Here is a 56,631-nt window from a genome sequence, read left to right as displayed (position 1 = left end):
CAGCCCGGAACGCCGGGCCTGGTCGGTGTGGCGGCTGTGCCCGGCCTGCGGGTACGTGCGCACACGCGACGCACAGACCGACACCTCACCCTGTCCGCGCTGCGACGGACGTGAGATCGCGGACGCGGGGTGTGTCCAGTACGTGCTCCAGCCGCGTCGGGTCGTGGCGCGCGACAAGCGGGACGACGCACGGGTGCGCGACGACCGCGACGAGCGCGCCCGCCGGCAGTACGCGGTCCTCACCACCGTGGACATCGACCCCGCGCACCTGGCGACCGGTTCCTGGCGGCACGACACGGCGACCTTCGGCGTGGACTTCTCCCGCCGAGCCGTCATCAGAACGCTAAACCTGGGACTCGACCGGCAGGACGGCAGCTCCACGGTTCCGCTGGCGGGCGAGGACGTCCGGATCAACCCGTTCTACGTCTGCACGAGTTGCGGCGGCGCGACGGCGGACGGCCGGCCGGTCGTCGACCAGTCGCAGCACGCGCTGACCGAATCGGGGGCCGCTGCCACGAAGGGGAGCGCCCACCATCTGCTGTGGTGCCCCCGGCGACGCACTCAGGGCTCCGGGCACGGCGAGAGGCGAGGGACGGGTCAGGACGTACCGCTGCTACTGGCTCACGAGTTGACCACGGAAGCCGTACGCATTCTGCTGCCCGCCTCCGTGACACGGGCCCGGGAGCGGCTCGCCTCGTTCACCGCGGCGCTGTTCGCCGGTATCGCGGCGCGCTACGGCGGCGACCCCGACCACATCGAGATCGCCGCGGCCTCAATGCCGGACAGTCCGGAACAGCTCGGCTCCGACTTCCCGCGGCGCTTCCTCGTCGTCTACGACCGGCTGCCCGGCGGCACCGGCTATCTGCACCGGCTGGCATCCGCGGCCGGGTTCCGGGAGGTGCTGCTGAAGGCACGCGAGGTCATCGAAAACTGCCCCTGCCAGCAGAAGGAGTTGGACGGCTGCCACCAGTGCCTCCTGCGCAGGGTGCCCCCGTCGGACTACGACCGGGTCTCCCGCCGCGAAGTCCAGTCCATGCTGGACGAACTGCTGGGAGCCGATGGCGAACGCTGGCGGACCTCACCGGTCTCGACGACCCGCCAGATCCCGCTGGAACAGCAGGCGGAGAGCGACCTGGAGGTCATGTTCGTCGACACGCTGGAGGAGTGGGCCAAGCAGCCGGAGTCCCGTGCGGCGGCGGACACTTACACCACCCCGGCGGGCACCCGGGCGCTGGATCTGCGGCTGACGACCGGCGACGGAGCGACCGTGAGCTGGCGGGTTTCGCAGCAGCGCGTCCTGGACGGCACCCGACCCGACGTGCTCTTCGAGCGGCTCGACGCTCCCGGACCACGGCTCGCCGTCTATCTGGACGGATACCGGTATCACGCGAGCCCCGAGCACAACCGTCTCGCGGACGACGCGACGAAACGGGCCCGGCTGCGGGCCGACGGGCTGAGGGTGTTCCAACTGACGTACTACGACGTCAAGGAGTGGCGACTCCGCGTCCGCGACACCGGCTATGCCGGAGTCGCCCCCGTCGATCCGGTGTGGATGCCGTACGACCGGACGGCGCAGGACCGGGCGCGCTCCTACTACGCCCAGACCCGGGGTGGGCTGCCCGGAGAGCTGTCGGAGACCGTCTGGGTCAACCCGGCCGAGCTGCTGCTCGCCTACCTTCGTGACCCTGACGCGCGACGGTGGCACCATCGCGCCGAAGCCACCGTGGCCGGGCTCATCGGCGCACCTGGCCTGCGCGACGCACCGGTCGGGGCGGAAGCGGCCGGCCGAGCCATCGAGGCGGCGTTGCGCGACGAGGTCGTGGACGAGCCGAAGGGGCCTTTGCGTGTCCTCGCGTCGACGGACAGGTCCGGATGCCGCCTCGTCCTGGTCGCCGACGTGCGGCACCGGCCCCCGACCTGGACGGGGCTGACACTCCTGGACGACAGCGCCCAAGCCGTCGCGGAGGAAAAGACCCACAAAAGGCGTTGGCAGGCCTGGCTGTACTGGAGCAACGTGCTGCAGTTCCTGGAGCACGGCGGGGGCGACAGCGCCCAGCTCACCACCACGCTGCTCGACGGCTTCACCGCCGACGTGCTGACCGTGACCGGTGGCCAGGGGTGGCTGCCCTCAACGCGGGTCACGCCAGTCGTCAACGGCGAGCCTCAGCGGGCACCGGACAGCCTGCCACCGGTTGCCGTGACCGCCGGACTGCCTGCGGTGCCGGCGAGAACGACCGAGGAACCGCCGTCCGACACCCGCCCCCTGCGGGACGGCGCCTGGGACGCGGTACTGGAGTACGTGGACCCCGACGAAGCCGGCCTGGCCGAACTGGCTCACGCGCTCGCCGAACTGGGCGTTCCCGCGCCTGAGGACGGCTTCGAACTCGACGAACACGGATGGCAGGCCGAACTGGCCTGGCCGGACGCCCGGCTCGGCGTGGTGCTGGCGCCACAAGGGACGCCCGAGGAGCCGGATCACGAGGCGCAGGACCGTGACCGTGCCTTCGCCGCCGCCCATTGGGACGTACGTCCGGCGGGCGAATGGACCGCGGAGGAGATCGCCGGACGCCTCGGCGACGCTGCCGCGCGGACAAGCGGCGGCAGTCCTACGGGAGCGGGGCGGCCGGAAGCCGGCACGACCAGGAACGACAAGAACGAGAACGAAAACGGGGAGTTGGCATGACGAGGACCGGGGGCGTGACGCTGCGCCTGCTCGACAAGGCGGACAAGGAGATCCTCCGGCTCCCGCGCACGGTCAAGGGCGCGCTGTTCGACTTCCAGCACAAGTTCAAGGAGAACCCGCGGACCCCGGGGCTCAAGCTGAAGCAGCTCAAGGGCGACAGCCGCATCTGGTCCGCTCGGATCAACGACGAGTACCGCGCCCTCCTGCTCAGACTGGCCGAAGACGACTGGCTCATCGTCTCGGTCAAGCACCGCAAGGAGGTCTACGACCGGCTGGCGTACGGAATCAACACCGTCACCGGTGGTATCGAGTACGTCGACCTCCAGGTGGTGGAGGACAGCGTGCTGCGGCGCATCCCTCCGCAGGAGCCACCGACCGCCGCCCCGGCCGTTCCAGCCCCCTCCGCCGAAGCCCACCCCCGCACTCCCGAGCCGCTGTTCGCCGCCTGGACCGACGGGCAGCTGATCGAACTGGGCGTGGCCGAGCCCCTGGTTCCGGTCATCCGCTCACTCACCACCGATGAACAGCTCCTCGGTCTGATCGAGTACGCGCCGCAGCTCACCGGCGAAGTCCTGCTCGCGCTCTACGACGGAAAGCCCTTCGAAGAGGTACTGGACGAGGTCACCGCCCCCGTCGCCGCTCCGGAGCCTGTCGACACCGAGGACTTCCAGACGGCAGCCGAACGGCCGGCCACCGTTGTCACCACGTCCGACGACGCGCTGCGCGAGGCCCTGGAGGCAGGGGACTTCGGCCGTTGGAAGGTCTTCCTCCACCCTGCTCAGTCCAAGCTGGTCGAGCGCCGCTACTCCGGTCCCGCACGGGTCGGTGGCGGCCCAGGCACCGGGAAGACCATCGTCGCCCTGCACCGCGTCCGCCACCTCGTGTCCCAGCTGCCGTCCGGTCACAGCAAGCCGGTGCTGCTGACCACCTACAACAAGAATCTCGCTGCCGACCTACGCTCCCGCCTCCTGGAACTGGGCGGTGAGCAGTTGCTGTCGCGGGTGGAGGTGAGCCACGTCGACCAGCTTGCGCTACGCGTCGTGAGGGAAGCCGAACCCGGCAGCCGCAAGCAGACCATCGACGACAGCCAGGCCGTACGGGAATGGCGTGCGATGCTCGACGAACTCGGCGAGAGCGGCTGGGACGCGGAGTTCCTGCACGACGAGTGGACGCAGGTGATCCTCGGGCAGGCCGTCGGTACCCGCACTGACTACTTCCGGGCCCGCCGGGCCGGACGCGGCAAGAACATCGGCCGGGCCGAAAGGGCAACCATCTGGCAGCTCGCCGAACGCTTCACGCAGCGTCTGGACCGGCTCGGACGCCAGACGTGGGACCAGGTCGCCGAACGGGCCGCCCGTCTGGAGATAGGGCGCGAGCAGCGCATCCGCGCCATCGACCGGCAGCGGGAGGACGCGGGCGGTCTGGACAACGTCCACCTCCAGGACGGCTCGGGCGGCTGGCTCCGCTACCGGTACCGGCACATCGTGGTCGACGAGGCCCAGGACCTGCGCCCCGCTCACTGGAAGATGCTGCGCGCCATGACAGCGCGCGACTCGGATGACCTGTTTCTGGTGGGTGACACCCATCAGCGCATCTACAAGAACCAGGTGACGCTGGGCAGCCTCGGTATCAACATCCGGGGCCGGTCCGCGAAGCTCAGCCTCAGTTATCGGACAACACGGCAGATCCTGCGCTCCGCGCTGGAGGTGCTGGGCGAGGAGACGTACGACGACCTCGACGGGAACTCGGAGACCCTCGCCGGATACCGTTCCGTGCTCAGCGGCAGCGCACCCGGCATGCACCCGTGCACGGACTGGCAGGCGGAACGCGAGGCGATCGCCGCGCACATCCTGGCCTGGGACGCCCACCCGGACGAGCGGATCGCACACGAGCAGATCGCCATCTGCGTTCCCACCAATGTGATGGCCAGTGAGCTGGGAAACACACTCGGGGAACACGGCATCCGGGCCCTGGAGATCGGCGCCGACGGCGCCCGGGGCGAGCCCGGAGTCCACATCGGGACCATGTTCCGGTTCAAAGGGTTGGAGTACCAGCGCATGATCATCGCCGGGGTCAGCGACGGCCTGGTCCCCCGCGAGCAGGTCAACCGATTGCGTCAGCTGGACCCAGCCCGCTACCGGAGGGAACTCCAGCGGGCTCGATCCCTGTTGTTCGTGGCGGTGACCCGGGCACGCGACAGCCTCGACATCTTCTGGCACGGCACCCCGAGCCCGTTCCTGCGTCGTCTGCCATCCTGAGCGGCGAGCAGCAGCGGAAAATCTCAAGGATTTGACACTGGCCGGGCTGCAAGGCGCGGAGAATCACCGCAACCCAGTGATCAGGACGAGTGCCCGCAATGGCTACCTTCGTGGCTACGCTCGTAGCCGTGAGGTCCGGTTTGAGCCGGTACGGACCGGGGTTCGACCAAGCTCGCGACTCGGCAAGAAAGGGCACCTGACCAGTATGTTCCCTGGTCATGGGCCCTTGGCGGCAGACGAGTCGGGCTGTACGCCGGGTTCTGTTCCGAGGGGTCCTCACGAACCCCCCGGCGACGGCCATCCATCTACGACCGGCGTTGCCGCCGGCCTCCTGCGGTCTACCCGCGGACTCGGGCGGGCAGCCCTCGAACGTCCGCGCAGAAACACCGGGGTGTTTCCTCTTGACCTTGCTCCGGGTGGGGTTTACCTAGCTGCTCAGGTCACCCTGAGCACTGGTGGTCTCTTACACCACCGTTTCACCCTTACCGAGGACCGAGGCCCCCGGCGGTCTGCTTTCTGTGGCACTGTCCCGCGGGTCACCCCGGGTGGCCGTTAGCCACCACCCTGCCCTGTGGAGCCCGGACGTTCCTCGGGAAGCTCCCTGGGGAGCTCCACGCGGCCGTCCGCCCGGCTCGTCTGCCGTGTGGACCATGTTACCGGCCCGGGCGGGGCGGCCGTCGCCAGGACCGAGCCGGCGAGGGTCAGGAGGAAGGCGGCCGGCACGCCGGGCGTCAGGGACTCGTCCCAGGAACACCGCGCCCGCCGCCACCTTGATCAGCAGATACGGGATGCCACACCCGCCGGAACCAGAGAGTGAGGTGCTCAGAGAAAGTCCGTCGTGTCCAGGTCGAAGGCGAAGGGCTCCGGGAGGTCGAGGGGTTTGCCGAGAGGGCGCGTGCAGTGCTCTCGGTAGTCGTCCCTCTCCGGGCTGCTGAAGAGCGTGACCGACGAGGCCTCGCGGTCGACGAGCAGGTAGAGCGGGATGCCGCCGCGGGCGTAGCAGCGGCGCTTGGCCTCGCGGTCGGCCTTGGGCTTGGTCGACGTCACCTCCAGGACCATGGCGACCCCGTCGCAGGGCATCCAGGAGTCGGCGCCCCGGTAGAGCCGCAGCTTCGTGGGAGCGAAGGTACCGTCCGGGATCACGTGGTCCTTCGGGCAGCCGCCTCCGCTCTGCAGCTTCAGCCCCTTGTTTCCGGAGAAGTCCATGTCGGTCCGGGACCGCCTGATCACCTGTTTCATGATCAGATTGATGTAGTCCTCGTGATCCCCGTCCGGCGGCGGCGTCACAACGATCTCGCCCTCGATCAACTCGGCCCGGAAACCCTCCGGGGTGTCCAGGGCGAGAAAGCCCTCCAGCAGGACCTTTTCCTGCGTGAGCGGCTCGTGGGCCATGGCAGTCATGTCACGCCCCTCCTTCGGTCGCTCGCCAGCCTTGGACATCGGAAGATCACCTGTCCGTGAGATCGGGAACCGTTCCCTCGATCGTGGCACACCGGCAGCGCCACCGTCAGGCGGCGACCCGGCGTCCGCTTGACCTTGTCGCAACGTCAACGTCTCTACTGATCCCATGCGGATCGGAGAACTCGCCGCCACGGTCGGCGTCACCACGCGGACCGTGCGGCACTACCACCATCAGGGTCTGCTGCCCGAACCGGAGCGGCGGCCGAACGGCTATCGGGAGTACACGCTGCGCCACGCGGTCGTGCTCGCGCGGATCCGGCGGCTGACCGAGCTGGGCTCGGGCGGCCCGCCGCGGGTGGGGTCGGCGCGGGGCCAGGGCGCGGGCGATGCCGACGCGGCTGCACTGCGACGAGGCCGCCGACCTCGTCGAGGCGGTCAAGCGGGCTCGAACCGCACCTTCGCCGCTCGCGTGAGGCGGACCCGGAGCCGCTCGCCCAGCGGCAGCGGGTCCCCGTCGGTGTTCTCGATCCGGCCGATGACCGCCGGGGACTCCAGCTGGACCGTCCCGACGGCAGGACGACGCTCCTCGACGTCCACCACCCAGCCGTCGAACACCTCCCCCACCCGGTCCTTGAGCAGCGCCCCCTCGACGAGGTCCAGGCACTCCCGCTCCACCGTGCCCGCCCGCCGGGCGCCCTCGGCCATCCGCGCGGGCAGCGCGTCGAGGCCGTCCCGCACCCAGTCGGGCACCGGCTGCCCCGCCGCCACCGCGAGGCAGACCTCGCAGGCGTAGCGGTCGGCGAGGCGGCGCAAGGGGGCCGTGCAGTGGGCGTACGGGGCGGCCACGGCGGAGTGGGTGGTGATGGCGGGCAGGGCGCCGTCCCGGAAGACGGTGTAGCCGGCGCCGCGCAGCAGCGTCGTGCACTCCTGGAGGAAGGCCGCGTGGTGCGGGCGGTGCGGGTCGAGGGAGCGGACGAGTTGGGCGTACGAGACGTGGTGCGGCCAGTCGATGCGCAGGGCGTGCGCGGTACGGCGGAGCCGGCCGACGGCGCCGTCGGGGGCGGGCGGGAGGGTGCGCAGGATGCCCGTGCCGCCGGTCAGCATCAGGTCGGCCGCGGCCATGCCGGTCAGCAGGGAGATCTGGGCGTTCCAGCCGTCGGCGGGGAGTGGGGCGCGGTAGGCGAGCTCGTAGGTGTGGTCGCGCTCGATGATCTCCTGCTCGGGCACGCTGAGCGAGATCCCGCCCCGCTGGACCTCCAGCTTCTCCCGCAGCTCCCCGATCTCCTTGAGCAGCGCGAGCGGCTCCTCGGCCGTCCCGCCGTCGATCTCCTTCTGCACGCCCGCGTAGTCCAGCTTGGCCCGGCTGCGCACGAGGGCGCGGCGGACGTCGACGGCGAGCGTACGGCCGTCCGCGTCGAGGTCGATCGTCCACAGCACGGCCGGCCGGTCGCGACCCGGCAGCAGGCTCGCCGCGCCCTCGCTCAGCGACTCGGGATGCAGCGGGACGCGCAGGTCGGGGAAGTACAGGGTCGTCACCCGCCGGTGGGCCTCGCCGTCGAGCGCGCCCGAGGGTACGACGAAGGCGGCGACGTCGGCGATGGCGTACCGGACGCGGTAGCCGCTGCCGCTCCCGGCGCGGGTGCCCTGGCGGGACAGGTGCATCGCCTGGTCGAGGTCGGTGGAGGTGGGAGGGTCGACGGTGAAGAAGGGGATGTCGGTGGCGTCGTACGGCGGGCGGGCCGGGGCCTTCGCGGCCCGCTCGGCCTCCACCAGCACCTCGGGCGGGAAGCTCCCGGGGACGCCGAGTTCGGTGCGCAGCGCGGTGAGGGCGGTCCGGAGGGGGGCCTCGGGGGCGCCGGTCACCCGGATGTGGCGGCGGGGCATGAGTCGAGCGTAGGGCGCGGGCCGCCGACCGGCACGCCGTACCCTCTGTGTCGGAGTGTGAGAGAAGGAGTACGTGTGCTTGTCCTGCTGCCGCCTTCCGAGGGGAAGGCCTCGTCCGGTCGGGGTGCCTCGCTGAAGCTGGAGTCCCTGTCCCTGCCGGGACTGACCGAAGCCCGCCAGGCCGTGCTGAATGAGCTGGTGGAGCTGTGCGGCGGCGACGAGGACAAGGCGCGCGACGTCCTCGGGCTGAGCGAGGGGCTGCGCGGGGAGGTCGCGAAGAACGTCGGGCTGCGCACGGCGGGGGCGCGGCCGGCCGGGGAGATCTACACCGGTGTGCTGTACGACGCCCTGGACCTGGCGTCGCTGGACGCTGCGGCGAAGAAGCGGGCGGCCAGGTCGCTGCTGGTGTTCTCGGGGCTGTGGGGCGCGGTGCGGGTCAACGACCGCATCCCCTCCTACCGTTGCTCGATGGGCGTGAAGCTGCCCGGCCTCGGGGCGCTCGGCGCGCACTGGCGGGAGCCGATGGCGCGGGTGCTGCCCGAGGTGGCCGGGGACGGGCTGGTGCTGGATCTGCGGTCGTCGGCGTACGCGACGGCGTGGAAGCCGAAGGGCGAGGTGGCCGGGCGGACGGCGACGGTAAGGGTGCTGCACGCGCCGACCCGGAAGGTCGTCAGCCACTTCAACAAGGCCACGAAGGGGCGGATCGTACGGAGCCTGCTGACGGCCGGGGCGGCGCCCAAGGACCCGGCCGGGCTGGTGGAGGCGTTGCGGGACCTCGGGTACGAGGTGGAGGTGGAGGCGCCGGCCAGGGCGGGGAAGGCGTGGACGCTGGACGTGCTGGTGGCGGAGATCCACTGAGGTACAGCCACTGAGGTACAGCAGCTGAGGTACAGCCGCAGGGCGTTGCATTGTGCGCAATGACCTTTGCGCACAGTGCTTGACATCGGCAGGATGAGCCCATGCCCTCTCCCCTGCCTGCCTCCGTGCTGGATCTCGCTCCCGTCGTCCCCGTGGTCGTGGTCGACGACGCCTCCGACGCCGTACCGCTGGCCCGGGCCCTCGTCTCCGGCGGGCTGCCCGCGATCGAGGTGACCCTGCGGACGCCGGCCGCGCTCCGGGCGATCCGGGCGATCGCGGACGCCGTGCCGGACGCGGTGGTCGGGGCGGGCACCGTGATCACGCCGGAGCAGGTGACGGACTCGGTCACGGCGGGGGCGCGTTTCCTGGTCAGCCCCGGCTGGACGGACGTACTGCTGGACGCGATGCGCGCGTCCGGGGTGCCGTTCCTGCCAGGGGTGTCCACCACCTCGGAGGTCGTGGCGCTCCTGGAGCGCGGGGTGCGGGAGATGAAGTTCTTCCCGGCCGAGGCGGCGGGCGGTACGGCGTACCTGAAGTCGCTGGCCGGGCCCTTGCCGCAGGCCCGGTTCTGCCCCACGGGCGGCATCGGCCCGGCGACGGCACCAGGCTATCTCGCACTTCCCAACGTCGGCTGCGTGGGCGGGAGTTGGATGCTCCCGGCGGACGCGGTGGCGGCGCGGGACTGGGAGCGGGTGGCGGCGCTGGCGCGCGCGGCGGCCGGGCTACGGGCGCAGGTGTGAGGTGTCGTTGAAGAGCCGCACGCTCGCGTTGCCGTCGGCGTAGTACGCCACGGCCGAGAGGGAGGCCGCCGAGAGTTCCATGCGGAACAGGGACTCGGACGGGGCGCCCAGGGCGAGGCGGACGAACGTCTTGATGGGCGTGACGTGCGAGACGAGCAGGACCGTACGGCCGGCGTGGGCCGCGACCAGCTTGTCGCGGGTGGCGGCGATCCGGGTGGCGGTCGCCGCGAAGCTCTCGCCCTCGCCGGTGGGGCGGGCCTCCGGGTCGGCCAGCCAGGCGTCGAGGTCCTCGGGGTGGCGCTCGCGCACCTCGCCGAAGGTGAGCCCCTCCCAGGCGCCGAAGTCGGTCTCGCGCAGACCGTCGTCGACGGTCACCTCCAGACCGAGGTGGGCCGCGACGATCCCGGCGGTCTCCCGGGTGCGGGCGAGCGGCGACGCCACGATGGCCTGGATGGTGCCGCGCCGGGCGAGGGCGGCGCCGACGCGCTCGGCCTGGTCCCGGCCGATGTCGGAGAGGGACGGGTCGGTGCCGCCGCTGCCGGAGAACCGCTTCTGCGGGGTGAGCGGGGTCTCGCCGTGCCGGAGCAGGACGAAGGTGGCGGGCGCGCCCATGTCGGCGGGGGCCCAGCCGGACGAGGGCGCGGCCACGGTGCGGGCGGCCCTGACATCACCCTCGGCCTTGGCCCTGGACCCGGCCTTCGCAGCGGGAGCGGAAGCAGCGGCCGGACGGCGCCCCTCCGCCAGCGCCGCACGCGCTCGCGCCGCGCCCGCGGCGGCGTCTCCCGGCGGGCCGGACGGCTCGGGTTCGGCCACGGTCGCCGCGGCCTGCGTAGCTCTCGCGGCCCGCGCGGCTCTCGCGTCAGCCGCCTCCAGCTCCGCCGTCGAAGCCGCCGCCGACCACTGCTCCCCCCGCTTCCCGGCGTCCATCACCTCGTTGGCCAGCCGGTCCGCGTGCTTGTTCTGCTCGCGGGGGATCCACTCGTACGTCACCTGGGGCGCCGCGAAGACCCGCGCCGCCTCGAAGGCCAGCGGCTTCATGTCGGGGTGCTTGATCTTCCAGCGGCCCGACATCTGCTCGATGACGAGCTTGGAGTCCATGCGGACGTGGATCGTGGCCGCGGGGTCCAGCTCGTACGCGGCCCGCAGGCCGGCCACCAGTCCCCGGTACTCGGCTACGTTGTTCGTGGCGACGCCGATGTACTCGGCCACCTCGGCCAGCGTCTGCCCCGTCGCCGCGTCGATCACGACCGCTCCGTAGCCCGCGGGCCCCGGGTTGCCCCGTGACCCGCCGTCGGCCTCGACGATGAACTCCCGCACGGCACAGACTCCCAGAGTTCCTAGAGGCCCGACTCGGCCGTACGCACCAGGATCCGGCGGCAGTTCTCGCACCGCACCACCGTGTCGGGAGCGGCCGCGCGGATCTCGTTGATGTCCGTGATGGACAGCTCCTGGCGGCAGCCCTGGCAGGTGCGCTGGTACAGCTTGGCCGCGCCGATGCCGCCCTGCTGCTCGCGCAGCTTGTCGTAGAGCTTGAGCAGGTCGGCGGGGACGGCGCTCGCGATGACCTCGCGCTCCTTCGTCACGGTGGCCACCTCGCCGTCGATCTCCTCGAACGCGGCGTCCCGGCGGGCGGTCGCGTCGTCGACCTTCCCCCGGACGGCGCCGACCCGCTCGGTCAGCTCGGCGACCCGCTCCTGCGCGGACTCCCGGCGCTCCATGACCTCCAGGACGATGTCCTCCAGGTCGCCCTGGCGCTTGGCGAGGGAGGCGATCTCGCGCTGGAGGTTCTCCAGGTCCTTCGGGGAGGTGATGGCACCGGAGTCCAGGCGCTGCTGGTCGCGGGTGGCGCGCTGGCGCACCTGGTCCACGTCCTGCTCGGCCTTGGTCTGCTCGCGGGCGGTGTCGCTCTCCTCGGTCTGCGCGGCCACGAGCAGGTCGCGCAGCTGGGTGTGGTCCTTGGTCAGCGACTCGATCTCGGCGTGCTCGGGCAGCGACCTCCGCCGGTGCGCGAGCTGCTGGAGACGGACGTCGAGGGCCTGGACGTCGAGGAGGCGGATCTGGTCGGCGGGCGCGGCGTTCAGTTGGGGGCTCCAGATGTATCGGTGACGAAGGATGCCGCGTGGGCGGTCCAGGGGTCGGTGACCGTCTTCGAGACGTGGACGCGCAGGTCCCATCCGTTGCGGTCGGAGATCTCGTCGAGCTGGGTGGCGGCCAGCTCGCACCAGGGCCACTCGGTGGCCCAGTGCGCCGCGTCGAGCAGCGCGAGAGGTCTGGGGGCCACAGCCGCCGTGAATTCCGCCGCCGGGTGGTGGCGGAGGTCCGCGGTGAGGAAGGCGTCGACACCGGCGGCCCGGACCTGGTCGAAGAGGCTGTCGCCGGAGCCGCCGCTGACGGCGATCGTACGGACCGTCGCCTCGGGGTCGCCGGCCACGCGGATGCCCTGCGCGGTGGCGGGCAGGCGCTCGGCGGCGCGGGCGGCGAGTTCACGGACGGTCAGCGGGTGGTCGAGCTCGCAGATCCGGCCCAGGCCCCGGCGGCCCGTCGGGTCGCTCGCGTCCGGCACCAACGGTCGGACCACCCGCAGGTCCAGGGCGCCGGCCAGCGCGTCGCTGACTCCCGGGTCGGCGGTGTCGGCGTTGGTGTGCGCCACGTGCAGGGCGATGTCGTTCTTGATCAGCGTGTGCACGACCCGGCCCTTGAAGGTGGAGGCCGCGACGGTCGTCGTACCGCGCAGATAGAGCGGGTGGTGGGTGACCAGCAGGTCGGCGCCCAGCTTCACCGCCTCGTCCACGATCTCCTGGACCGGGTCGACGGCGAACAGGACCCGGGAGACCTCCTGGTCGGGGTCGCCCACGACGGTGCCGACCGCGTCCCAGGACTCGGCCCGCTCGGCGGGCCACAGGTTCTCCAGCGCGGCGATGACTTCAGACAGACGGGGCACGGGGGAAAGGCTACCTGGCTGTTCCGTACGGCTGTACCGGTCCCGGAGCCCGCGGATCGCACCACGTGGCGTACTCCCCGGCCACCCTCGGGCACGACCTGCCCCGCCCAGCACAATCACCCCCGTCACCTCAGGCGAATCGTTCCTGGGCCACCCCTTCGTGTGAAGCCGGACCTCGCCGATCCCACGCCCGTGCGTGCGAAAACTAGCTTCGTTACCGGAGGTGACCGGACGATGACGGCCTGTGCGATCGAGCCCGCGGCGGAGCACGAGGACGGCGACTCGCCTCGGGCGGGGTGCAGCATCACGGCGGACGGTTCCTACGCCGCCCGTCTCGCGCCGGCCGGCGACTGCTGGTTCCCCGAGCGCTGGACCCTGGACGGCCCCGAGCCGTACGCCGTGCCGCTGCCCGCCCACCAGCCGGAGGAGCCCGGCACCGAGGTGCAGCCGATGGGCGACGGACGGGTGCTGATCTGCCGCCGGGCCGACGGACGGCACCTGTTCTCGCTGCTGTACCCGACCGGCCCCGGCACCGGTGAGCTGCCGCTGGGCGCGGTGCAGTGCCCGGACGAGCAGTCCCGGTTGCGGCTGCTGCCCCCGGCGCCGGGCGGCGACAGGGCCTACGCCCTCGCGGTGGGGCGGCGCTCCAGCGCGGTGTGGCTGGTGGCGGGGGGCGCCTTCGGGCCCGAGCGGCTCGCGGAGGTTCCGGGGCGCTGCTCGGGCGGGGTGTGGCTGGACCGGGGCGGGCGGATGCTGGCCCTGGACCGGGAGTCCGGGGGCTGCACGAAGGCCGTCGTGGTCGACCTCGAGCGGGGCGGTGAGGTGTCTCCACTGCTGCAGATCACGGACGACAGCACCGACCGGCTGGCGCTCGCCGATCCGGACAGCGGCCTGCTGCTGATCCGTTCGGACGCTCCCTCGCCGGGGCGGGAACGGCTGGGCTGGGGCGTGCTGGGCAGCACGCTTCCGGTGCGTTTCCCGGAGTGCCTGCGGATGCCGGACCACGTGGTGACACCGTTCGCGATCCAGCCGGGGCAGGTGCTGACGCCGGAGGGCTGCGGGGTGGCCTTGCGCATCGACGGCCCGGCCGGCACGTGGATCGGCACCTGGAGCCCGGCCGAACGCCAGGTACGCCATCTCCCGGCGCCGGAAGGATGGTTGGCGGGGTCGGGTTGGTGGACACAGGAGGGGGTGCTGCAACTTCCGTACGCGACACAGGAGGTGGGGTGCGGCGTGGCGCGCTGGGACTCGCCGGGCACTGCAGCGCCCCCCAGGGGCGCGGGGCTGGATTCGAATTGCGGCTACCGCCGCGCGGGCGCGACGAGCCACGACGCCGCCGCACCCGGCCAACAACAGCACCCGGCCCCCACAGACGCCCCCTCGCCCAACGCGCGGCAGCGCCCCGTGCCGCTCCAGCAAGCCCCATTGGGCGGTCTTGTAACGAAGTAGTGGCGGTTGGCGTGGGCGCCTGGATTCGGCCCATGGTGATCCGGTTAAACTCGCCCGGCTGTAAGAAAGATCATGTTGACGGGGTGAGTTTTCCGATGAGTAACGCCAGCACGACCCAGCCGGGGCCGGCCGACGTTCACGACGTTCAGAAGGCCGCCGGTCACGGCAGGCACCGGGGCCCGGTGTCCGCCCAGGACGGCGAGACGGCTCCCCGCGGCCGTCACCGCAAGCCGGTCGAGGAGACCGAGTCGGCAGCCTGACGCCACACGAGCAACGGCATACGGCCCTGTCCTCACGAGGGACGGGGCCGTTCCCGTGTCCGCCGCAGCCTTCAGCCCCGCGTCATCGGCCCCGCGTCATCGGCCCCGCGTCAGTCCCTCTTCAGCCCCAGCACCTCCGCCGCCCCGAACGTCTCCCCCGCCGGCCGCTCGGCGAAGTGCGAGGTGAGCAGCGCGTCGAGCTCGTCGTACGTGAACGTCTCCTGCTTGCTGTCGAACTTCGCGGCGATCCGCGGCCGTTCGACGACGGCCACCATGCCGCCGTGGACGACGAGTAGCTGGCCGTTGACCCGGGCGGCGGCCGGCGAGGCCAGATAGCCGACGAGCGGGGCGACATGCTCGGGCGCGAGCGGGTCAAGGCCGTCCGCCGGTCGGGCGAGGCCCGCGAAGACGTCCTCGGTCATCCGGGTGCGGGCGCGCGGGCAGATGGCGTTGGCGGTGACGCCGTACTTGGCGAGCGCGAGGGCGGTGGAGGTGGTGAGTCCGACGATGCCGCCCTTCGCGGCCGCGTAGTTGGGCTGTCCCGCCGATCCCGCGAGGAACGCCTCCGAGGAGGTGTTCACGATCCGCCCGTACACCGGCCCGCCCACCCGGCTCCCACCACCACCCTTCCGAGGAAGCGCTTCGCGCCTTTCTTGATTCGCCTTGGAGCGCTCGCGCCAGTGCGCGGCGGCGAACCGGACGGTGTTGAAGTGCCCCTTGAGATGGACCCGGATCACCGAGTCCCACTCCCCCTCCTCCATGGAGAAGACCATGCGGTCGCGCAGGATGCCGGCGTTGTTGACCAGGATGTCCAGCTTGCCGAACTCGGTGATCGCCAACTGGACTAGTTCTCGCGCCTGTTGGAAGTCGGCGACGTCCCCGGTGTGGGCGACTGCCGTGCCGCCCGCCGCGCGGATCTCGGCGGCGACCTCCTCGGCGGGCCCGGCGGAGGCCTCGCCCGAGCCGTCCCGGCCGGGCTGTCCGAAGTCGTTGACGACCACGGCCGCGCCGAGCCGGGCGAGCTCCAGCGCCTCGGCCCGGCCCAGTCCGCGCCCGGCGCCGGTGACGATCGCGGCGAGGCCTTCGAGTGGCAGTGACATCAACGCCCCTTCGCAGCAGGTGGGTTCAGATCTCTATGCAGGTACGCAGGGCCGTGCCCGTCCGCATCTGGTCCAGGGCCTCGTTGATCTCGCTCAGCGGCACCCGGTGCGTGATCAGGCCGGCGAGGTCGATGCGGCCCGCGCGCCAGAGGGCGATCGTGCGCTCGTAGGAGCGCAGGACGTCCCCGCCGCCGTACATGGACGGCAGGATCCGCTTCTCGTCGAAGAACAGCTCGAACATGTTGAGCTGGAGGAAGTCGTCCATGGCGCCCGCGCCGACGACGACCAGGGTGCCGCCGCGCCGGGTGTTCTCGTAGGCCGTGCGGGCGGTGGCCGACCTGCCGACGACCTCGAAGACGTAGTCGAAGCCCTCGCCCGCGGTGACCTGCTGCTTGGCGTCGGCGAGCTCGTCCGGGGAGACGGCCCGTGTCGCCCCGAACCTGAGCGCGGACTCGCGGCGCGAGGCGACCGGGTCCACGGCGACGATCTCGGCGGCGCCCTTGAGCCGGGCGCCCTGGATCGCGGAGATCCCGACGCCGCCGCATCCGATGACGGCGACCGACGAACCGGCCTCCACGTCGGCGGTGTTGAGCGCGGCACCCAGCCCGGTCGTCACCCCGCAGCCGATGAGGGCGGCGATGTCGAAGGGCACGTCGTCGGGGATCGGGACCGCGCAGCCGGCGTCGACCACGACCTCCTCGGCGAAGGTGCCGGTGCCGGCGAAGCCGAAGACGTCCCCGGTGGGGCGCTTGAAGTTGGGGGTGCCGGCGTTCATGAATCCGGCCAGGCACAGTTCGGTCTGGCCGCGCTTGCAGGCGGGACAGGCACCGCAGGCGGGCAGCCAGCAGACGACGACCCGGTCGCCGGGCTTCAGGTGGCGGACGCCCTCCCCGACCTCGACGATCTCGCCGGCGCCTTCGTGGCCGGGCACGAAGGGAGCGGGCTGGGGCAGTACGCCGTTCATCGCGGACAGGTCCGAGTGGCACAGCCCGGTGGCCCGTACCCGGACCCTCACCCGGCCGGGCCCGAAGCCCACCGCCTCGACGTCGTCGAGAACCTCCAGCTTGTCCTGGCCGGTCTCGTGCAGTACGGCTGCGCGCATGGTGCGGCTCCCCTCGTACGGCGTTCTGGGTTCAGGAGTGTTCGACGACGGTGTCGGCGAGGACGGGCGCGTCCTCCCGCTCGACGGCGCTGACGGCGACCCGTACGGCACCTTCCTGCCGCCACATGCGGATCCGCAGGGTCTCCCCCGGGTAGACGACCCCGGCGAACCGGGTGGTGTACGCCCGCACCCGGGTCACGTCGCCGCCGAGCAGCGTGTCGACGACGGCCTTCAGCGTGATGCCGTAGGTGCACAGCCCGTGCAGGATGGGCCGCTCGAACCCGGCGACCTTGGCGAACTCGGGGTCGGCGTGCAGCGGGTTCCAGTCGCCGGAGAGGCGGTAGAGCAGGGCCTGGTCCTCGCGGACGGGCCGCTCGACGGTCCGGTCCGGCTCACCGGTCGGGGGGTCTAGGCGGGCGGACGGGCCCCGGTCGCCTCCCCAGCCGCCCTCGCCGCGGATGAAGATCTGGGCGTCGTTGGTCCACAACGGGCCGTCGGCATCGGCGACTTCGGTCCGCAGGACCAGGACGGCCGCCTTGCCCTTGTCGTGGACGGCGGCGACGCGGTGGGTGGCGGTGGCGGTGCCCGTCGCCGGGAGGGGCCGGTGGACGGTGAGCGACTGCCCGCCGTGCAGGACGCGGGCGAGGTCGACCTCGATGCCCGGCATGGACAGTCCGCTGATCACTCCGGGCGCGCCCGAGCCCGCGACGGTGGCGAAGCTGGGCAGGACGTGCAGGCGGGACTCCAGGGTGTAGCGCAGCTCGTCGGGATCGGTGGCCGGGACACCCGCGCCGATGCCCAGGTGGTAGAGCTGGACGTCCTTGGAGTTCCAGGAGATCTCGCCCACCCGGGGTTCGGCGGCGAGGGCCTTGGCTGCGTCGATGGGCATACGGCTCCAGACAGTGGCTTCAGTCAAGACCCCGGTACGGCCGTCCGCACCGTCGGCCGCACCGAGGTCGTCGCGGGCCGATCTAGAACGCGTTCCAGTCCGGCGACCTCTGTATAGCCGAGCCCACCGCAGTTGTGAAGGCTCCTGACGGAGTGTCAGGTCGGGGACGTGCCACGGCCGGCCCCTCCCGTCCGTGACATTTGTCCTGCCGGAGTGCGGACAGGCGACCCTGCCGGACGCGGGCCTCGATCCGTAGCGTCGGAGGCATGACACTGAGGACGGGGCCGAGGACGGACCCGAAGACCGAATCGGTGAGCGGGGGACGGGACATGCCCTGGATGCGCAAGGTGTCGTGCACGCCGACCCCGCTGCGGGCCGGGCGGCTCCCGGACACGCCGGGCCCGCATCCCACCAGCTTCGCCCTGCTGCCGTGGCTGCTGCTGGGGATGGGTTCCTTCTCCAACCTCTTCCAGGGCCAGACGCCCAACCCGTGGATCGGCGGCCTGGGACTGCTCACCTTCAACTCGCTCTACATCTACATAGCGACCCGCGCCTTCGTGAAGGAGAAGCGCGAGGCCCGCTCCACGCAGGTCGCCCTGGCCGCGCTGGCGGCGGTGACCTGCGGGCTCGGCATGGGGTACGGCGGATCCTGGCTGCTGTTCTTCCCGCTGCTCGGGCTGGCGACGGGGGCGGCCGTACGGATGCCGCGGCTGCGCCGGGCAGGAGCCGCGGTGACCGTGCTCGCCGGGGCGACGGCGTTCGTACGGGACGGCTGGGGCGGCCTCGACATCGCGTACGCCACCTGGATCTCGACGATCGTGACGGCGGCGATCCTCTCCCTGTCCGAGGCGGTACGGGAACTGCGGGCGGCCCGCGAGGAACTGGCGCGGCGCGCGGTCGAGGAGGAACGCCTGCGCTTCTCCCGCGATCTGCACGACCTGCTCGGTCACACCCTCTCGGTGATCGTGGTCAAGTCGGAGGCGGCACGGCGGCTGGCGGCCCGCGACATGGACGCCGCGCTGGCCCAGGTCGTCGACATCGAGTCCGTCGGCCGGCAGGCGCTCACGGAGATCCGGGAGGCGGTGACGGGATACCGGAACGGCAGCCTGGCGACGGAGCTGGACCGGGCGGGCTCGGCCCTGTCCGCGGCGGGCGTGACACCTCGGATCACCCGCTCCGGCCCGCCGCTCGCGCCGCGCACCGAGGCCCTGCTGGGCTGGGTGGTACGCGAGGCTGTCACCAACGTCGTCCGCCACAGCGACGCCTCCCACTGCGAGATCGCCCTCTCCGGCACCCCGGAACGCGCCCACCTCACCATCACCGACGACGGAACCGGCACCCCCGGCACCACCCCCCACGAAGGCGTCGGCGGCACCGGCCTGAGGGGCCTGACGGAACGCCTCGCCGCGGCGGGCGGCACGCTGACGGCTGGCCCGGGATCGCGCCGAGGGTTCGTGGTGACGGCGGAACTACCGGTGGAGTCGTGGGAGTTGACGGACGTGCGCTCACCCTTCAGCCCGTCCGGCGTCTGACCGTGCCGGTGTCGCCGTCGCTGCCCAGCAGGGCGATGGCGAAGTCGAAGGTGACGCTGGTGTCAGCGGCCCTCTCGGTGTGCGTACGCCTGCGCGAGCAGGAGGTAGCTGCTCGCGGTCCACGTGTAGGCGCGGTCACGCAGGCCGGTGCCGGTGAGGGCGTCGAAGTTCTCGGCGAACCCGTGGGTCTCGCACAGGGCGCGGAAGCGGGCGCTGATGTCGTCGGCGAGGCGGACGTGCCCGGCGCGGCGCAGGCCGTCCTCGACGAGGACCGTGGCGGGGGCCCAGATCGGGCCGCGCCAGTAGCCGTCGGCCAAGTAGTGCGGCGACGTGGGCAGTTCGGTGGCGAGGCCGTACGGGGTGAGGTGGGCCTTGATGTGGTCCGCGAGGGCGCCGGCGATCTCGGCCGGCAGATGCTCGCCCAGCGCGATGGGCATCAGGTCGAGGAGGCTGGCACTGCTCCAGGTCTCCCCGGTCTCGGCCGAGCGGGCGACGAACCTGTCCCCGGTACAGAGCTGGTCGAGCAGGGCGGTCTGCATCTCCTCGGCCGCGGTCTGCCAGCGGCTCGCCTCGTCCGGTCTGGTCAACTCCGTTGCCATACCTGCTAGTTCATGCATCTGGAGGGCGAGGAAGGCGGCCAGGTCGGCGGTGACGACCACGCGTTCGGGGTCGAAGGTGGTGGCGTTGTCCCAGCCGCTGTCATTGCCGTGCTGGTAGTGGGGCAGGGCGGCGCCCGGTGCGCGGCGGGCCGTGAGCCAGAAGTCCGTCCACCGCGCCAACCGGCCGTAGAGTTCCGTGAGTTCGGCTGGCCCGAGAGGTTCGGGAAGTCTTCGGCGCAGGTGGCCCAGGGTCCAGCCGTGGATGGGCGGCTTGACGAAGTTGTAGAGGACCTCGGAGTGGGTGACCGAGTCCGGCAGGGCGCCGCTCTCGTCCTGGTGGTCGAAGGGCAGGTGGAACTGGTCCTGGGCCAGTTCGGGGCAACCGGGTGCGAGGGCGAGGGCGTTGAAGCAGTGGTCCCAGCTCCACACCTTGTCCATCCAGTGCTTGGACATCAGCACACCGGGCCGGGTGACCAGGCCCTTCGCCGCCACGGTCGCCGACCAGACAACATAGGCGGCGAGTTCGGCGGACGGGGTGGCGGACGAACGCCAGGGGGCCACGGCGTCGACGAAGTCCGCGAAGGCGCCCTGCGCGGCCGCCACGATGTCGTCGAAGGAAGCCGAGGAGCTGTACGGCGGCCGGGCGGTGTCGAGTTCCTCGATCGCGATCTCCCAGCCGCCGTCCGTCCGCGCGGTCACGGCGACGCCGCGCTCGCCGCCGCCCAGGGCCTGGGCACCGGTCGTACGGGCGATCGTGCCGGACAGCACGGTGACGCGGTAACGGCGGCCGGTCTCGTAGGAGGTGAACACGTGTCCGTTCGCCGCCGGGTCGTGGAAGAAGTACGTCCCGCTGAAGGGGGTCAGGGTGTGCGCGGCGGCGAAGACGCCGAGGTCGAGGCCGCTCCCCCGCAGCCGTACGGTGTCCGGTGCCTCGTAGGCGAGGTCGACGCGTCCGCTCTCGGCCATCCAGCTCAGCAGGCCCGGTGTCGCCTCGATACGGGTCTCGGTGCGGGCGGCCGAAGCCATGTCCAGGGGGGCGAGTCTCAGAACGGCGTGCATGCCGTTCTGGTGCGAGACGAGGTGGAGGTCCTCGGCGTAGGTCTTCTCCGCGATCACGGGCGAGATGTCGAACCAGGATCCGTACGTGCTGAACGGGATGTCGTGGACGGAGAAGGCCGGACCGGAGGGGGCGGCGGTCATGGGGCGTGACTCGTTTCTCGAGCAGGGGAGGTAGGAGCTCAGTCCTTCACGGCACCGGCGGTGACGCCGGCGGCGACGTAGCGCTGGGCGAGGACGAGGATGACCGCGGCGGGCAGCGAGGCGACGACGGCGGTGGCCATGACGGCGTTCCACTCCTGGTTGTTGTTGCCGATGTAGTGGTAGATGCCGAGGGTGATCGGCTCGTGGGCGCCGCCGTTGACGAGGGTGCTCGCGAAGACGAAGTCGGACCAGGACCACAGGAAGGCGAACAGGGACACCGTGACGACGGCGTTGCGGCTCATCGGCAGGACGATGGACCAGAAGGTGCGCAGGGCCTGTGCGCCGTCCATCTGCGCGGCCTGGAGCAGTTCGCCGGGGATGCCGGACATGAACGCGCTGAAGATCAGGACCGCGAAGGGGACGGCCAGGGTGGAGTCGGCGACGATCAGGCCGGGGACGGACTGGAGCAGGCCGAGCTGGAGGTAGATGGCGTAGAAGCCCATCGCCATGATGATGCCGGGGATCATCTGGGCGGCCAGCAGGACGAAGCTCAGGACGCCGCCGCCGCGCGGGCGCAGCTTGGCCAGGGCGTAGCCGGCCGGTGCGGCCAGGGCCACGGTGAGGACGACGGTGCCCAGGCCGATGACGAGGCTGGTGCCGAGGTAGGGCAACTGCTCGTCGAGGACCGTGCGATAGCCGGCCAGGGTGCCATGGGTGGGGAACAGGTCCGGTGGGCTCTTGCGCATGTCCTGGTCGCGGGTGAAGGACACGTTGATCATCCAGTAGACCGGGAAGAGCATGATCGCGGTCAGCAGGACGCCGATCGTGGTCTTCACCCACGTACGCCCACGGGTTCGGCTCATGACAGCGCCTGCTTTCTCTGCGCCCGGACGTAGACCAGGCCGAAGACCAGGGCGGCGACGACGAGCAGGTTACCGACTGCCGCTCCGGGGCCGAAGGCGGGCAGGAGGTTGCCGAAGCCGAGTTGATAGGACCAGGTGGCGAAGGTAGTGGAGGAGTCGGCCGGGCCGCCCTTGGTCATGATCCAGATGATGTCGAAGACCTTGAGTGTGTAGACGAGTCCCAGCAGCAGGGTGATCGCGGACACCGGGCGCAGCAGCGGGAAGGTGATCCGCCAGAACCGCTGCCAGGCGTTCGCGCCGTCGATGGCGGCCGCCTCGTACAGCGCGGTCGGGACGGACTGGAGGCCGCTGTAGAGCACGACCAGGTTGAAGGGGACGCCGATCCAGATGTTCGCGATGATCACCGAGGTCAGTGACCAGGACGGCGAGGTCAGCCAGTTCACCGGGGCGAACCCGAGGGCGCTCAACAGGGCGTTGACGATGCCGGAGTCGCTGTTGAGCATCCACGACCAGGTGGAGGCCGAGACGATCAGTGGCAGCAGCCACGGGACCAGGAACAGGGCGCGGAGCGTGGCCGAGAGCCGGAAGTTCTGGTGGAAGAAGACCGCGAGGGCGAGGCCGATGGCGTACTGGAAGACCAGGCACACGGCGGTGAACACCACGGTGTGCAGAAGGGCCGGTGCAAAGGTCGGGTCGTCGAAGATCTTGCGGTAGTTGGCCAGGCCGGTGAACGGTGCGTCGCCCTGGACGAAGGAGCGGACGGTGTAGTTGCGCAGGCTCAGGTCGAGGTTGCGGTAGAGCGGATAGGCGTAGAAGAGGGCGAGGTAGAGGGTCACCGGGGCGAGGAATGCCCAGGCGGCCCACTGGGTGGAGGTCGGACGGCGGCGCTTCCTGCTGCGGGCCGGGGGCGGGGCGGCGGTGGCCGCCCCGGTCCGGACACCCGCGGACCGTTGGTCCGGTAGCTGTGTCGTGTGGTTCATCAACGACCCTTGTGGTCGGGCTACTTGGCTGCGGACTGGGCCTCGGACAGTGCGTCCTCGGGCGACTTGGAGCCACTGAGGGCGGACTGGACGGCTTTCCACATCTGCTCGGAGATCTTCGGGTACTTGGTACCCAGGTCGTCGCTGGTACGGCCCTTGGCCGCCTTGACCGCGTCGACCCATGGCTTGAGGTCGGCGTTCGCGGCCACCTGCTTGTCCTGGACCTCGCCGGTGGGGGTCACGTAGGACAGCGTGGTGTCGGTGTTGTAGAGGTTTTCGCCGCTGGTCAGGCACGTGACCAGCTTCTGGGAGGTGGCGTAGCGGCCGGAGTCCTCCTGGACGGGTATGGTGACGAACTCGCCGCCCGTGGGGGCCGCCGCGTTGCCGCTCGCGGCGGCGGGGATGGGCAGCACCCCGTAGTCGAAACCGGCCTTCTTCGCGTTGGCGAGCTGCCAGGTGCCGTTCTCGCTGAACGCGTAGTCACCGCTGGCGAACTCCTGCCAACTGGTCGTCTGGGTGTTGTTGAGCACCGAGTTGGGGGCGTAGCCGTTCTTCAGCCAGTCCTTCCACAGGGAGAGGGCGGAGACGGCCTGGGCGGAGTCGAGTTCGGTCAACTTGGCACCCGAACCCCAGAACCACGGCAGGAACTGGAAGCTGCCCTCCTCGGTACCGATCGCGGAGAAGGTGATGCCCTTCTTACCTGCCTGCTTCACCTTCGCGAGGGCCGCCGTCAGCGACTTCCAGTCCTTGATGGAGGCGACGTCCACGCCGGCCGCCTTCAGGACGTCCTTGTTGTAGTAGAGGGCGAGGGTGTTGGCGCCGATCGGCGTGCCGTACGTCTTGCCGCCCGACTGGCCGGCCGCGAGCAGGTTGGGGTCCACCTTGGAGGTGTCCAGCTTGTTGTCGTCGGTCGTGGTGAGCACGCCCGCCTCGGCCAGGATCGACACCACCGGGTTGTCGACGATGAGGACGTCCGGCGAGTTGCCCTGCTGCGCCGCCAGCAGCGACTTGTTGCCCAGGTCGCTCGTGTCGAAGGCGGTCCGCTTGACCTGCACACCGGCCTTGGTGCCGCACTCGTCCAGCAGCTTCGCCCAGTCCGAGGTCTTGTCGAACTGGGGGTACGGGTCCCAGACGGTGTACGTGCTGCTGTCGGCGCCCCGGGTGTCGCTGCTGCCGGAGCCGGAGGAACAGGCGGTGGCGGTGACGGCCACGGCGAGCGCGGTGACGGCCACGGCGGTCAGACGGCGCTGTCTGGAGGAGCAGTTCATCGCGAGGGTTCCTTTGTTCTGGGCATGCGGGTGCCGATGTTCTGGGCATGCGGGTGCCGAGGCACCGGGTGGTGAGCGCAAGCGGGCACGGTGCGCGGTTCGGGCGTCCGGTGAGGTGAAGTGCGGTGGGGTGAACCAGGTGGTTGTGATCAGGAGGCTGTGCCGGGACCGGTACTGGCCCGCAGGGAAATGGGCGGTGCGAGGAGATGGTGCCGGGGCGGCGCGTCGGGCTGGTCGAGCCGCTCCACCAGCAGGTCGACGGCGAGCCGGCCCAGCTCCTCCGCCGGCACGTCCGCCGCGGTGAGCTGCGGGGTCACCGTCTCCGCCCACCGGCCGGCGACGACACCCGTGACGGAGAAGTCGCGCGGCACATGGCGACCCGCCCGGGCGAGCCCCCGGTACAACCCGCCCAGAGCAGCCTCGTTCAGGGTGACCAGGGCCGTCGTGGCGGGATCGTCGTGCAGGATCCGCTCCAGGCACGCCTGACCGGAGGCCGCGTCGTCCCCACAGCAGTACGTCCGCACCGTCAGCCCACGCTCGGCCGCGGCCTTGGTGAAGCCGTCCAGGCCGCGGTGCGCGGACTCGTATCCGGCCCGCAGCAGCTGCTCGGGACGGTTGACGAAGGCGATCCGGCGATGGCCCAGATCCGCCAGGTGGTGCACACACGCCGCGGTCAGCGCGGTGTGGTCCAGGCCGACCCACCAGCCGCCCTCCGGGTGGGCGGTGCGGCCTATGGCGACGGCGGGAAAGTCCAGCTCGGCCAGGTGAGCGACCCGGTCGTCCTCCAGTCTGATCTCCATCAGGATCGCCCCGTCGACCCGCCGCTCCCCCAGCAACCGCTGGAACGAGCGGTCGCTGTCCACACCGCTCGGGGAGAGCAGTACGTCGTAGTCGAAGGCCGCGGCGGCCTCCACCACACTCCCGATGAAGTCCAGTTGCATCCCCGTGTAGTGGTTCCCGGCCGGCGGGAACACCAGGCCGATCGTGCTGGTCCGCCCGTTGGCCAGGGCACGCGCGCTGGCGTTGGGCCGATAGCCCAGCTCGTCGATGACCCGCTGGATCTTGCCACGGGTCTCCTCCGACACCGAGCGCTTGCCGCTCAGTGCGTAGGACACGGTGCTCCGCGAGACACCGGCCCGCTTGGCGATCTCACCGATGTTCACGGGAACTCCTTGCTCGAACCGGTTCGCTGCTCCGGGAGGAACACAGCGCCGGTCGCGTGAGGCTGGGAACGGTGAAGTGAGGCGACGTCCGGCTGTCGAACCGGTTCGCGTGAAGTGAAGGTAGGAACAGACCGGACGCCTGTCAACACCCCGACAGCACTTCCACGTCCGAAAGAACGCCGGATCTCTTCGGGTCGAGGGGATTGCCGCCCCGGTTTCCCAGTGCTAGCTTCCCCGAACCGGTTCGATGAAGAGATCCCTCCGACGACCCGACGCCGGTTCCACACCTTCCATGGAGCCGCTGAGCCGCCCCTCCGTCACCCACGCGAGTTTCCTGCTGCTCCCTACTCCCATCGACTTCCATCGAACCGGTTCGACGTACCGAGACTTCAGGATTGAGGACGCGATCCATGCCATCCGCTGACAGATCAGCCCGGCGCCGGGCCCCGGCCGCCGTGGCGCTGGCCCTCGGCGCGGGCCTGCTGGCCGCGCCGGCCGTGCCCGCGCAGGCGGCCGAGGTGCCCCAGCCCGTCGCCCACTACACCTTCGACCAGGACGATCTCGCCTCCGGAAAGATCACCGACAGTTCCGGCAACGGTCTGACGGCGGCCCTGGTGAACCAGTCCACCGCGCAGTCCGTCGTGGGCGCGGACGGCGGCAGAGCGCTCGCCCTGCCCGGCGGGGCCCCCACTTCCACCGGCGCGTACGTGCGGCTGCCCCGCGAGGTGCTCGCAGACGCGAGCGACCTGACGGTCTCCGCCCGGGTGAAGTGGAGCGATGACAAGGCGGCCTGGCAGCGGATCTTCGACCTGGGCACCGACACCACGAAGTACCTCTTCACCACCCCGTCCAACGGCGGGGTCCTGCGCACGGCCGTGACCACCGGCGGAGGCGGCGCCGAGGCGCAGGTCTCCGGGTACGCCCCGCTCCCCGCCGACCAGTGGCGGACGGTCACCGTCACCCTCGACACCGCCGCCGGACGCGTGACCACCTACCTCGACGGTGTGGCGGTCTCCTCGGCGGCTACGACCGTCAAGGCCAAGGACCTGCTGAGCACTTCGGCGACGGCCGCCGGCTACATAGGCAAGTCCTTCTGGCCGGACCCCCTGCTCAAGGGCGCGATCGACGACTTCACCGTGTGGCACGCGGCGCTCAGCGCCGAGCAGGTGGCCGGTACGGTCGCCACCGTGCCCACCCTCCAGCAGCTCTCGCGGACGGCCTTCGAGGTCCGCACCACCACCGGCACCGCCCCGTCCCTCCCCGCGGCGGTCCGCTCCACCTACTCCGACGCCTTCGACCGTGACACGCCGGTCGTCTGGGACGCCGTACCGGCCGAGAAGTACGCCCAGCCGGGAAGCTTCACGGTGGCGGGCACGGCGGCCGGGCGCGAGGTGAGGGCGACCGTGACCGTGGTCCGCGAGGGACAGCTCACCGTCGACCTCGGCTCCGACACCGGCGCGTTCCACGGCGGCGCCTCCGGCACCCTCTACGGCGTGTACGGACCGGACGTCCCCACCAACAACCTCATCGAGGGCATGGGCCTGCGCACCGTCTCCACCAAGGCGCAGGACGGCCCCCAGCACCCGGGGGCCGACGCGCTGGAGGTGGTCAGGCCGCTGGCCGACTCCACCGACGGCGACGTGTACATCTACATGACCGACATCCACCGCGGCTTCCCGTACGAGTGGCCGGGCAGCACTCCCGCAGAGAAGCTCAAGCTCTACGAGGAGAAGATGGCGACGCAGGTCGACCAGGTGCTGAAGCTGCCGAAGGAGTACCAGGACAACATCGTCTTCGTGCCGTTCAACGAGCCCGAGGGCAACATGTTCGGCACCGGCGAGTGGAGCTACGACAAGGTCAGCTGGCTGAACGACCCCGACGACTACTTCGCCGCCTGGGACTCCGCGTACAAGCTGATCAAGGGCAAGATGCCCGACGCCCGTATCGCCGGGCCCAACACCAGCGTCCTGTACGACCAGGTGAAGGGCTTCCTCACCCACGCCCTGGCCGCCGGCACCCTGCCCGACGTCATCACCTGGCACGAACTGAGCCACCCGGAGGCGGTGCGCCAGAACGTGGCCAAGTACCGGGCCTGGGAGAAGGACCTGTTCAAGGGCACCGCCCGCGAAGGAACCCAACTCCCCATCAACATCAACGAGTACGCCTTCAACTACCACACCTCCGTCCCCGGCCAGATGATCCAGTGGGTCTCCGCGATCGAGGAGTCCAAGGTGGACGCCGACATCGCGTACTGGAACATCGACGGCAACCTCTCCGACTCCGCGGTGCAGTCCAACCGGGGCAACGGCCAGTGGTGGCTGCTGAACTCGTACGCGTCGATGAGCGGGCACACGGTGGAGGTCGACCCGCCGTTCCCCGGCGAGAACTACACCATGCAGGGCGTGGCCACGCTCGACACGAAGAAGAAGCAGTCCCGGCTGGTCTTCGGCGGCTCCACCGGCAAGGGCCACATCACCTTCGACAACGTCCCCGAGAAGGTCTTCGGGGACAGCGTCCACGCCTGGGTGAAGGAGATCGACTGGAGCGGGCAGGTCGGCGACAACTCCGGCCCGAAGCTGCTCACGGAGACGAACCTGAAGGTCGGTGACGACGGCAAGGTCGTCGTCGACTTCGGCGACGGCGCGCTGCCGGAGCTGAAGGAGTCCTCGGCGTACGAGATCGTCCTCAGCCCGGCCGGGAAGGCGAAGGGCACGCAGACCGCGCCCGTGCGCTGGCAGGGTTCGTACGAGGCGGAGGACGCCGCTCACACCGGGTCCGGGTACTCGAAGAACGGGCCGGAGGGCTCGCCGCGCGACGTGTCCAAGTTCTACACCTCCGGCGGCTACGACGTGGGCGGGCTGCGCACCGGCTCCGACGTCACGCTCGACTTCACGGTGGACGTGCCCGAGGAGGGCACCTACGACCTGAGCGTCTTCGCCAACTCCCTCAACACCTTCGACAAGGTGAAGGAGCAGGGTCCGACCAACGTCTTCCTGCGGGTGGACGGCAAGGCGGACAGCGAGCAGGAGCTGTACCTGCCGCTCGGCTACAAGTGGGTGGTGTGGGACCACGCCGACACCGAGGTCCACCTGACCAAGGGCAAGCACACCCTGACCCTCGCCGCGCGGAGCGCCGACGGCAAGCGCGCCACCAAGGGCGACGCCATCGTCGACCGCCTCACCCTCGCGCTTCCCGACGCCTCGGCCGGCACGCAGGTGTACGAGGGCGAACTGGCCTGGCTGGGCGGCGGTGCACGGCCCGTGTACGACCTGCCGAAGCGGGCGGCCACCGGATCGGGCGCGGCCCGGCTCGCCAAGGGCCAGACGGCCACGTTCTGGGTCTACTCCCCCGCCGACCGCGAGGCCACCCTCAGGGTCGACACCCTCGGCGGCGCCGACGGCCGGGTCTCGGTCAACGGACAGCAGGTGCTACGGCTGTCCAAGGACCGGCGTGCCGTGGCGGTCTCCCTCTCGGGCGGCGTCAACAAGGTGACGGTGACCGGCGGTTCGGCCCCGACGCTCGTCGACCGGCTTACGGTCACGCCCACCGAGGACGCGCTGCCGGTGCGGACGTACGAGGCGCAGGACGCGGCACTCGCCGGTACGGCGACGCTCGCGACGCTGTCACTCGCCACCGACGGTACGGCGATCACCGGCATCGGCGGCGCCCCGGGCAACGGCAACACCGCGACCTTCACCGTCACCGCGGACAAGCCCGGCCGCTACGCGCTGCGCATCCGCTACTCCAACCCCGAGCAGTCCGAGGCCACCCACTACAACCCGGACCCGCTCGCCCGGCACGCCGACATCAGCGTCAACGGCGGCGCGATCCAACGGGTCGGCTTCCCGCACACCTTCCACCAGAACGAGTTCTGGGAACTGACCGTCCCGGTCCAGCTGAAGAAGGGACAGAACACGATCGCCTTCCGCTCCGAGGAACTGCCGAACTTCGACGGCACGACCTACGCTTCCGACACCTTCCCGGGGGTGCTGCTGCGCTCACGCTACGCCCCGCTGATCGACCGGATCACGGTGGCGCCGTACGCACGGGAGGTGCGCTGAGAAGCTGACCACCGGCGGCGACGCGACGCCAACGACCGCGGCGCGGCGCGGCGCGGCGGGGCGGGGCGCACCTCCCCCAGCCCCGCTTCCGCGTCGCCGCCGGCGCGGGCGCCCCGCGCGGGGCGCCCGCGCCCTACTCTTGGGCCGTGAACGAGATGCCCCGGGATCACCGCCCCGCCAAGTCCATCCGGGTTCTGCTCGCCGAGGACCAGGGCATGATGCGCGGCGCTCTCGCCTTACTCCTCGGGATGGAGCCGGACATCGAGGTCGTGGCGCAGGTGCCGGCCGGGGACCTGATCGTGGACGCCGCTCTCGTCCACCGCCCGGACGTGGCCCTCCTCGACATCGAACTCCCTGGCCGCAGCGGGCTGGACGCCGCGGCCGAGCTGCGCGACCAGGTTCCCGACTGCCGCGTGCTGATCCTGACCACGTTCGGCCGCCCGGGCTATCTGCGCCGGGCCATGGAGGCGGGCGCCGCCGGTTTCCTGGTCAAGGACGGCCCCGTGGAGGAACTGGCCGCGGCCGTCCGCCGCGTACTGACCGGCGAGACGGTGATCGACCCGGCCCTCGCCGCAGCCGCCCTGAGCGCCGGGCCCAGTCCGCTCACCGCCCGCGAGTGCGACGTCCTCACCGCCTCGACGGACGGCGCGACGGTCGCCGACATCGCGACCAAGCTGCACCTGTCGGAGTCGACGGTCCGCAACTACCTCTCCTCCGCCATCGGCAAGACGGGCACCCGCAACCGCATGGAGGCACTGCGGGAGGCACGTCAGCAGGGGTGGCTGTAGCAGGGCGGCGTCAGTGGCCGGCCGACCGCCGCGGCAGCCACACCAACATCAACACCACTCCCCCGCCCAGCACCCACGCCCCCGTCCGAAACGCCAGCGCATACCCCTCCGTCAGCGCCTCCGGTGTCGCGGTGGCGCCCGTGCGGGCCGTCGCCAGGGTCGAGAGGACCGCGAGGCCCAGGGAACCGCCCATCGTGCGGGAGGTGTTGACCAGCCCCGACACCAGCCCGGCCTCTCCCGGTTCCGCGCCGGACGTGGCCAGTGCCGCGAGCGGGGTCGCAGCGAGGCCCGCGCCCAGCATCATGAGGATGCCCGGCACCATGATCGAGGTGACGTATCCGCCGGTGACGCTCAGCGTCGACTGCCAGCCGAAGCCGACGACGGCCACGAGCGTGCCGGCGACCGCCACCGTGCGGGTGCCCGTCCTCGCCATGAGCCGGGGCGCGAGCTTGGAGCCGAGGAGTACGGCCAGCGAGCTCGGCACGAGTGCCAGGCCGGCCTCCAGCGGGGTGTAGCCGAGCACGTTCTGCGCGTACAGCGTCATGAAGAACCACATGCAGAACATCGCCGAGCCGCACAGGAACATCGCCACGTTCGCCGACGACACCGCCCGCACCCGGAACAGCCCGAGCGGCATCAGCGGGGCCGTCGTACGCGCCTCCACGAGGACGAAGACGCCTATCAGGGCGAGACCGGCGAGCAGCGGCACGACCGTGGCCGTCGCCGTCCAGCCCGAGGCCTCCGTCTGCGAGATGCCGTACGCCAGCGTCGCCAGCCCCGCCGTGACCAGCACCGCGCCCGGCAGGTCCAGCCGCCGCCCGTCCCCGGCCCGGCTCTCCACCAGCCACAGCAGCGAGCCGGCCAGCACGACCGCGCCCACCGGCACGTTGATCAGCAGCACCCAGCGCCACGACAGCACGTCCACCAGCACCCCGCCGACGAGCCCGCCCGCCGCACCACCGCCCGCGCCGACGGCCGTCCAGGTGCCTATGGCCCGCGCCCGCGCCGCCCCCTCCGGCACCGCCGCCGTGACGATCGTCAGCGTCGAGGGCGCCAGCACCGCCGCGCCCAGCCCCTGCACGGCCCGGGCGAGCAGCAGCTGCCAGTCCTGCTGGGCCAGCCCGCCCGCCAGCGAGGCCAGGGTGAACACGGCGAGCCCGACGAGGAACATCCGCTTACGGCCGTACAGGTCCCCGGCCCGCCCGCCGAGCAGCATGAACCCGGCGAAGGCGATGGCGTACGCGTTCACCACCCATTGCAGGCCCTGGGCACTCATCCCCAGATCGGCCCGCATCGAGGGCAGCGCCACGTTCACGACGGACACGTCGAGCACGACCAGGAACTGTCCGGCACAGGCGAGCGCCACCACCAGCCAGGCGGGAGGCGCGGTACGGCGGGACAGGCGGGCGGTGGCGTCAGCGGCTCCGAGCATGAGTGTCATGCTCTCAACGACCGACGCTCCTGGCATCAGGAATTTGGACCATGCCGCAACGCTTACAGTCGAGAAACTATTTAGGTTTCAATGATCCGGCGTGGCGCACTCATGCAGGGCTCCGGGCTCATCCGGGTTCTCGTCACTCCACAGCGCGGCCGATGAGTTTGCGGCTCCCGGCAGGTCCAAGCTCGTGACACCTAGGAAAGGACACCGTCATGTCGGAGCTTCTCGTCGACTTCATCACGTCCCTCGACGGCTACGCATCGGGAGAGGGATGGCCCGGCTTCTGGGGCCTCGAGGGCCCGGAGTACCTCGCATGGCTCGGCGAGCAGCCCGAGGCCACCTACCTGATGGGAGCGAACACCTACCGCCTGATGTCGGGCTTCGCCGCGGGCGAGCTCCCGGCGGGCCAGGACGAGTTCAGGCCCGAAGAAGAGGCCTCCGTCGACGAGCTCACGCAAGCGTCCAAGGTGGTGTTCTCCTCCTCGCTCGAGGAGCCGCTGACGTGGGCCAACTCCACGCTCGTCCGCGACGACGCCGTCGAGGCGGTCCGCGCCATGAAGTCGAGCGGCTCTGGGCTCCTCAGCACGATCGGCAGCCTCAGCCTGTGCCGGTCCCTGCTGCGCGCCGGACTCGTCGACCGCTTCCGGGTCGTGATGTTCCCGGTGATCACCGGAGCCACGGGCGAGGAACGCATCTACGACGGCTATCCGGACGTCGCCCTCGAGATGATCGAGCACCGCACCTTCGACGGCCGCATCCAGCTGGTCGAGTACAAGCCCCGCGTCCTCGAGCACCCTCCGCTCACCGTCCCTGCGTGACGTCGCCCCGCCCTCCCCTTCCCCAAGAGAAGGTCAAGAAATCGTTAGCTGGCCAAAGCATCGGAATAGTTGCCCAGGCACACCGGGTTGGTCCCTCACATGACACAAACGACGAACGACCAGCCCACCGGCAGAGCGACCGGCCCCCTCGTCCCGGTCCTCGCCTTCGCGGGCATCGTTGTCGCGGTAATGCAGACCCTGCTCGTCCCGGTCATCAAGGACCTGCCGCAGCTACTGAGCACCGCGCCCAGCAACGCCACCTGGGTCCTGACCTCCACCCTGCTCTCCGGCGCCGTCGCCACCCCGATCATGGGCCGCCTCGGCGACCTGTACGGCAAGCGGCGCATGCTGATATCCAGCCTGGCCGTCATGGTGATCGGCGCCCTGGTCAGCGCGGTCACCAGCGATCTGATCCCCATGATCGTCGGCCGTACCCTCCAGGGCTTCGCGATGGGCGCGATCCCGCTCGGCATCGGCCTGATGCGCGACATGCTGCCCCGCGAGAAGCTCGGTTCGGCGATGGCCCTGATGAGCTCCTCGATCGGCGTCGGCGGCGGCCTCGCCCTGCCCGCCGCGGCCCTGGTCGCCCAGAACGCCGACTGGCACGCCCTCTACTACGGCGCCGCCGGCCTCGGTGTCCTCTCCATCGCCCTCACCCTCCTCGTCGTACCGGAGTCCGAGGTCCGCGCGGAAGGCACCTTCGACCTCCTCGGCGCACTCGGCCTCTCCGCCGGCCTCGTCCTCTTCCTCTTGCCCATCACCAAGGGCAGCGACTGGGGCTGGGCCTCGGGCACCACGCTCGGCCTGTTCGGCGCCTCGGTCGCGGTCCTCCTCCTGTGGGGCGTCTACGAGCTGCGCACGAAAGCCCCTCTCGTCGACCTGCGCACCACGGCCCGCCCGGCCGTCCTCTTCACCAACCTCGCCTCGATCATGGTCGGGGTCTCGTTCTACGTCGTCTCCCTCGTCCTCCCCCAGCTGCTCCAGCTCCCGAAGGAGACCGGCTACGGCCTCGGCCAGTCGATGGTCGTCGCGGGCCTCCTGGTCGCCCCGCTCGGCCTGACGATGATGTTCACGGCCCCCGTCTACGCCCGCCTCTCCGCCAAGTACGGCCCCAAGACCACCCTCATCCTCGGCCTGCTGATCATCGCGATCGGCTACGGCGCGGGCCTCGGCCTGATGAGCGCCCCCTGGCAGAGCCTGGTCATCGCGGTCGTCCTCGGCGCCGGCATCGGCCTGGCCTACTCTTCCCTGCCCGCCCTGATCATCGGCGCGGTCCCCGCCTCGGAGACGGGCGCGGCGAACGGCCTCAACACGCTGATGCGCTCCATCGGTACGTCGGTCTCCAGCGCCGTCATCGGCATGGTGCTGGCGAACACCGCGAACGACGTCGGCGGCGTCGAGATCCCGACGATGCACGGCTTCCGGGTGTCCTTCCTGATCGCGACGGCAGCGGTCGCGGTGGGCCTGGCGCTGGCCCTCTTCCTCCCGAAGCAGCGCCCCGCCTCCGCCCGCCCCCAACTGCGCGCCAGCAGCGAGGAGGACGCCAACCTGGAGCGCGCCGAGCAGGCCCTGCGCGGCTTCCGCGGCCGCGTCCTGGACGCCGGGGGCACCCCGGTCGCCCGCGCCAAGGTCACCCTGATCGACCGCCGCGGCCGCCAGGCCGGCGCCACCCTCTCGGCCGAGGACGGCACCTACGCCCTCACCGTCCCCACCCAGGGCGCCTACGTCCTCGCCGCCCGGGCCGACGGCCACGCCCCGCTCGCCTCCTCGGCGACGCACGCGGGCGACGACAGCGCGGTGGACGTGGACCTCGCGCTGCCCGGGGAGACGGTCAACGCCTGACACCCCTCCGCCTGCCCCCCACGTACGCCCCCCCGTCGTCCACACGGCGGGGGGCGTTGGTGCACCATGAGCACCCAGCACACCTGGCACACCCAGCCGGCACCACCCAGCACCATCCACCCACCCGTACGACCGAAAGGGACCCCATGGCCCCGTCCCCCAAGCCCGAGATCCTGGCCGCGTTCGAGGCGGCGAAGGGCTTCATGCCGGTGGACGAGGGGCTGGCCCTGTACGCGGCGGCGGTCGAGGCCGGGCGCCTCGGCCTCCCCCTCCTGGAGGTCGGCACCTACTGCGGTCGCTCCACGATCCTGCTCGCCGACGCCGCCCGCGCGGCCGGCGTGACGGCCCTCACGGTCGACCACCACCGCGGCAGCGAGGAACAGCAGCCGGGCTGGGAGTACCACGACCCGCAGACGGTCGACCCCGAGATCGGCCTGATGGACACGCTGCCGACGTTCCGCCGCACGCTGCACGGGGCGGGCCTGGAGGAGCACGTCGTCGCCCTGGTCGGCCGCTCCCCGCAGGTGGCGAAGGTCTGGGGCACCCCGCTCGGCCTGGTCTTCATCGACGGCGGCCACACCGACGAACACGCCACCGCCGACTACGAGGGCTGGGCCCCGCACGTCGCCGAGGGCGGCCTGCTCGTCATCCACGACGTGTTCCCGAACCCGGCGGACGAGTTCACGGGCCAGGCCCCCTACCGCGTGTACCTGCGGGCGCTGGAGTCCGGCGCGTTCACCGAGGTGTCCGACACGGACTCGCTGCGCGTGCTGCGGCGGACGGGGGCAGGCGTCTGAACTCCGGCGCCGCTCGACCGTGCCTTCCCGGCGCGGGCCCTGGTCGGCCCGTAAGGTGGCAGGCGTGTCGTACGTAGGCCCGGACTTCGATCCTCCCCAGCCCCGCCGCAACCGCCGCCGAACCCTGACCGTCGCGCTCGCCGCCCTGGTGCCCGGGGCGCTGCTCGGCTGGGTGGTGTACGAGGCCCTGGGCAGCCCCGGCGACGGCTCGGGCGACGCGGCCGTACGCCCGTCCTCCGTGACGCCGGCGGACACGGCGCCGACCATCTCCGCCACGAACGACGACAAGCCCCCGGGCCCCACCCCCACGCCCACCCCGGAGTCCACGTCCGCCTCCGGCCCGCTCAAAGGCAAGGTCGTCGTCATCGACCCGGGCCACAACCCGAACAACTTCCAGCACACGGCCGAAATCAACCGCAAGGTGAACATCGGCACGAACTGGAAGGAGTGCGACACTACGGGGACTTCGACGAACGACGGCTACACCGAGGCCAAGTTCACCCTCGACGTCGCCCACCGCATGCGCACCCTGCTGGAGAAGCAGGGCGCCACGGTTGAGTTCACCCAGGACGGCGACCGCTCATGGGGCCCGTGCGTGGACGAACGCGCCCAGATCGGCAACAAGGCGCACGCCGACGCCGTCGTCTCCCTCCACGCCGACGGAGCCGGCCCCGGCCAACGCGGCTTCCACGTCATCCTCCCCGGCAAGGTGAACGCGGGCGCTGCCAACACGGGCCCCATCGTCACCCCCTCCCGCGACCTCGGCGAGCGCATCGCGGGCTCCTTCGTCCGCGTCACGGGCAGCGCGCCCTCCAACTACGTCGGCGACGGCACCGGTCTCGTCACGCGTAAGGACCTGGGCGGTCTCAATCTGTCAACGGTTCCCAAGGTGTTCATCGAGTGCGGCAACATGCGCGATAGCAAGGACGCGGCGTTGCTCACCAGTGGCGCTTGGCGGCAGAAGGCGGCGCAAGGGATCTCCGAGGGAATTGTGAGTTTCCTGCGCGGGTAGTGGTCCACGGGCTGATCCCGGCGGACACCCTCGTCGGTCGGACGATAAGGTCGTCTTTACGATGAGGGGCCACCCCCGCGCTTCACACCGGGGCCTGACGGCGACATGGTGACAGCGACGCCTCCAGCGATGCCGATGTTGAGACGACTGACGAAGGACCTGAAGTGAATATCCGCTCCCTCACTCGAGGCGACGGCGTGGTGATCGGAGCAGCGGTATTGCTGTTCATCGCGTCGCTTCTCGATGTTGCCAGCTGCGACGGCAGTTACTGCGAAGGCGTCGACATCCCGAACGCCTGGAGCAACCTCGGCCTCGGGCTCGGCACGTACATGGCCGGTGTGGTCGGTGGCGCGCTCATCGCGGTGGCCCGCCTGCTCCCCCAGCCCCGCAAGGTCGCGGGCCTCGACCTGGGAACGGTCGGTGTCGTCCTGACGATCGCGGCCGCTTGGTCCCTGCTGTGGTGGACGATTGATGCGGAGGGCGCAGGCATCGGCATCATCCTCGGCCTGATCGCCGCCCTCGTGCTCGCCGCCGGCGCCATCGCCACCCCCCTGGTCCCCGCCCTCCAGGCCCCCCTCCTCCCCGCCCCCAGCCCGGCCGCCCCCCAGCCCTACGGCGCCCAGCCCCCCGGTGGTTACGGCTACCCGGGTGCTCAGCAGCCGCAGGCCGGGCAGCCGTACGGTGGGCAGCCGCAGGCCGGGCAGCCGTTCGGTGGCGGGCAGCCGCAGCAGGCTCAGCAGCCGCAGGCGCCCGCGGCGGACTTCTCGCCGTTCTGGTTCGCCGTGCCCGTGGCGCGTCCCCTCTTCGCGGAGGACGGTTCGCCGACGCCGATCGCCGAACTCGCGCCGGGCACCTGGTACCTGGCCGTCGAGCAGCGCGGTCCGGCCCTGGTGGCGCAGACGCAGGACGGTCGCCGTGGTGTCCTCCAGGACACGTCGGGCATCCAGCGGGGCTGACCACAGCAACTGAAGCCGTACGAACGGCCCCTCACCCTTCCCGGTGAGGGGCCGTCGTCGTACAGTCGCAAGCCCATGCACAACTGACGGAGCGTCAGGAGGCGGACATGCGGCTCGGGCTCGCACTCGGCTACTGGGGCCGCGGCCCCTCCGCGGACCATGTGCCCCTCGCGCAGGAGGCAGAGCGGCTGGGCTACCACTCGGTGTGGACCGCCGAGTCCTGGGGTTCCGACGCGTTCACGCCGCTCACCTGGATCGCCGCGCAGACGTCACGGATCAGGCTGGGTACGGCCGTTGCCCAGATGGCCGCCCGCTCCCCGACCACGACCGCCATGCACGCCCTCACCCTCGACCACCTCTCCGGCGGGCGCGTGATGCTGGGGCTCGGGCTGTCGGGGCCGCAGGTGGTGGAGGGGTGGTACGGGCGGCCGTTCCCGAGGTCGCCGCTGACCGCCACGCGCGAGTACGTCGACGTCGTACGGCAGGTCCTGCTGCGCGAGGCACCCGTAGAGCTCGACGGGCGTTTCCACTCCCACCCGTATCGCGGCGAGGACGCCACCGGCATCGGAAAGGCACTGAAGCCGATCACCCATCCCCTGCGCGCCGACCTCCCGGTCCTGCTCGGCGCCGAGGGTCCGAAGAACGTCGCGCAGACGGTCCGGATCGCCGACGGCTGGCTCCCGTTGTACTGGTCGCCGAGCAGGCCCGAGGTGTACGGGGAGGCGGCCGTCGGCGATCTGCCGGACGGTTTCCTCGTCGCGCCCATGGCCCGCGTCCAGGTCTGCGACGACGTCTCCGAAGGGCTCCTCCCCGTCAAGGTCATGCTCGGCTTCTACATCGGCGGCATGGGGCACGCGGCCCGTAACTTCCACGCCGATCTCATGGCGCGCATGGGGTACGAGGAGGAGGCGCGGCGAATCCAGCGGCTGTTCCTGGAGGGCCACCGCGAGGAGGCCGTACTCGCCGTCCCGGACGCCTTCGCCGACGAGATCTCCCTCGTCGGCCCGCGTGAACGCATCGCCGAGCGGCTGGAGGCGTGGCGGAAGGGGCCGGTGACCGACCTGCTGGCGCTCGCGCCCGACCCGCACTCCCTGCGCGTACTCGCCGAGCTCAACTCCTAGCCCGTCGCGCCGGGTTTCATCCCGGATTCAAGGGCTACCCGCAGGGCATGTCCCCTCGATATCGCAACGGCGCCAATCAGGCCGGCACGGTCATAGCGATCGTCGCCGATGTCATGGCCCTCGTCCTGGGCCTCTGGATCCTGATGTACCTACTGGACGCCAACCGCGCCAACGACTTCGTCCAGTTCGTCCACGACGTGGCCCGCTGGCTGGCGGGATGGTCGCACGACCTGTTCACGTTCGACGAGGAGTGGGCGCGCGTGGTCGCCGGTTACGGCCTGGCGGCGGTCGTGTACTTGTTCGTGGGCCACGCCATCGCCAATCGAGTACATCGGCACTAACGCCCTAAAGGGGCGCGGGGAACTGCGCGATCAACCACACACAACCCGCACCCGCCCCCCGGCAGACCCGACCGAGCTCTCAGGCGCAACAATCCGGGTCAAGCCCCGTCGGCAACTGCTCCCCACCGAACACCGCACACGTCGCCTCATGCCCGCCCAGCGCCGCCACGGCCAGCAACAACGACCCGGCCGTCCAAGTGGTCAGCTCGCGGGGCCAGATGGCGTCGTCGTCGAAGACGTACCCCGTCCAGTACAGCCCGCTCTCCGCGTCCCGCAGGTGCTGGATGGACTGGAGGATCTCCAGGGCCCGGTCGGACTCCCCCATCGCCCAGAGCGCGAGGGCGAGTTCGGCCGACTCGCCCCCCGTCACCCACGGGTTGGGCACGACGCACCGCACTCCCAGCCCGGGGACGACGAAGCGTTCCCAGCCTTCCTCCATCCGGGACTTGGCCTCGGTGCCGGTGAGCGCGCCGCCCAGCACGGGGTAGTACCAGTCCATGGAGTAGCGGTCCTTGTCCAGGAACCGCTCCGGATGTCGCCGGATCGCGTGCCGCAACGCCCCCGCCGCCAACTCCCAGTCCGGCTGCGCCTCTTCCCGCTGCTCGGCGATGGCCAGCGCGCACCGCAGGGCGTGGTGGATCGAGGACGAACCGGTCAGCAGCGCGTCCGCGGTCGCCGTACCGTCGTCGTCGCGCCGCCAGCCGATCTGTCCGCCCGGCTGCTGGAGCTGGAGAACGTACTCGACGGCCGCGTACACGGACGGCCACATGCGGTCCAGGAACGTGTCGTCGCCGGTGGAGAGGTAGTGGTGCCAGACGCCTACGGCTATGTAGGCGACGAAGTTGGTCTCGCGGCCGGTGTCGGTGACGTCGTCGTGCGCGCCGTCCGCGTAGGCGGCGTACCAGGAGCCGTCCTCGTTCTGGTGGGTCGCCAGCCAGGTGTACGCCCGCTCGGCGGCCGTGTGCTCACCGGCCGTGTCCAGGGCCATCGCCGCCTCGACGTGGTCCCACGGGTCGAGGTGATGCCCGCGGAACCACGGGATCGCCCCGTCCTCCCGCTGGACCGCGAGGATGCCCGCCACGGTCGCGGCGGCCTGCTCGGCGGTGAGGACCCCGGGCAGGACGAGGTGTTCTGTCCGGGGGGTGGTCACTGGGTGGCCGCCTGGGTTTCGGAGAGGGTGGGCAGGTGGGGCTTGGTCGCGTACGCCACGAAGCTCTTGCCGATCAGGGGATTGAGGGCCTGCTCGGCGACCCGCGTCGCCAGCGGCTTCTTCATGATGTCCCAGACCAGCAGCTTGTGGTACGCCCGCACGGGCAGCGCCTTGTCGTTGTCGACGCCGAACGCGCACTTCAGCCACCAGTAGGGGCTGTGCAGGGCGTGGGCGTGGTGGGTGCCGTACGGCTTCAGGCCCGCCTCGCGGATCTTGGCCAGCAGCTCGTCCGCCTTGTAGATGCGGATGTGGCCGCCCTCGACCTCGTGGTAGGCGTCGGACAGCGCCCAGCAGACCTTCTCGGGGCCGTAGCGCGGGACGGTGATGGCGATACGGCCGCCGGGCTTCAACACCCGGACCATCTCGGCGAGTACGCCCTTGTCGTCCGGGATGTGCTCCATGACCTCGGAGATGATCACGACGTCGAAGGACTCGTCGGGGAAGGGGAGGGCCAGGGCGTCGCCCTCCATCGCCGTCGCGGTGGCCCCTTCCGGTGCCTCGCCCGCTTCCTTCATCGCCGCGAACCACTTGGCGACCTCGCGGATCTCCTCACCGTTCTGGTCCAGCGCCACGACCTGGGCGCCACGCCGGTAACACTCGAACGCGTGCCGGCCGGCGCCGCAGCCGAGGTCCAGGACGCGGTCGCCCGCGGCGAGCGGGAACCGGGAGAAGTCGACGGTCAGCACGTAGGCCTGCTTTCGCGGTCGGAACGGTGGGCGGGGCGGGGATGGAGGATCGTCGGCGCGGCGCTCACTGGGCGACCTCGGTGACGCGGGCGGCCGTACCGGCCCTGGCGATCTCGGCGACACCGGCAGGCTCGCCAGCTGCTTCGGCCTCGGCCGACCGGGCGGACTCGCCGCTCTTGGCGGCCTCGGCCAGTCGAGCGGAGTCGCCATCCTCGGCAGCCGCGGTCATGCGGCCGGGCGCGCCGGCCTCGACGGCGGCCTCGTTCACCCTTGCTCGTGTGGCATCGGAGGCCGCGGCGCGGTCGAGGGCCGAAGCCGCGGAGCGGTCGCGGGCCGAATCCGCAGAGCGGCGATGTGCGGGCTCGCCCGCGGACCGGCGGGAGGTGTCGCCCGCGGAGCGGGCTATGGCCTCGCGGTACCGGGCCACCGTGCCCTCGGCGGCCCGTGCCCAGGTGAAGTGCTCCAACACCCGCTCTCGCCCGGCGCGGCCCAGCCGTACGCGCAGGTCCGGGTCCCCCAACAGGCGGCTCAGCGCGGCGGCCAGCGCCCCGGGCTCCCCCGGGGGCACCGCCAGACAGGTCTCGCCGTCGCGCCCGGCGACCTCGGGGATCGCCCCGCCGGTCGTGGCGACCAGCGGCGTTCCCGTGGCCATGGCCTCGGCGGCCGGCAGCGAGAAGCCCTCGTACAGCGACGGTACGCACGCGACCTGCGCGGAGCGGACCAGGTCGACGAGTTCGGCGTCGGAGATGCCCTTGACGAACTCGACGGCGCCTTCGAGGCCGTACCGTGCCATCGCCTGGGCGACCGGACCCTCCTCGGGGCGCTTGCCGACGACGACGAGGTGGGCGTCGGGCTGCTCGGCGCGGACCTTGGCGAGCGCCTCGACGAGGAAGACCAGGCCCTTGAGCGGGACGTCGGCGCTGGAGGTCGTGACGATCCGGCCGGGGACCTGCCGTACGGACGGATCCGGCGAGAACAGGTCGGTGTCCGCGCCGATGTGCACGACGTGGATGCGGTCCTGCCGTACGCCGAGGTGGTCGACGATCTCCGCGCGGGAGGTGCCGGACACGGTCAGCACCGACGGCAGGCGGCGGGCCACCCGCTTCTGCATGCGGGTGAAGGCGTACCACCGGCGTACCGACATCCGTCGCTGCCAGCCCTGCGCCGCGTCCAGTTCCAGTTGGCGGTCGACGGTGATGGGGTGGTGGATGGTGGTGACGAGGGGCGCGCCGATGTCGCCCAACAGCCCGTATCCCAGCGTCTGGTTGTCGTGCACGACGTCGAAGTGGCCTCGCCTGGCCCGCAGATGGCGGCGGGCGCGCAGGGAGAAGGTCAGCGGCTCGGGGAAGCCGCCGGTCCACATGGTCGCCACTTCCAGCGCGTCGACCCAGTCGCGGTACTCGTCACGGCCCGGCGTGCGGAAGGGGTCGGGCTGGCGGTAGAGGTCGAGGGAGGGGAGTTCGGTGAGGGCCAGCCGGCCGGCGTAGTCCGCGCCCTCGTCGAGGACGGGGTAGGGCTGGGAGCCGATGACCTCGACGCGGTGTCCGAGGCGGGCCAGTTCGCGGGAGAGGTGCCGTACGTAGACGCCCTGGCCGCCACAGAACGGGTTCCCTTTATAGGTGAGAAGCGCGATGTCGAGCGGTCGCCCGCCGTCGGCGGCAGGGTCCTGCGAGGGCCCGGCCTCCCTGGCCTCAGCGGTCACTCCGGACCCCCTTCTCCCTGCGTTCTCCCTGCGATGTCCCGCGAGATTACGCGGGACGCTAATCTAGAACAAGTTTCAGACTTGATCGTTCAAGAGGCTCCGAATCTACCGGCAGGTAGCGCCGCTGTGAGCGATGGATCGGGTGATTCACGCCACGGCCGAGCGCTGGCATGCTCGGTCCGGTCACCCAGCCTCACCGACTGTCACGGAACGGGATCCATGCCTGCGGAAGTCAGTAGCGCGAGCCCCTCCTCACCGCCTCTCACCGAGCGGCAGGAGGCCCGCCGCCGACGCATCCTGCACGCCAGCGCGCAGCTCGCCAGCCGGGGCGGTTTCGACGCGGTGCAGATGCGGGAGGTCGCGGAGTCCTCGCAGGTGGCGCTGGGCACGCTGTACCGCTACTTCCCGTCCAAGATCCATCTGCTGGTCGCCACGATGCAGGACCAGCTGGAGCACATGCACGGCACGCTGCGCAAGAAGCCGCCGCAGGGGGAGACGGCGGCGGAGCGGGTCGCGGAGACGCTGATGCGCGCCTTCCGCGCCCTTCAGCGCGAGCCGCACCTGGCCGACGCGATGGTGCGGGCCCTGACCTTCGCCGACCGCAGCGTCTCCCCCGAGGTCGACCAGGTCTCCCGGCAGACGACGGTGATCATCCTGGACTCGATGGGTCTCGAGAACCCGACCCCGGAGCAGCTCTCCGCCGTCCGCGTCATCGAGCACACCTGGCACTCGGCCCTGATCACCTGGCTGTCGGGCCGGGCCTCTATCGCCCAGGTGAAGATCGACATCGAGACGGTGTGCCGGCTGATCGATCTGACCGACCCGGAAGGGCACAGGTAAAACCTACGAGACGGGTTCCCTTCGCCGGTATTGTCCGGATCAGGTTCTGGGGGTCGCCTTCCGGCCCTGCTGCTGCCTTCCGGCCTCTCAGCCCGGACCGTCGACGTCGGCACCGGCGGAAACCGTCTGCTTCCTGCCAGAGTCGGCTACTCCGGTTCGGACTCCCTCACTCGTCCCGTAGGCCATTACCAGGATAGAACGCCTGGGGCAATACAGAACACCCCAAAGGGGATATTTTTTTACGGTCGGGCACAGTCCCGCTCCGCCCTACTCCTCCGGCGGGAACACCGGCTCCCCACTCCCCAGCACCGTGATCACGATCGCCTCCACCGGGCAGCTCTCCGCCGCGGCCAGGATCCTCTCGTTGGCGTCCGTCTCCGGGTCGGCCGGGTGGGACTGGCGGGCGGTGTCGAGCTGGAAGCCGTCGGGGGCGTGGTGGACGCACTGGGCCGAGCCGATGCACACCGACCGGTCGACCTCGATGTGCCAGCGGTCGCCCATTCCCTACGCCTCCCAGCCCGCCGGGAGGTGGATCATCTTGTGCTCCAGGTACTCGCCGAAGCCCTCGGGGCCGAACTCCCGCCCCAGTCCGGAGTTCTTGTAGCCGCCGAACGGGCCCAGCATGTCCAGGCTGAAGGTGTTGACCGAGTAGGTACCGGTACGGACCTGGCGCGCGACCTCGATGCCGTGGCCGGTGTCGGCCGTCCAGACGCTGCCGCTCAGGCCGTAGTCGGAGTCGTTCGCGATCTTCACGGCCTCGGACTCGTCGCCGTAGGGCAGCAGGCAGATGACGGGGCCGAAAATCTCCTCCCGCGCGATCCGCATGGAGTTGTCGACGTCCCCGAAGAGGGTCGGCTCGACGTACCAGCCCTTCTCCTGCCCGGCCGGACGTCCGCCGCCGGTGAGGATCTTGGCGCCCTCCTCCTGGCCGATCCGGATGTAGTCGAGGTTCCTGCGCTGCTGCCGCCGCGCCACCAGCGGGCCCACCTGGGTCGCCGGGTCCAGCGGGTCGCCGACCACCAGCGCGCCGGCCGCCGCGGCGAAGGCCTCGGCGAACTCGTCGTAGCGGGAGCGCGGGAGCAGGATCCGGGTCTGGGCCACACAGGCCTGGCCGTTGTTCATCCAGGCCGCCGGGACGACTCCGGCGACGGTCGCCTCGACGTCCGCGTCCGGCAGGACGACGGCCGCGGACTTGCCGCCCAACTCCAGTGTCACGCGGGTGAGATTGCGGGCGGCGACCTCCATGACGCGCTTGCCGGCCGCGACGGAACCGGTGAAGGAGACCTTGTCGACGGACGGGTGCCCGACCAGGTACTCGCTCACCTCGCGGTCGGCCGGGAGGATGGACAGGACCCCCTCCGGCAACCCGGCGTCCTTGGCGATCTCGGCGAGGAGATAGGCGTCGAGCGGCGACTCCGGGGACGGCTTCAGCACCACCGCGCAGCCGGTGAGCAGCGCGGGCGCGAGCTTGGCGGCGGCGACGAACTGCGGGACGTTCCAGGGGACCACGGCCGCGACGACGCCGACCGGCTCGCGGCGGACGAGGATCTTGCCGAGGACGCCGTCGCGCTGCTCCTCGTACGTGAAGTTCCGCGCGACCGTGATCGCCGCGTCCCACACCATCATCGCGCCGAGCGCCTGGGCGAGGACGCTCCAGGAGTACGGGGAGCCGTTCTCGGAGGAGATGACACGGGCGATCTCCTCGTGCCGTACGGCGATTCCGTCCTTGATGCGGGTGACGACCTCGATCCGCTCGTCGAGGCTCATCCGCGGCCAGGGTCCCTCGTCGAACGCCTTCCGCGCCACCGCGACCGCCCGGTCGACGTCGGCGGGCGAGGCGTGCGGGACGCGTCCGATGACCTCTTCCGTGTGCGGCGAGACGACCTCGATGACGTCCTTGCCCAGGGGGTCGGTCAACTCCCCGCCGATGATCAGCTGTCCGTGTTCCACGAGCTCGGTCATGGCCGACGCCTCCTGCGGAGCTGGAGCGGATTCCTTGGTTTCTGACGCTGTTTCAGGAACTGATACCAGTTCCACCCTGAGGAGTCCACGGACCGCACACACCTCGGGCCTACGCTGGCCGGTCCGGGGCGGAGAAGGGGAAGGGGCCGGCGATGGCGGCGAGCAGACGACACTGGGCGGCGTTCGCCTCGGCCATGACGGTGGCCGTCGGCGGCGCGGTGTGGACGGGGTCGTCCTGGGACGACGTCACGCGTGGCAACGGGGTTTCGGTGCACCGGGAGACGAAGAGCCCCGAGGAGATCAGGGAGTACTGGACCCCCGAGCGGGTCAGGCGTGCCGAGCCGGCGGAGATGCCGACCTGGAACCCCTGCGAGCACTTTCCTTCCTCGCTCGCGCCACGTTGTTGGTAGATGACTCGGGCTCCCATCGAAACCCGTTCTAGTTATAGTGACCGGGAGTCCTTCACGGCCGGGACATGTCGCGGCGATAGGGGAGCCCATGGCGACGGTGTACGACCACGGCGGCGGCGTGAAGTCCATCGAGGTCCCCATCCCGGACAACCCGCTCGGCCACACCCTCGTGTACGTCGTCGACACCGACCGCGGCCCGGTCCTCGTCGACACCGGCTGGGACGACCCGGCGTCCTGGGACACGCTGGCCGATGGGCTCGTGGCCTGCGGCACGGCCCCCGGTGAGATCCACGGCGTGGTGATCACGCACCACCATCCGGACCACCACGGGCTGTCGGGCAAGGTGCGTGAGGCCTCCGGCGCGTGGATCGCGATGCACGCGGCGGACGCGGCGATCGTACGGCGCACCCGCGCGACCCGGCCGGGGCGCTGGTTCTCCTACATGGCGGCCAAGCTCACCGCGGCCGGCGCCCCCGACGCCCACGTGGCCCCCCTGCACAACGCTCACCGCCCGAGCACCCTCCCCGGGCTCTCCCCCGCCGCCCCTGACCGCGAGATCGTCCCCGGCGAACTCCTCGACCTCCCCGGCCGCCGCCTGCGCGCGATCTGGACGCCGGGCCACACCCCCGGCCACGTCTGCCTGCACCTGGAGGAGGACCACCCGGCCCGACTCCCGGGGCACGGCCGCCTGTTCTCCGGCGACCACCTCCTCCCCGAGATCACCCCGCACATCGGCCTGTACGAGGACCCCGACGACACGACCGTCACCGACCCCCTCGGCGACTACCTCGCCTCCCTCGAACGCGTCGCCCGCCTCGCCCCCGCCGAGGTCCTCCCGGCCCACCAGCACACGTTCACCGACGCCCCGGCCCGCGTACAGGAGTTGCTGACCCACCACGAGTCCCGCCTCACCGACCTCCAGGCCCTCCTCGCCACCCCCCTCACCCCCTGGCAACTCGCGGAACGCATGGAGTGGAACCGCCCCTGGTCCCAGATCCCCTACGGCTCCCGGAACATCGCCATCGCGGAGGCCGAGGCACATCTGCGCCGCCTGGTGAAGCTGGGACGCGCGCAGGCGCTGACGGGGAGCGAGCCGGTGACGTACGTGGCGGTGTGAAGGAACACCGGACACCGAACCGAGCAGCCGACGCCCCGCACCCCCGGTGATCCCCATGCGGCCGAACCCACCGTCGCTCGCGGCCTCCCCTCGGGCGCTTCCCTACGGGCCGGTAGAGTGGCCGCGTCGTCATCACACCCGTACAGGGGGAAGCCGGTGCAAATCCGGCGCTGACCCGCAACCGTGAACCGGTCGAACGCAGGCCGGTGAGCCGGATCGCCCCGTACGGATTCGTGACCGGCTCACGTGCCCCGGCAGCCCGCCGGAGCACGGCACCGTCGAGGTATACGGAGCCGAGCCGCCCGGGGGTCTCCCCTGTGCTGCCCGGCCCCTTTGAGGGAAGGGCATCCGCCGATCATGTACGTCCGCCGCAGCGCCGCGGTCCTGGCCGCCGTCACCGTGATCGGCACGGTCACGCCCGCCTTCGCCGCCGACCCGTCCCCGTCGGCCTCCGTCGCCCTCCCGTCCGGGCTGTACGGCACCACGGACCCCACGTACGACGGCGTGTGGCGCCAGTCGCTCGCGCTGCTCGCGCAGGACACGGTGGACGTGAAGCCGGCCGCGAAGGCCGTGGACTGGCTCACCGGGCAGCAGTGCGCCGACGGCGGGTTCGCCCCGTTCCGCGCCGACGTCTCGAAGGCCTGCGACGCGAAGACCCCCGTCGACACCAACAACACGGCCGCCGCCGTCCAGGCCCTCGCCGCGCTCGGCGGCCACGACACGGCGACCGGCAAGGCCGTGGACTGGCTGAAGTCCGTGCAGAACAAGGACGGCGGCTGGGGATACCTGCCGGGCGGCGCGAGTGACGCGAACTCGACGTCCGTCGTGATCGGCGCGCTGGCCGCCGTCGGCGAGAAGCCCGCGGCCGTGCGCAAGGCGGGCAGGTCGCCCTACGACGCCCTGCTGAAGCTGTCCCTGCCGTGCGGTGACGGCGACGCGGGGGCGTTCGCGTTCCAGCCCGACAAGAAGGGCGCGCTGGCGGCCAACGCCGACGCGACCGCCGCGGGCGTGGTGGGCGTCCTCGGCCAGGGGCTCGTGGCGACCGCGGGCAAGGCGCCCGCGAGCACCCGGGAGTGCCTCGGCGGCAAGGCCCCGACGCCCGCCGACGCGGCCCTCAACGGTGCCGTCCACCTCGCCCAGGACATGAGCGGGACCGGCTACCTGAAGTCCGTGATGCCCGGCGCCAAGGACCAGCCGGACTACGGCAACACCGCCGACGCCGTGGTGGCGCTCTCCGCCGCGGGCCTGACCCAGCGGGGCCGGGAGGTCCTGGTCTGGCTGGAGCAGCACTACGCCGCCTGGGCCGAGCAGAGCGGTCCCGCCGCCTACGCCCAGCTGATCTTCGCCGCGCACGCCGCCGGCGTCGACCCGCGTGACTTCGGCGACACGGACCTCGTCAAGCAGCTCAACGCGACGGGGCCCGCCCCGCAGTCGGCTCCGAACGCGTCGGTCACGGCCTCGGCGAAGCCCTCCGAGGACGACGAGAAGGACGACGGCGACAGCCCGTTCGGTGTCTGGTGGTACGTCGGCATCTTCCTGGTCGTCGGTATCGGCATCGGCTTCCTGCTCAGCGGCCGCAACAAGGGCAAGTGACGGTCACCGTGATCCGCCGCCGCGCTCTCACGTTCGTCCTGGCCGTGCTGGTCGTCCTGACCGGCGCCGCCCAGGCGCACGCGACCGGTTACCGCTACTGGTCCTTCTGGGACCGCGACGGCGACCGGTGGACGTACGCCACCCAGGGCCCGTCCCTCGCCCGCCCCTCCGACGGTGACGTCCAGGGCTTCCGCTTCGCCGTCAGCGAGGACTCCAGCGACGCCGCCCGGCCGCGGGGCGGCGCCGAGTTCGCCGTGATCTGTGCGCGGACGCCCGCGCGGGACGGTACGAAGCGGGTGGCTCTGGTCATCGACTTCGGTACGGCGCCGGACGCCCCGTCGGGCGAGGTCCCGCCGGCTCGCCGTACCGCGTGCGCGCGGGTGGCGCCGGAGGCGACCACGGCGGAGGCGTTGGCTTCTGTGGCGAAGCCCCTGCGGTACGACACGAATGCGTTGTTGTGCGCGATCTCGGGGTATCCGGCGAAGGGGTGTGGGGAGCAGGTCGCCGGGGGCGAGCAGAAGGACAAGGCCCCGGATGCCTCGGGCGGCGGTCCGTCTCTTGGCCTGGTGGCCGGGATCGCGGTGGTTGCTGTGCTGGGTGCGGCGGGGGTCTGGCAGGTGCGGCGGCGTCGGGATGGGTGAGGGCTCCGTAGGAAGTGGGGCGAAGGGTTGTGCGGAGGCTGCGGCGCCGTCGTGGCCGGTCGCGCCCACGCGGAGGAGCCGCACATGTCACAGCCCCGCGCCCCTGGACGGCGTTGTCCATCCCGGTGCTTGGTGGGTATGGGCACTTTCCCTCGGGGTTGCCGCCAGCCGGACCACCAATCCCCTCCTCCTCGCCCTCCTCATCGCGACCTCCGCCTACGTCGTGGCGACCTGTCGCTCGAACGCGCCCTGGGCTCGCTCCTATGCCGCTTTCGTGAAGCTGGGGCTTGCTGTGCTGGCGATTCGGGTGTTCTTCGCGGTGGCGTTGGGGTCGCCCATTCCCGGTACGCACACGGTCGTCACGCTCCCCGAAGTCCCCCTCCCCGACTGGGCGCAGGGCATCCGCCTGGGCGGCACCGTGACGGCGGAAGCGCTGGTCTTCGCCCTGTACGACGGCCTGAAGCTCGCCACGCTGCTGATCTGTGTGGGCGCGGCGAACGCCCTGGCCAACCCCGCCCGGCTGCTGAAGTCGCTGCCGGGCGCACTGTACGAGATGGGTGTGGCAGTGGTCGTCGCGCTGACGTTCGCGCCGAATCTGATCGCCGATGTCCAGCGCCTGCGGGCCGCGCGTCGGCTGCGCGGCCGGCCCGACCGCGGCGTCCGGGGTCTCCTGCAGGTCGGACTCCCGGTGCTGGAGGGCGCGTTGGAGCGTTCGGTCGCCCTCGCCGCGGCGATGGACGCGCGCGGCTACGGCCGTACGGCACAGGTCCCGGCCGCCGTCCGCCGTACCACCACCGCCCTCACCCTCGGCGGTCTCCTGGGCGTCTGCGCCGGAACGTACGGTCTGCTCACCGCCCAGGGCGCCACCTACGGCCTCCCCGTCCTCCTCGCCGGACTGGCCGCCGCCCTGGCCGGCCTGTGGCTCGGCGGCCGTCGCACCCCGCGCACCCGCTACCGCCCCGACCCCTGGGGCGCCCGGGCCTGGCTGATCACCACCTCCGGCATCACGGTCGCCGCGCTCCTCACCCTGTCCGCCTCCCGGGACCCCGCGTCCCTGCACCCCGGCGTGGTCCCCCTGACAACCCCCACCCTCCCTCTCTGGCCCGCAGCAGCCGTACTCCTGGGCCTCCTGCCTGCCCTCCTCACCCCCAAGGAGCCCTCGTGATCCGCTTCGAGGAGGTGTCCGTGACATACGACGGCGCCCTCGAACCCATCGTCCAGGGCATCGACTTCGAGGTGCCCGAGGGCGAGCTGGTCCTGCTGGTCGGGCACTCGGGGGTAGGCAAGTCGACGGTGCTCGGTGCCGTCAGTGGGCTCGTGCCGCACTTCACCGGTGGCACGTTGCGCGGCCGGGTCACGGTGGACGGCCGTGACACGCGTACCCACAAGCCCCGCGAACTGGCCGACGTCGTGGGCACGGTCGGCCAGGATCCGCTCTCCCACTTCGTCACGGACACGGTCGAGGACGAACTCGCCTACGGGATGGAGTCGTTGGGGCTCGCTCCCGGCGTCATGCGGCGGCGCGTCGAGGAGACCCTCGACCTCCTCGGCCTCACCGACCTCCGCAACCGCCCCATCGCGACCCTCTCCGGCGGCCAGCAGCAACGCGTCGCCATCGGCTCGGTCCTCACCCCCCACCCCAAGGTCCTCGTCCTCGACGAGCCCACCTCCGCCCTGGACCCCGCCGCCGCCGAAGAGGTCCTCGCGGTCCTCCAACGCCTCGTCCACGACCTCGGCACGACGGTTCTGATGGCCGAACACCGCCTGGAACGGGTCATCCAGTACGCCGACCAGGTCGTCCTGCTCCCGGCCCCCGGTGAGCCCCCGACTCTGGGCACCCCGGCAGAGGTGATGGCGATCTCCCCGGTCCACCCCCCGGTGGTGGCCCTGGGCCGCCTGGCGGGCTGGAGCCCCCTGCCGCTGACGGTCCGAGACGCCCGCCGCAGGGCAGCGGACCTACGGCAACAGCTTGAGGAGCGGGACACCAACGCCCCCCAGGGGCGCGGGGCTGTGACATGTGCGGCTCCGCCGCGCGGGCGCGACCGGCCACACTCAACCCGCACCCGCCCACAACCCACACTCCCCGCCCCCCTGGTCGCCCCCCACCGCTGGTTCAAGCGCAACCGCGCCGCAACCACCCCCACCACCCCCTACGCAGCCGAAATACGGGCCCTCTCCGTAACCCGCGCCCACATCCACGCCCTACGCCGCATAGACCTCACCGTCACCCCCGGCGAAACCATCGCCCTCATGGGCCGCAACGGCGCCGGCAAATCCACCCTCCTCAACACCCTCGTAGGCCTGGTCCACCCCACGACAGGCGAGGTCCACGTCGACGGAGCCGTCCCCCACAAGACCGCCCCGAAAGACCTCGTACGCCGCGTGGGCCTGGTCCCCCAGGAACCCCGCGACCTCCTTTACGCCGACACGGTCGCGGCGGAGTGCGCCGCCGCCGACCAGGACGCCGCCGCACCCCCCGGCACCTGCCGAGCCCTCCTCGCCGACCTCCTCCCGGGCCCGGGCATCGCGGACGACGCCCACCCCCGCGACCTCTCCGAGGGCCAGCGCCTCACCCTCGCCCTGGCCGTGGTCCTGACCGCGAAGCCGCCCCTGCTCCTCCTCGACGAACCGACCCGCGGCCTGGACTACGCGGCGAAGGCCCGGCTCGTCACGCTCCTGCGCGGCCTGGCCGCCCGTGGCCACGCCATCGTGCTGGCCACGCACGACGTGGAGCTCGCCGCCGAACTCGCGCACCGGGTCGTCCTGCTGGCCGACGGTGAGGTGATCGCCGACGGCCCGACCCCGGAGGTCGTCGTCGCGTCCCCCTCGTTCGCGCCGCAGGTGGCCAAGATCCTGGCCCCGCAGAAGTGGCTCACGGTCGCCGAGGTGAGGGAGGCCCTGTCATGACCGGCGGCCACGCCCACACCAGCTGCACCCCGCCCGGCACACCCCAGGCCCGAGCCGTCCACCTCGGCCCCCGCTCCCTCACCGCCCTCACCTTGGTGAGCGCCGTCGGCGTCGCCGCCTTCGGCTGGCCGTTCCTCGCGCCGCCCGCGTCCCAGCTGAGCGCGCACGCCCAGGACGCCCCTTGGCTGTTCTCGGCGCTGCTCGTCCTCCTGGTCGCGGTCGTGTCCGCCACGATCTCCGAGTCGGGGCTCGGCCCGAAGGCGGTCGCCATGCTCGGGGTGCTGGCGGCGACGGGGGCCGCGCTGCGGCCGATCGGGGCGGGGACGGCCGGTATCGAGCCGATGTTCTTCCTGATGGTGCTCAGCGGCCGGGTCCTCGGCCCGGGGTTCGGCTTCGTCCTCGGCGGGGTGACCATGTTCGCGTCGTCGCTGCTGACGGGCGGGGTCGGGCCCTGGATGCCGTTCCAGATGCTGGCGATGGGCTGGTTCACGATGGGCGCGGGCCTGCTGCCGGGCCGGGACCGGCTGCGCGGGCGGGCGGAGCTGCTGATGCTCGCCGCGTACGGCTTTCTCGCGGCCTTCGCCTACGGCACGATCATGAACCTCGCGGGCTGGCCCTTCATGAGCGCGCTGGCCTCGAACGTCGCCTTCGACCCGACGGCGGCCGTCCCCGCGAACCTCGCCCGTTTCGTCGCGTACTGCCTGGCCACCTCGCTCGGCTGGGACCTGGGCCGGGCGCTCGTCACCGTCGTGCTGACCCTCGCGCTCGGCCCGGTGATCCTGCGGGCGCTGCGCCGGGCGACCCGCCGTGCGGCTTTCGAGAGCCCGGTCACGTTCGACGCTCCCGCAGGGTGAAGGGCTCGGCGCACACGGTCACGCCCTCACCCCCTCCCCGGTGAAGCACCCCACATGACCCACATCACCTACTATCTGCGCTAGTCGGGCAAATAGGACGCCATGTCCACGCCATAGTGTGCTCTGACCTGCGCATTGAGAGCCAGGTCACACAAACGACCTTCGCTCCGCATACGACCACAACTAGCAAATGCCCTCATTGCGGACGCCTTCCCGGCCTGGTTGTGTTGAGGACGTCGCACGGCGCCGACGTGCCCTCAGGGCCGCGGCGCCGACGTATGCCCCCGCCTCGCATCGCATCGCGTGGCTCCGGCATGCCCGCGATCCGATGTCCCCGAAGAAAGGCTCCCCGTGACCGTGTCCGTCGCTTCCTCCTTCCGCCGTGTCTCCGCCCCGAAGAAGGTCCTCACCGGTGTCGTCCTGGCGGCCGCCTCCGCCGGCACCCTGTTCGCCGCCGCGCCCTCGCAGGCCGCGACGACCGAGACCGGCTCGGCGCAGCAGATCGCGCAGAAGATGATCTCGGACTCGGCCCAGTACCAGTGCTTCTCCAAGATCGTGGACCACGAGAGCGACTGGAACGTCAACGCCACCAACGCCTCCAGCGGCGCCTACGGCCTGGTGCAGGCCCTGCCCGGCAACAAGATGGCCTCCGCCGGCTCCGACTGGAAGACCAACCCGGCCACCCAGATCAAGTGGGGCGTCGACTACATGAAGGACCGCTACGGCAGCCCGTGCGGCGCCTGGAACTTCTGGCAGTCGAACGGCTGGTACTGAGCCGACACCGCCAGACGGAACCGAAGGCGGCGGCCCCCGATCCCCGGGGCCGCCGCCTTCGCCGTGTTTCGACCGCGCGACGACCGTCTCGGACAACCGTCTCGGGGGAGGCAGGAACGGGGCGTAGGGATAGGGGGTGCTCCTGCCTCCCTCGGGACAGGTCAGGCGGTGCCGGGCTTCAGCCGGTGCTGACCTGCAGTTCCTTCACGCCGTTGATCCACGCGGAGCGAAGGCGGCGAGGGTCCCCGACCAGTCGCAGGCCGGGCATCGCGTCGGCCACGGCGTTGAAGATGAGGTCGATCTCCAGGACCGCGAGGGACTTGCCCAGGCAGTAGTGGGGGCCGCCCCCGCCGAAGCCGAGGTGGGGGTTGGGGTCGCGGGTGATGTCGAAGGTGTCGGGATTCTCGAAGACCTCGGGGTCGTGGTTCGCCGAGGCATAGAAGATGCCTACCCGCTCACCCTTCTTTATGCGCTTTCCGCCCAACTCCGTGTCCTGAGTGGCCGTCCGCTGGAAGGACACGACCGGCGTCGCCCAGCGGACGACCTCCTCGGCCGCCGTCGCCGGCCGCTCCCGCTTGTACAGCTCCCACTGCTCGGGGTGGGTCAGGAAGGCGTGCATGCCGTGGGTGATGGCGTTGCGCGTGGTCTCGTTGCCCGCAACGGCCAGCATCAGCACGAAGAACCCGAACTCGTCCGAGCGCAGGTTGCCTTCGCCCTCGGCGGCCACCAGCGTGCTGACGATGTCCTTCGCCGGGCACGCCCGCCGGTCGGCGGCCATGTTCATGGCGTACGCGATGAGTTCGGTGGCCGACTCCTGGCCGACCTCCTCGGTGATGGCGTACTCGGGATCGTCGTACGCGATCATCTTGTTGGACCAGTCGAAGATCTTGGCCCGGTCGTCCTGCGGGATGCCGATGAGCTCGGCGATGGCCTGAAGGGGCAGTTCGCAGGCGACCTCGGTGACGAAGTCGAAGGGGCCGGAGCGGTCGCGGGCGGTCGCGGCGATGTTCAGCGCGCGCGTGCGCAGGCGCTCCTCCAGGGCGCGGATGGCGCGTGGCGTGAAGACACGCTGGACGATCTGGCGGACCCGGGTGTGCTCGGGCGGGTCCATGTTCAGCAGGATCAGCCGCTGCGCGTCGATCGCGTCGCGCTCGATGTGCTCGTTGAAGCGGATGATCGCGGTGTTGAGGGTGGACGAGTACAACTCCGGGTGCGTCGAGACGTACTTGACGTCCGCGTGCCTGGTCACCGCCCAGTAGCCCTCGTCCTGGAACCCGGCCACGTTGCCCGACTGCGGGATCCAGCGGACCGGTTCGGCGCGGCGCAGCTCGGCGAACTCCGGGAGGGGTACGCGGTGGTGCAGCACATCGGGATCGGTGAAGTCGAACCCGTCGGGAAGCGCTGGACAGGGCATGGACAGCTCCTGACGGTCCATCAGCAAAGGGTCCCCGTGACGGTAGTAACGGGTTCTACAACTGGCAATAGCCATGGACGTCCCAGTTCCGCGCACACCCCTTGCCGTCACTGAACCTTCGTCAGCACACTGCAAGACAGAACTAGAACGCGTACCAGTTCCGCCAAGTCCGCCGAGTCCCCCGCAGAGCCCTCGGAGAGGATCCGCACCCATGGCTGCCGAACCCGTGATCGTCGAAGCCGTACGCACCCCGATCGGCAAGCGCGGCGGCGCGCTCGCCAATCTCCACCCCGCCTACCTGCTGGGCGAGACCTACCGCGAACTCCTGGGCCGCACCGGCATCCCCGCCGACTGTGTCGAGCAGATCGTCGGCGGCACGGTGACCCACGCCGGCGAACAGTCCATGAACCCCGCGCGCACGGCCTGGCTGACGATGGGCCTGCCCTACGAGACGGCGGCGACGACCGTCGACTGTCAGTGCGGCTCCTCGCAGCAGGCCTCGCACATGACCGCCAACATGATCGCGGCGGGCGTCATCGACGTCGGGATCAGCTGCGGCGTCGAGGCCATGTCCCGGGTGCCGCTGGGGTCGGGATCCAAGCACGGGCCCGGAAAGCCGTTCCCCGACGAGTGGAACGTCGACCTGCCCAACCAGTTCGAGGCGGCGGAACGGATCGCCCGCCACCGGGGCCTGACCCGGGAGAACGTCGACTCGCTCGGGCTGCTCTCACAGGAACGGGCCGCGGCCGCCTGGGCCGAGGAGCGGTTCAAGCGGGAGACGTTCGCCGTCCAGGTCCCCACGACGGAGGAGGAGCAGCGCGCCGGGCAGGGCATGTGGCGCCTGGTCGACAAGGACGAGGGCCTGCGCGACACCTCCATGGAGGCGCTGGCCAAACTCAAGCCGGTCATGCCGACGGCCGTCCACACGGCGGGCAACTCGTCCCAGATCAGCGACGGCGCCTCCGCCATCATGTGGGCCTCGAAACGGATGGCCCGCGCGCTGAAGCTGCGGCCGAGGGCGCGGATCGTGGCCCAGGCGCTGGTGGGATCCGACCCGCACTTCCACCTCGACGGGCCGATCGACGCGACCAAGGCGGTGCTGGGGAAGGCCGGGATGTCGCTGAAGGACATCGACCTCGTCGAGATCAACGAGGCCTTCGCGTCCGTCGTGTTGAGCTGGGCGCAGGTCTTCGAGCAGGACCTGGAGAAGGTGAACGTGAACGGTGGCGGGATCGCGCTCGGGCATCCGGTGGGGGCCACCGGGGCCCGGCTGATCACGACCGCGCTGCATGAACTGGAGCGTGCGGACAAGGAGTTCGCGCTGGTGACGATGTGCGCGGGGGGTGGGCTGGCCACCGGCACGATCATTCAGCGGCTGTAGCCTCAGGGCATGAGGACGCGCACCCTGAGGTTCGGTTTGTACGCGGACGAGCAAGGGCTCGCATGGGTCAGAGGGCTCGTGGACGAGGCCGTGGGCGCACGCGAGGCCCGGCTCGTCGACGCGACGGTCGCCCGCGCGTTTCCCGAGAGCGGCATGACGACCGCCGACCTTTACGACCATCTCGCGGAACAGTGGGGATGGGAGAACCCCGGGCAGAGCAGCGGCGCCCGGGAAGCGGTCGAGCTGCGTGTGCGGTTGGCCTGTTCGCTGCGGACGTGGCGGGCGGTCCGGAAGACGGTGATCAGGGAGTTGTGCCCGGAAGGGGCCGCGCCCCACACGTGCCGGGTGCCTTGGGCCGCCGCGTGAGCGCTCCGCGCTAGTTGTGTGCCGTCCAGTTGACGAAGGTGGTGAACGCGGCGGGATCGAGGTTGAGGATCGGTCCCGCCGGGTTCTTGGAGTCGCGGATGGCGATGGTGGTGTGGGGGGTTTCGGCGATCTCGACGCAGCTGCCGTTCTGGTCGCCGCTGTGCGTGGACTTCGTCCAGGTCAGGGAGCCGGTCGTTGCGCACTCGACGCACTGGCCGCCCTCGTCCCCGCTGTAGCTGGACTTACGCCATTGGATCCCCGTCAGAATCTCGGTGCTCTCCATAACGCTCCTCCATTACGCGCCGGATCAACTCCGCCGAGTCCTTGATGGAGAGTGCGGCGGCCTGAAGATGATCGTAACGGAGCGAGCACATCTTGACGGTGGCTGGGTTTGCGGTCGGATGCCCGCTGCCGCCGTAGCCCTCCGTGC

48 protein-coding genes, 1 other RNA gene, 2 pseudogenes and 2 riboswitches (1 of these 53 cut by a window edge) are annotated in these 56,631 nt (G+C 71.2%); of the genes and pseudogenes, 27 read left to right on the top strand and 24 right to left on the bottom strand.

The window, feature by feature from the left end; translation table 11 throughout:
• Together ACFZBP_RS34950 and ACFZBP_RS34945 are read left to right on the top strand one after the other, a co-directional pair.
• On the top strand, positions 1-2,683 hold the 3' end of the coding sequence (locus ACFZBP_RS34950) for a DEAD/DEAH box helicase (protein ID WP_391419267.1). It extends 4,370 nt beyond the left edge of the window; 2,683 of the gene's 7,053 nt are visible here — the last part of the coding sequence; its start codon lies off the left edge, out of view; the stop codon is at positions 2,681-2,683.
• Positions 2,680-4,941, top strand: a complete 2,262-nt coding sequence (locus ACFZBP_RS34945; protein ID WP_391419264.1) for a UvrD-helicase domain-containing protein — start codon at positions 2,680-2,682, stop codon at positions 4,939-4,941. The genes ACFZBP_RS34950 and ACFZBP_RS34945 overlap by 4 nt, the downstream gene beginning before the upstream one ends.
• Positions 4,942-5,174: 233 nt before the next feature.
• Here ACFZBP_RS34945 and rnpB read toward each other — a convergent pair.
• An RNA gene (rnpB, locus tag ACFZBP_RS34940) (RNase P RNA component class A) lies at positions 5,175-5,576 on the bottom strand.
• Between the two features lie 187 nt (positions 5,577-5,763).
• The gene (locus ACFZBP_RS34935) at positions 5,764-6,342 is read right to left on the bottom strand and encodes a Uma2 family endonuclease (protein ID WP_391419262.1); all 579 of its coding nucleotides are present in this window, start codon (positions 6,340-6,342) and stop codon (positions 5,764-5,766) included.
• A gap of 166 nt (positions 6,343-6,508) precedes the next feature.
• Between ACFZBP_RS34935 and ACFZBP_RS34930 the strand changes: the two are divergent.
• A pseudogene (locus ACFZBP_RS34930) lies at positions 6,509-6,685 on the top strand (MerR family transcriptional regulator); the annotation flags it as partial.
• A gap of 92 nt (positions 6,686-6,777) precedes the next feature.
• Here the strand turns inward: ACFZBP_RS34930 and ACFZBP_RS34925 are convergent.
• Complete coding sequence (locus ACFZBP_RS34925) at positions 6,778-8,226, bottom strand: RNB domain-containing ribonuclease (protein ID WP_391419260.1); 1,449 nt, start codon at positions 8,224-8,226, stop codon at positions 6,778-6,780.
• Positions 8,227-8,301: 75 nt separating this feature from the next.
• On the opposite strand from ACFZBP_RS34925, the gene yaaA reads away from it, so the two are divergent.
• A complete protein-coding gene (gene yaaA, locus ACFZBP_RS34920) occupies positions 8,302-9,084 on the top strand; it encodes a peroxide stress protein YaaA (protein ID WP_383450654.1) in 783 nt (260 codons plus the stop codon).
• Positions 9,085-9,185: 101 nt separating this feature from the next.
• Positions 9,186-9,824 carry a bifunctional 4-hydroxy-2-oxoglutarate aldolase/2-dehydro-3-deoxy-phosphogluconate aldolase gene (gene eda / locus ACFZBP_RS34915; protein ID WP_391419257.1) on the top strand — a complete coding sequence of 213 codons (639 nt, stop codon included), beginning with the start codon at positions 9,186-9,188 and terminating at the stop codon, positions 9,822-9,824.
• Here the strand turns inward: eda and ACFZBP_RS34910 are convergent.
• Genes ACFZBP_RS34910 through ACFZBP_RS34900 form a run of 3 tightly spaced genes read right to left on the bottom strand, consistent with a single transcriptional unit; the run spans position 9,807 to position 12,765 of the window.
• Positions 9,807-11,141 carry a bifunctional RNase H/acid phosphatase gene (locus ACFZBP_RS34910; protein WP_391419255.1) on the bottom strand — a complete coding sequence of 445 codons (1,335 nt, stop codon included), beginning with the start codon at positions 11,139-11,141 and terminating at the stop codon, positions 9,807-9,809. The genes eda and ACFZBP_RS34910 overlap by 18 nt on opposite strands.
• 20 nt (positions 11,142-11,161) lie before the next feature.
• Positions 11,162-11,905, bottom strand: a complete 744-nt coding sequence (locus ACFZBP_RS34905; RefSeq protein ID WP_391419469.1) for a C4-type zinc ribbon domain-containing protein — start codon at positions 11,903-11,905, stop codon at positions 11,162-11,164.
• A complete protein-coding gene (locus tag ACFZBP_RS34900; RefSeq protein ID WP_391419253.1) occupies positions 11,902-12,765 on the bottom strand; it encodes a Nif3-like dinuclear metal center hexameric protein in 864 nt (287 codons plus the stop codon). The genes ACFZBP_RS34905 and ACFZBP_RS34900 overlap by 4 nt, the downstream gene beginning before the upstream one ends.
• A gap of 234 nt (positions 12,766-12,999) precedes the next feature.
• Here ACFZBP_RS34900 and ACFZBP_RS34895 point away from each other — a divergent pair, with 234 nt between their 5' ends.
• Complete coding sequence (locus ACFZBP_RS34895) at positions 13,000-14,214, top strand: hypothetical protein (protein ID WP_391419250.1); 1,215 nt, start codon at positions 13,000-13,002, stop codon at positions 14,212-14,214.
• 95 nt (positions 14,215-14,309) lie between these two features.
• Entirely contained in the window at positions 14,310-14,474 is a 165-nt protein-coding gene (locus ACFZBP_RS34890; protein WP_383450638.1) for a hypothetical protein, read from the top strand.
• A 110-nt stretch (positions 14,475-14,584) separates the two neighbouring features.
• Here ACFZBP_RS34890 and ACFZBP_RS34885 read toward each other — a convergent pair whose 3' ends face one another.
• The 3 genes from ACFZBP_RS34885 to ACFZBP_RS34875 are packed head-to-tail and all read right to left on the bottom strand — an operon-like array spanning position 14,585 to position 17,565.
• Positions 14,585-15,574, bottom strand: coding sequence for a 3-oxoacyl-ACP reductase (locus ACFZBP_RS34885; protein ID WP_391419247.1), 990 nt, complete (start codon positions 15,572-15,574; stop codon positions 14,585-14,587).
• 25 nt (positions 15,575-15,599) lie between these two features.
• Positions 15,600-16,676 (bottom strand): alcohol dehydrogenase catalytic domain-containing protein, encoded by a 1,077-nt coding sequence (locus tag ACFZBP_RS34880; protein ID WP_391419245.1) that lies wholly within the window; start codon positions 16,674-16,676, stop codon positions 15,600-15,602.
• Between the two features lie 31 nt (positions 16,677-16,707).
• Positions 16,708-17,565: a MaoC/PaaZ C-terminal domain-containing protein gene (locus tag ACFZBP_RS34875; RefSeq protein WP_391419243.1), complete on the bottom strand. Its 858-nt coding sequence runs from the start codon at positions 17,563-17,565 to the stop codon at positions 16,708-16,710.
• A 329-nt stretch (positions 17,566-17,894) separates the two neighbouring features.
• Here ACFZBP_RS34875 and ACFZBP_RS34870 point away from each other — a divergent pair, with 329 nt between their 5' ends.
• Entirely contained in the window at positions 17,895-19,097 is a 1,203-nt protein-coding gene (locus ACFZBP_RS34870; RefSeq protein ID WP_391419467.1) for a histidine kinase, read from the top strand.
• Between the two features lie 62 nt (positions 19,098-19,159).
• Here ACFZBP_RS34870 and ACFZBP_RS34865 read toward each other — a convergent pair whose 3' ends face one another.
• From ACFZBP_RS34865 to ACFZBP_RS34845, 5 genes are all read right to left on the bottom strand, one after another.
• On the bottom strand, positions 19,160-20,896 hold the full coding sequence (locus ACFZBP_RS34865) for an amylo-alpha-1,6-glucosidase (RefSeq protein ID WP_391419241.1): 1,737 nt from the start codon (positions 20,894-20,896) through the stop codon (positions 19,160-19,162).
• 38 nt (positions 20,897-20,934) lie between these two features.
• Positions 20,935-21,759, bottom strand: a complete 825-nt coding sequence (locus tag ACFZBP_RS34860) for an ABC transporter permease subunit (RefSeq protein WP_391419239.1) — start codon at positions 21,757-21,759, stop codon at positions 20,935-20,937.
• Complete coding sequence (locus ACFZBP_RS34855) at positions 21,756-22,739, bottom strand: carbohydrate ABC transporter permease (protein ID WP_383450625.1); 984 nt, start codon at positions 22,737-22,739, stop codon at positions 21,756-21,758. The genes ACFZBP_RS34860 and ACFZBP_RS34855 overlap by 4 nt, the downstream gene beginning before the upstream one ends.
• A gap of 20 nt (positions 22,740-22,759) precedes the next feature.
• Positions 22,760-24,007 (bottom strand): extracellular solute-binding protein, encoded by a 1,248-nt coding sequence (locus ACFZBP_RS34850; RefSeq protein WP_391419236.1) that lies wholly within the window; start codon positions 24,005-24,007, stop codon positions 22,760-22,762.
• 149 nt (positions 24,008-24,156) lie between these two features.
• Complete coding sequence (locus ACFZBP_RS34845) at positions 24,157-25,170, bottom strand: LacI family DNA-binding transcriptional regulator (RefSeq protein WP_383450620.1); 1,014 nt, start codon at positions 25,168-25,170, stop codon at positions 24,157-24,159.
• A gap of 410 nt (positions 25,171-25,580) precedes the next feature.
• On the opposite strand from ACFZBP_RS34845, the gene ACFZBP_RS34840 reads away from it, so the two are divergent.
• Both ACFZBP_RS34840 and ACFZBP_RS34835 read left to right on the top strand, forming a co-directional pair.
• Positions 25,581-29,231 carry a LamG-like jellyroll fold domain-containing protein gene (locus ACFZBP_RS34840; RefSeq protein ID WP_391419233.1) on the top strand — a complete coding sequence of 1,217 codons (3,651 nt, stop codon included), beginning with the start codon at positions 25,581-25,583 and terminating at the stop codon, positions 29,229-29,231.
• Between the two features lie 155 nt (positions 29,232-29,386).
• Positions 29,387-30,019: a response regulator gene (locus ACFZBP_RS34835; RefSeq protein ID WP_391419465.1), complete on the top strand. Its 633-nt coding sequence runs from the start codon at positions 29,387-29,389 to the stop codon at positions 30,017-30,019.
• A 10-nt stretch (positions 30,020-30,029) separates the two neighbouring features.
• Here ACFZBP_RS34835 and ACFZBP_RS34830 read toward each other — a convergent pair whose 3' ends face one another.
• Positions 30,030-31,460 (bottom strand): DHA2 family efflux MFS transporter permease subunit, encoded by a 1,431-nt coding sequence (locus tag ACFZBP_RS34830; RefSeq protein WP_391419230.1) that lies wholly within the window; start codon positions 31,458-31,460, stop codon positions 30,030-30,032.
• A 209-nt stretch (positions 31,461-31,669) separates the two neighbouring features.
• Between ACFZBP_RS34830 and ACFZBP_RS34825 the strand changes: the two genes are divergently transcribed.
• The 7 genes from ACFZBP_RS34825 to ACFZBP_RS34795 all read left to right on the top strand — a co-directional run bounded on the left by ACFZBP_RS34825 (position 31,670) and on the right by ACFZBP_RS34795 (position 38,344).
• Positions 31,670-32,275, top strand: a complete 606-nt coding sequence (locus tag ACFZBP_RS34825) for a dihydrofolate reductase family protein (protein WP_391419228.1) — start codon at positions 31,670-31,672, stop codon at positions 32,273-32,275.
• A 99-nt stretch (positions 32,276-32,374) separates the two neighbouring features.
• Positions 32,375-34,117 (top strand): MFS transporter, encoded by a 1,743-nt coding sequence (locus tag ACFZBP_RS34820; protein ID WP_391419226.1) that lies wholly within the window; start codon positions 32,375-32,377, stop codon positions 34,115-34,117.
• A 146-nt stretch (positions 34,118-34,263) separates the two neighbouring features.
• Positions 34,264-34,914, top strand: coding sequence for a class I SAM-dependent methyltransferase (locus ACFZBP_RS34815; protein ID WP_391419223.1), 651 nt, complete (start codon positions 34,264-34,266; stop codon positions 34,912-34,914).
• Between the two features lie 64 nt (positions 34,915-34,978).
• Positions 34,979-35,926 carry an N-acetylmuramoyl-L-alanine amidase gene (locus ACFZBP_RS34810; RefSeq protein ID WP_391419221.1) on the top strand — a complete coding sequence of 316 codons (948 nt, stop codon included), beginning with the start codon at positions 34,979-34,981 and terminating at the stop codon, positions 35,924-35,926.
• A gap of 164 nt (positions 35,927-36,090) precedes the next feature.
• Positions 36,091-36,882 (top strand): DUF5336 domain-containing protein, encoded by a 792-nt coding sequence (locus ACFZBP_RS34805; RefSeq protein ID WP_391419218.1) that lies wholly within the window; start codon positions 36,091-36,093, stop codon positions 36,880-36,882.
• 107 nt (positions 36,883-36,989) lie between these two features.
• Positions 36,990-38,003 (top strand): LLM class F420-dependent oxidoreductase, encoded by a 1,014-nt coding sequence (locus ACFZBP_RS34800; protein WP_391419216.1) that lies wholly within the window; start codon positions 36,990-36,992, stop codon positions 38,001-38,003.
• A gap of 47 nt (positions 38,004-38,050) precedes the next feature.
• Complete coding sequence (locus ACFZBP_RS34795) at positions 38,051-38,344, top strand: hypothetical protein (RefSeq protein ID WP_370257044.1); 294 nt, start codon at positions 38,051-38,053, stop codon at positions 38,342-38,344.
• 79 nt (positions 38,345-38,423) lie between these two features.
• Here the strand turns inward: ACFZBP_RS34795 and ACFZBP_RS34790 are convergent, their stop codons facing one another.
• From ACFZBP_RS34790 to ACFZBP_RS34780, 3 genes are all read right to left on the bottom strand, one after another.
• Positions 38,424-39,494: a prenyltransferase/squalene oxidase repeat-containing protein gene (locus tag ACFZBP_RS34790; RefSeq protein WP_391419214.1), complete on the bottom strand. Its 1,071-nt coding sequence runs from the start codon at positions 39,492-39,494 to the stop codon at positions 38,424-38,426.
• Positions 39,491-40,240: a class I SAM-dependent methyltransferase gene (locus tag ACFZBP_RS34785; protein ID WP_383450593.1), complete on the bottom strand. Its 750-nt coding sequence runs from the start codon at positions 40,238-40,240 to the stop codon at positions 39,491-39,493. Before ACFZBP_RS34785 ends, ACFZBP_RS34790 begins: the two co-directional genes overlap by 4 nt.
• A 64-nt stretch (positions 40,241-40,304) precedes the next feature.
• Positions 40,305-41,942: a glycosyltransferase gene (locus ACFZBP_RS34780; RefSeq protein ID WP_391419211.1), complete on the bottom strand. Its 1,638-nt coding sequence runs from the start codon at positions 41,940-41,942 to the stop codon at positions 40,305-40,307.
• Positions 41,943-42,161: 219 nt separating this feature from the next.
• Between ACFZBP_RS34780 and ACFZBP_RS34775 the strand changes: the two genes are divergently transcribed.
• Complete coding sequence (locus ACFZBP_RS34775; protein ID WP_391419209.1) at positions 42,162-42,782, top strand: TetR family transcriptional regulator; 621 nt, start codon at positions 42,162-42,164, stop codon at positions 42,780-42,782.
• Positions 42,782-42,960: riboswitch (TPP riboswitch) on the bottom strand. (Overlaps the previous gene by 1 nt.)
• Positions 42,961-43,049: 89 nt before the next feature.
• On the opposite strand, the gene ACFZBP_RS34770 is transcribed toward ACFZBP_RS34775, so the two are convergent.
• The 3 genes from ACFZBP_RS34770 to ACFZBP_RS34760 form a co-directional block, all read right to left on the bottom strand.
• The gene (locus ACFZBP_RS34770) at positions 43,050-43,283 is read right to left on the bottom strand and encodes a 4Fe-4S domain-containing protein (protein WP_391419207.1); all 234 of its coding nucleotides are present in this window, start codon (positions 43,281-43,283) and stop codon (positions 43,050-43,052) included.
• A gap of 3 nt (positions 43,284-43,286) precedes the next feature.
• On the bottom strand, positions 43,287-44,744 hold the full coding sequence (locus ACFZBP_RS34765; RefSeq protein WP_391419205.1) for an aldehyde dehydrogenase family protein: 1,458 nt from the start codon (positions 44,742-44,744) through the stop codon (positions 43,287-43,289).
• Positions 44,745-44,853: 109 nt separating this feature from the next.
• The gene (locus ACFZBP_RS34760) at positions 44,854-45,171 is read right to left on the bottom strand and encodes a hypothetical protein (protein WP_391419203.1); all 318 of its coding nucleotides are present in this window, start codon (positions 45,169-45,171) and stop codon (positions 44,854-44,856) included.
• A gap of 71 nt (positions 45,172-45,242) precedes the next feature.
• On the opposite strand from ACFZBP_RS34760, the gene ACFZBP_RS34755 reads away from it, so the two are divergent.
• From ACFZBP_RS34755 to ACFZBP_RS34725, 7 genes are all read left to right on the top strand, one after another.
• Positions 45,243-46,271, top strand: a complete 1,029-nt coding sequence (locus tag ACFZBP_RS34755; RefSeq protein WP_391419201.1) for an MBL fold metallo-hydrolase — start codon at positions 45,243-45,245, stop codon at positions 46,269-46,271.
• A gap of 144 nt (positions 46,272-46,415) precedes the next feature.
• Positions 46,416-46,493, top strand: a riboswitch (cobalamin riboswitch).
• A gap of 135 nt (positions 46,494-46,628) precedes the next feature.
• Complete coding sequence (locus tag ACFZBP_RS34750) at positions 46,629-47,864, top strand: prenyltransferase/squalene oxidase repeat-containing protein (RefSeq protein WP_391419198.1); 1,236 nt, start codon at positions 46,629-46,631, stop codon at positions 47,862-47,864.
• Entirely contained in the window at positions 47,861-48,505 is a 645-nt protein-coding gene (locus ACFZBP_RS34745; protein WP_391419194.1) for an SCO2322 family protein, read from the top strand. Before ACFZBP_RS34750 ends, ACFZBP_RS34745 begins: the two co-directional genes overlap by 4 nt.
• On the top strand, positions 48,498-49,670 hold the full coding sequence (locus tag ACFZBP_RS34740; RefSeq protein WP_391419192.1) for a CbiQ family ECF transporter T component: 1,173 nt from the start codon (positions 48,498-48,500) through the stop codon (positions 49,668-49,670). The genes ACFZBP_RS34745 and ACFZBP_RS34740 overlap by 8 nt, the downstream gene beginning before the upstream one ends.
• Positions 49,667-51,412 carry an ATP-binding cassette domain-containing protein gene (locus ACFZBP_RS34735; protein ID WP_391419190.1) on the top strand — a complete coding sequence of 582 codons (1,746 nt, stop codon included), beginning with the start codon at positions 49,667-49,669 and terminating at the stop codon, positions 51,410-51,412. The genes ACFZBP_RS34740 and ACFZBP_RS34735 overlap by 4 nt, the downstream gene beginning before the upstream one ends.
• Complete coding sequence (locus ACFZBP_RS34730; protein ID WP_391419187.1) at positions 51,409-52,266, top strand: ECF transporter S component; 858 nt, start codon at positions 51,409-51,411, stop codon at positions 52,264-52,266. The genes ACFZBP_RS34735 and ACFZBP_RS34730 overlap by 4 nt, the downstream gene beginning before the upstream one ends.
• A gap of 357 nt (positions 52,267-52,623) precedes the next feature.
• Positions 52,624-53,040 carry a transglycosylase SLT domain-containing protein gene (locus tag ACFZBP_RS34725; protein ID WP_391419463.1) on the top strand — a complete coding sequence of 139 codons (417 nt, stop codon included), beginning with the start codon at positions 52,624-52,626 and terminating at the stop codon, positions 53,038-53,040.
• Positions 53,041-53,218: 178 nt separating this feature from the next.
• Here ACFZBP_RS34725 and ACFZBP_RS34720 read toward each other — a convergent pair whose 3' ends face one another.
• Positions 53,219-54,454: a cytochrome P450 gene (locus tag ACFZBP_RS34720; protein WP_391419461.1), complete on the bottom strand. Its 1,236-nt coding sequence runs from the start codon at positions 54,452-54,454 to the stop codon at positions 53,219-53,221.
• Between the two features lie 211 nt (positions 54,455-54,665).
• On the opposite strand from ACFZBP_RS34720, the gene ACFZBP_RS34715 reads away from it, so the two are divergent.
• Together ACFZBP_RS34715 and ACFZBP_RS34710 are read left to right on the top strand one after the other, a co-directional pair.
• Positions 54,666-55,835, top strand: a complete 1,170-nt coding sequence (locus ACFZBP_RS34715) for a steroid 3-ketoacyl-CoA thiolase (protein ID WP_391419185.1) — start codon at positions 54,666-54,668, stop codon at positions 55,833-55,835.
• 9 nt (positions 55,836-55,844) lie between these two features.
• The gene (locus ACFZBP_RS34710; RefSeq protein ID WP_391419182.1) at positions 55,845-56,201 is read left to right on the top strand and encodes a hypothetical protein; all 357 of its coding nucleotides are present in this window, start codon (positions 55,845-55,847) and stop codon (positions 56,199-56,201) included.
• Positions 56,202-56,211: 10 nt separating this feature from the next.
• Here the strand turns inward: ACFZBP_RS34710 and ACFZBP_RS34705 are convergent, their stop codons facing one another.
• Positions 56,212-56,484, bottom strand: coding sequence for a DUF397 domain-containing protein (locus ACFZBP_RS34705; RefSeq protein ID WP_391419179.1), 273 nt, complete (start codon positions 56,482-56,484; stop codon positions 56,212-56,214).
• Positions 56,444-56,631, bottom strand: a pseudogene (locus tag ACFZBP_RS34700) (XRE family transcriptional regulator); the annotation flags it as partial. The pseudogene ACFZBP_RS34700 and the gene ACFZBP_RS34705, both read right to left, overlap by 41 nt.

The organism is Streptomyces sp. NPDC008086, assembly GCF_042957325.1.
GTDB lineage: Bacteria > Actinomycetota > Actinomycetes > Streptomycetales > Streptomycetaceae > Streptomyces.
Note: the sequence above shows the minus strand (reverse complement) of the source record. Positions and strands in the feature narration are given on the sequence as shown.

Bases quoted from the DNA above. Each gene is read 5' to 3' on its own strand.
- ACFZBP_RS34945 (WP_391419264.1), top strand. From the start codon at position 2,680: ATGACGAGGACCGGGGGCGTGACGCTGCGCCTGCTCGACAAGGCGGAC.
- ACFZBP_RS34935 (WP_391419262.1), bottom strand. From the start codon at position 6,342: ATGACTGCCATGGCCCACGAGCCGCTCACGCAGGAAAAGGTCCTGCTG.
- ACFZBP_RS34925 (WP_391419260.1), bottom strand. From the start codon at position 8,226: ATGCCCCGCCGCCACATCCGGGTGACCGGCGCCCCCGAGGCCCCCCTC.
- eda (WP_391419257.1), top strand. From the start codon at position 9,186: ATGCCCTCTCCCCTGCCTGCCTCCGTGCTGGATCTCGCTCCCGTCGTC.
- ACFZBP_RS34895 (WP_391419250.1), top strand. From the start codon at position 13,000: ATGACGGCCTGTGCGATCGAGCCCGCGGCGGAGCACGAGGACGGCGAC.
- ACFZBP_RS34890 (WP_383450638.1), top strand. From the start codon at position 14,310: ATGAGTAACGCCAGCACGACCCAGCCGGGGCCGGCCGACGTTCACGAC.
- ACFZBP_RS34885 (WP_391419247.1), bottom strand. From the start codon at position 15,574: ATGTCACTGCCACTCGAAGGCCTCGCCGCGATCGTCACCGGCGCCGGG.
- ACFZBP_RS34880 (WP_391419245.1), bottom strand. From the start codon at position 16,676: ATGCGCGCAGCCGTACTGCACGAGACCGGCCAGGACAAGCTGGAGGTT.
- ACFZBP_RS34875 (WP_391419243.1), bottom strand. From the start codon at position 17,565: ATGCCCATCGACGCAGCCAAGGCCCTCGCCGCCGAACCCCGGGTGGGC.
- ACFZBP_RS34870 (WP_391419467.1), top strand. From the start codon at position 17,895: ATGCCCTGGATGCGCAAGGTGTCGTGCACGCCGACCCCGCTGCGGGCC.
- ACFZBP_RS34865 (WP_391419241.1), bottom strand. From the start codon at position 20,896: ATGACCGCCGCCCCCTCCGGTCCGGCCTTCTCCGTCCACGACATCCCG.
- ACFZBP_RS34860 (WP_391419239.1), bottom strand. From the start codon at position 21,759: ATGAGCCGAACCCGTGGGCGTACGTGGGTGAAGACCACGATCGGCGTC.
- ACFZBP_RS34855 (WP_383450625.1), bottom strand. From the start codon at position 22,739: ATGAACCACACGACACAGCTACCGGACCAACGGTCCGCGGGTGTCCGG.
- ACFZBP_RS34850 (WP_391419236.1), bottom strand. From the start codon at position 24,007: ATGAACTGCTCCTCCAGACAGCGCCGTCTGACCGCCGTGGCCGTCACC.
- ACFZBP_RS34840 (WP_391419233.1), top strand. From the start codon at position 25,581: ATGCCATCCGCTGACAGATCAGCCCGGCGCCGGGCCCCGGCCGCCGTG.
- ACFZBP_RS34835 (WP_391419465.1), top strand. From the start codon at position 29,387: ATGCCCCGGGATCACCGCCCCGCCAAGTCCATCCGGGTTCTGCTCGCC.
- ACFZBP_RS34830 (WP_391419230.1), bottom strand. From the start codon at position 31,460: ATGACACTCATGCTCGGAGCCGCTGACGCCACCGCCCGCCTGTCCCGC.
- ACFZBP_RS34825 (WP_391419228.1), top strand. From the start codon at position 31,670: ATGTCGGAGCTTCTCGTCGACTTCATCACGTCCCTCGACGGCTACGCA.
- ACFZBP_RS34820 (WP_391419226.1), top strand. From the start codon at position 32,375: ATGACACAAACGACGAACGACCAGCCCACCGGCAGAGCGACCGGCCCC.
- ACFZBP_RS34815 (WP_391419223.1), top strand. From the start codon at position 34,264: ATGGCCCCGTCCCCCAAGCCCGAGATCCTGGCCGCGTTCGAGGCGGCG.
- ACFZBP_RS34800 (WP_391419216.1), top strand. From the start codon at position 36,990: ATGCGGCTCGGGCTCGCACTCGGCTACTGGGGCCGCGGCCCCTCCGCG.
- ACFZBP_RS34795 (WP_370257044.1), top strand. From the start codon at position 38,051: ATGTCCCCTCGATATCGCAACGGCGCCAATCAGGCCGGCACGGTCATA.
- ACFZBP_RS34775 (WP_391419209.1), top strand. From the start codon at position 42,162: ATGCCTGCGGAAGTCAGTAGCGCGAGCCCCTCCTCACCGCCTCTCACC.
- ACFZBP_RS34770 (WP_391419207.1), bottom strand. From the start codon at position 43,283: ATGGGCGACCGCTGGCACATCGAGGTCGACCGGTCGGTGTGCATCGGC.
- ACFZBP_RS34765 (WP_391419205.1), bottom strand. From the start codon at position 44,744: ATGACCGAGCTCGTGGAACACGGACAGCTGATCATCGGCGGGGAGTTG.
- ACFZBP_RS34760 (WP_391419203.1), bottom strand. From the start codon at position 45,171: ATGGGAGCCCGAGTCATCTACCAACAACGTGGCGCGAGCGAGGAAGGA.
- ACFZBP_RS34755 (WP_391419201.1), top strand. From the start codon at position 45,243: ATGGCGACGGTGTACGACCACGGCGGCGGCGTGAAGTCCATCGAGGTC.
- ACFZBP_RS34750 (WP_391419198.1), top strand. From the start codon at position 46,629: ATGTACGTCCGCCGCAGCGCCGCGGTCCTGGCCGCCGTCACCGTGATC.
- ACFZBP_RS34740 (WP_391419192.1), top strand. From the start codon at position 48,498: ATGGGTGAGGGCTCCGTAGGAAGTGGGGCGAAGGGTTGTGCGGAGGCT.
- ACFZBP_RS34730 (WP_391419187.1), top strand. From the start codon at position 51,409: ATGACCGGCGGCCACGCCCACACCAGCTGCACCCCGCCCGGCACACCC.
- ACFZBP_RS34720 (WP_391419461.1), bottom strand. From the start codon at position 54,454: ATGCCCTGTCCAGCGCTTCCCGACGGGTTCGACTTCACCGATCCCGAT.
- ACFZBP_RS34715 (WP_391419185.1), top strand. From the start codon at position 54,666: ATGGCTGCCGAACCCGTGATCGTCGAAGCCGTACGCACCCCGATCGGC.
- ACFZBP_RS34710 (WP_391419182.1), top strand. From the start codon at position 55,845: ATGAGGACGCGCACCCTGAGGTTCGGTTTGTACGCGGACGAGCAAGGG.
- ACFZBP_RS34705 (WP_391419179.1), bottom strand. From the start codon at position 56,484: ATGGAGAGCACCGAGATTCTGACGGGGATCCAATGGCGTAAGTCCAGC.